Source organism: Halobacteriovoraceae bacterium (assembly GCA_020635115.1).
Classification (GTDB): Bacteria; Bdellovibrionota; Bacteriovoracia; order Bacteriovoracales; family Bacteriovoracaceae; genus JACKAK01.
In genome coordinates this window covers 1-53394 of sequence record JACKAK010000014.1, presented here as the reverse complement: position 1 = coordinate 53394, position 53394 = coordinate 1, and the positions used below count along the sequence as shown (strand labels likewise).

At 32.6% G+C, this 53394-nt stretch carries 46 protein-coding genes; 15 read left to right on the top strand and 31 right to left on the bottom strand.

All coding sequences use genetic code 11. The features are described 5' to 3' along the window. The 10 genes from H6622_17565 to sppA form a co-directional block, all read right to left on the bottom strand. Positions 1 to 313 (bottom strand): hypothetical protein (locus tag H6622_17565; protein MCB9063338.1); only part of this gene is annotated, 313 nt, incomplete at its 3' end. A gap of 147 nt (positions 314 to 460) precedes the next feature. Next, entirely contained in the window at positions 461 to 1786 is a 1326-nt protein-coding gene (locus H6622_17560) for a PD40 domain-containing protein (GenBank protein ID MCB9063337.1), read from the bottom strand. 13 nt (positions 1787 to 1799) lie between these two features. After that, positions 1800 to 2570, bottom strand: a complete 771-nt coding sequence (locus H6622_17555; GenBank protein MCB9063336.1) for a TonB family protein — start codon at positions 2568 to 2570, stop codon at positions 1800 to 1802. Next, positions 2570 to 2983, bottom strand: coding sequence for a biopolymer transporter ExbD (locus tag H6622_17550; GenBank protein ID MCB9063335.1), 414 nt, complete (start codon positions 2981 to 2983; stop codon positions 2570 to 2572). The genes H6622_17555 and H6622_17550 overlap by 1 nt, the downstream gene beginning before the upstream one ends. Before the next feature lie 5 nt (positions 2984 to 2988). After that, positions 2989 to 3687 (bottom strand): MotA/TolQ/ExbB proton channel family protein, encoded by a 699-nt coding sequence (locus H6622_17545; GenBank protein ID MCB9063334.1) that lies wholly within the window; start codon positions 3685 to 3687, stop codon positions 2989 to 2991. Between the two features lie 2 nt (positions 3688 to 3689). Then, a complete protein-coding gene (locus H6622_17540) occupies positions 3690 to 4529 on the bottom strand; it encodes a hypothetical protein (protein MCB9063333.1) in 840 nt (279 codons plus the stop codon). Next, positions 4526 to 5413: a hypothetical protein gene (locus H6622_17535; protein ID MCB9063332.1), complete on the bottom strand. Its 888-nt coding sequence runs from the start codon at positions 5411 to 5413 to the stop codon at positions 4526 to 4528. Before H6622_17535 ends, H6622_17540 begins: the two co-directional genes overlap by 4 nt. Then, on the bottom strand, positions 5413 to 5832 hold the full coding sequence (locus tag H6622_17530) for an SH3 domain-containing protein (protein ID MCB9063331.1): 420 nt from the start codon (positions 5830 to 5832) through the stop codon (positions 5413 to 5415). Before H6622_17530 ends, H6622_17535 begins: the two co-directional genes overlap by 1 nt. After that, on the bottom strand, positions 5829 to 7058 hold the full coding sequence (locus H6622_17525; protein MCB9063330.1) for a hypothetical protein: 1230 nt from the start codon (positions 7056 to 7058) through the stop codon (positions 5829 to 5831). The genes H6622_17530 and H6622_17525 overlap by 4 nt, the downstream gene beginning before the upstream one ends. 8 nt (positions 7059 to 7066) lie before the next feature. Continuing rightward, a complete protein-coding gene (gene sppA / locus H6622_17520) occupies positions 7067 to 7999 on the bottom strand; it encodes a signal peptide peptidase SppA (GenBank protein MCB9063329.1) in 933 nt (310 codons plus the stop codon). Between the two features lie 95 nt (positions 8000 to 8094). Here sppA and H6622_17515 point away from each other — a divergent pair, with 95 nt between their 5' ends. Continuing rightward, positions 8095 to 8418 carry a hypothetical protein gene (locus H6622_17515; protein MCB9063328.1) on the top strand — a complete coding sequence of 108 codons (324 nt, stop codon included), beginning with the start codon at positions 8095 to 8097 and terminating at the stop codon, positions 8416 to 8418. A 13-nt stretch (positions 8419 to 8431) separates the two neighbouring features. Here H6622_17515 and rlmN read toward each other — a convergent pair whose 3' ends face one another. Further along, entirely contained in the window at positions 8432 to 9496 is a 1065-nt protein-coding gene (gene rlmN / locus H6622_17510; protein MCB9063327.1) for a 23S rRNA (adenine(2503)-C(2))-methyltransferase RlmN, read from the bottom strand. A gap of 132 nt (positions 9497 to 9628) precedes the next feature. Here rlmN and H6622_17505 point away from each other — a divergent pair, with 132 nt between their 5' ends. Then, positions 9629 to 11392, top strand: coding sequence for a DEAD/DEAH box helicase (locus H6622_17505; GenBank protein ID MCB9063326.1), 1764 nt, complete (start codon positions 9629 to 9631; stop codon positions 11390 to 11392). On the opposite strand, the gene H6622_17500 is transcribed toward H6622_17505, so the two are convergent. The 4 genes from H6622_17500 to H6622_17485 form a co-directional block, all read right to left on the bottom strand. Further along, entirely contained in the window at positions 11389 to 12981 is a 1593-nt protein-coding gene (locus H6622_17500) for a hypothetical protein (protein ID MCB9063325.1), read from the bottom strand. The two genes, H6622_17505 and H6622_17500, sit on opposite strands and share 4 nt — an antisense overlap. Positions 12982 to 13098: 117 nt before the next feature. Beyond that, on the bottom strand, positions 13099 to 13851 hold the full coding sequence (locus H6622_17495) for a hypothetical protein (GenBank protein MCB9063324.1): 753 nt from the start codon (positions 13849 to 13851) through the stop codon (positions 13099 to 13101). Between the two features lie 109 nt (positions 13852 to 13960). Continuing rightward, positions 13961 to 14365, bottom strand: a complete 405-nt coding sequence (locus H6622_17490; GenBank protein ID MCB9063323.1) for a hypothetical protein — start codon at positions 14363 to 14365, stop codon at positions 13961 to 13963. 7 nt (positions 14366 to 14372) lie between these two features. Next, positions 14373 to 16088 (bottom strand): hypothetical protein, encoded by a 1716-nt coding sequence (locus tag H6622_17485; protein ID MCB9063322.1) that lies wholly within the window; start codon positions 16086 to 16088, stop codon positions 14373 to 14375. Positions 16089 to 16254: 166 nt separating this feature from the next. Here H6622_17485 and H6622_17480 point away from each other — a divergent pair, with 166 nt between their 5' ends. The 4 genes from H6622_17480 to H6622_17465 all read left to right on the top strand — a co-directional run bounded on the left by H6622_17480 (position 16255) and on the right by H6622_17465 (position 22807). Continuing rightward, complete coding sequence (locus tag H6622_17480; GenBank protein ID MCB9063321.1) at positions 16255 to 17400, top strand: acyl-CoA dehydrogenase family protein; 1146 nt, start codon at positions 16255 to 16257, stop codon at positions 17398 to 17400. Beyond that, positions 17400 to 18530 (top strand): acyl-CoA dehydrogenase family protein, encoded by a 1131-nt coding sequence (locus H6622_17475; protein ID MCB9063320.1) that lies wholly within the window; start codon positions 17400 to 17402, stop codon positions 18528 to 18530. The genes H6622_17480 and H6622_17475 overlap by 1 nt, the downstream gene beginning before the upstream one ends. A gap of 8 nt (positions 18531 to 18538) precedes the next feature. Then, entirely contained in the window at positions 18539 to 19798 is a 1260-nt protein-coding gene (locus H6622_17470) for a hypothetical protein (protein ID MCB9063319.1), read from the top strand. Between the two features lie 141 nt (positions 19799 to 19939). Then, on the top strand, positions 19940 to 22807 hold the full coding sequence (locus tag H6622_17465; protein ID MCB9063318.1) for a hypothetical protein: 2868 nt from the start codon (positions 19940 to 19942) through the stop codon (positions 22805 to 22807). 31 nt (positions 22808 to 22838) lie between these two features. Here the strand turns inward: H6622_17465 and H6622_17460 are convergent, their stop codons facing one another. Together H6622_17460 and H6622_17455 are read right to left on the bottom strand one after the other, a co-directional pair. Then, positions 22839 to 23354 (bottom strand): hypothetical protein, encoded by a 516-nt coding sequence (locus H6622_17460; protein MCB9063317.1) that lies wholly within the window; start codon positions 23352 to 23354, stop codon positions 22839 to 22841. A gap of 123 nt (positions 23355 to 23477) precedes the next feature. After that, a complete protein-coding gene (locus H6622_17455) occupies positions 23478 to 25184 on the bottom strand; it encodes a hypothetical protein (protein MCB9063316.1) in 1707 nt (568 codons plus the stop codon). A 240-nt stretch (positions 25185 to 25424) separates the two neighbouring features. On the opposite strand from H6622_17455, the gene H6622_17450 reads away from it, so the two are divergent. The 6 genes from H6622_17450 to H6622_17425 are packed head-to-tail and all read left to right on the top strand — an operon-like array spanning position 25425 to position 32524. Continuing rightward, positions 25425 to 26351: a GGDEF domain-containing protein gene (locus H6622_17450; protein ID MCB9063315.1), complete on the top strand. Its 927-nt coding sequence runs from the start codon at positions 25425 to 25427 to the stop codon at positions 26349 to 26351. 41 nt (positions 26352 to 26392) lie between these two features. Continuing rightward, positions 26393 to 28039: a DNA mismatch repair endonuclease MutL gene (mutL, locus tag H6622_17445; protein ID MCB9063314.1), complete on the top strand. Its 1647-nt coding sequence runs from the start codon at positions 26393 to 26395 to the stop codon at positions 28037 to 28039. Beyond that, entirely contained in the window at positions 28036 to 29022 is a 987-nt protein-coding gene (gene miaA / locus H6622_17440; protein MCB9063313.1) for a tRNA (adenosine(37)-N6)-dimethylallyltransferase MiaA, read from the top strand. The genes mutL and miaA overlap by 4 nt, the downstream gene beginning before the upstream one ends. A gap of 56 nt (positions 29023 to 29078) precedes the next feature. After that, positions 29079 to 29933, top strand: a complete 855-nt coding sequence (locus tag H6622_17435; GenBank protein ID MCB9063312.1) for a kinase/pyrophosphorylase — start codon at positions 29079 to 29081, stop codon at positions 29931 to 29933. Further along, positions 29933 to 31270 (top strand): magnesium transporter, encoded by a 1338-nt coding sequence (locus H6622_17430; GenBank protein ID MCB9063311.1) that lies wholly within the window; start codon positions 29933 to 29935, stop codon positions 31268 to 31270. The genes H6622_17435 and H6622_17430 overlap by 1 nt, the downstream gene beginning before the upstream one ends. A gap of 9 nt (positions 31271 to 31279) precedes the next feature. After that, on the top strand, positions 31280 to 32524 hold the full coding sequence (locus tag H6622_17425; protein ID MCB9063310.1) for an Nramp family divalent metal transporter: 1245 nt from the start codon (positions 31280 to 31282) through the stop codon (positions 32522 to 32524). On the opposite strand, the gene H6622_17420 is transcribed toward H6622_17425, so the two are convergent. The 5 genes from H6622_17420 to H6622_17400 form a co-directional block, all read right to left on the bottom strand. Then, positions 32525 to 33781: a HAMP domain-containing histidine kinase gene (locus H6622_17420; protein MCB9063309.1), complete on the bottom strand. Its 1257-nt coding sequence runs from the start codon at positions 33779 to 33781 to the stop codon at positions 32525 to 32527. Between the two features lie 11 nt (positions 33782 to 33792). After that, on the bottom strand, positions 33793 to 35835 hold the full coding sequence (locus H6622_17415) for a serine/threonine protein kinase (protein ID MCB9063308.1): 2043 nt from the start codon (positions 35833 to 35835) through the stop codon (positions 33793 to 33795). 100 nt (positions 35836 to 35935) lie between these two features. After that, on the bottom strand, positions 35936 to 36457 hold the full coding sequence (locus H6622_17410) for a hypothetical protein (GenBank protein MCB9063307.1): 522 nt from the start codon (positions 36455 to 36457) through the stop codon (positions 35936 to 35938). After that, positions 36450 to 37346, bottom strand: coding sequence for an alpha/beta hydrolase (locus tag H6622_17405; protein MCB9063306.1), 897 nt, complete (start codon positions 37344 to 37346; stop codon positions 36450 to 36452). Before H6622_17405 ends, H6622_17410 begins: the two co-directional genes overlap by 8 nt. 55 nt (positions 37347 to 37401) lie before the next feature. Continuing rightward, a complete protein-coding gene (locus tag H6622_17400; GenBank protein MCB9063305.1) occupies positions 37402 to 38196 on the bottom strand; it encodes a DUF4339 domain-containing protein in 795 nt (264 codons plus the stop codon). Between the two features lie 139 nt (positions 38197 to 38335). Between H6622_17400 and H6622_17395 the strand changes: the two genes are divergently transcribed. Further along, entirely contained in the window at positions 38336 to 39748 is a 1413-nt protein-coding gene (locus tag H6622_17395; GenBank protein MCB9063304.1) for a hypothetical protein, read from the top strand. Positions 39749 to 39752: 4 nt separating this feature from the next. Here H6622_17395 and H6622_17390 read toward each other — a convergent pair whose 3' ends face one another. From H6622_17390 to H6622_17380, 3 genes are all read right to left on the bottom strand, one after another. Further along, on the bottom strand, positions 39753 to 40058 hold the full coding sequence (locus H6622_17390; protein MCB9063303.1) for a type II secretion system F family protein: 306 nt from the start codon (positions 40056 to 40058) through the stop codon (positions 39753 to 39755). Between the two features lie 243 nt (positions 40059 to 40301). Continuing rightward, entirely contained in the window at positions 40302 to 40727 is a 426-nt protein-coding gene (locus H6622_17385) for a hypothetical protein (protein ID MCB9063302.1), read from the bottom strand. Positions 40728 to 40816: 89 nt separating this feature from the next. Beyond that, positions 40817 to 41575: a hypothetical protein gene (locus tag H6622_17380; protein MCB9063301.1), complete on the bottom strand. Its 759-nt coding sequence runs from the start codon at positions 41573 to 41575 to the stop codon at positions 40817 to 40819. Between the two features lie 348 nt (positions 41576 to 41923). On the opposite strand from H6622_17380, the gene H6622_17375 reads away from it, so the two are divergent. Beyond that, on the top strand, positions 41924 to 43546 hold the full coding sequence (locus H6622_17375; GenBank protein ID MCB9063300.1) for a hypothetical protein: 1623 nt from the start codon (positions 41924 to 41926) through the stop codon (positions 43544 to 43546). On the opposite strand, the gene H6622_17370 is transcribed toward H6622_17375, so the two are convergent. From H6622_17370 to H6622_17360, 3 genes are read right to left on the bottom strand one after another with little or no spacing between them, the layout of a single operon-like run. Next, the gene (locus tag H6622_17370; protein MCB9063299.1) at positions 43543 to 44619 is read right to left on the bottom strand and encodes a cyclic nucleotide-binding domain-containing protein; all 1077 of its coding nucleotides are present in this window, start codon (positions 44617 to 44619) and stop codon (positions 43543 to 43545) included. The two genes, H6622_17375 and H6622_17370, sit on opposite strands and share 4 nt — an antisense overlap. Before the next feature lie 10 nt (positions 44620 to 44629). Beyond that, the gene (locus H6622_17365) at positions 44630 to 45790 is read right to left on the bottom strand and encodes a thiolase family protein (GenBank protein MCB9063298.1); all 1161 of its coding nucleotides are present in this window, start codon (positions 45788 to 45790) and stop codon (positions 44630 to 44632) included. A gap of 10 nt (positions 45791 to 45800) precedes the next feature. Further along, positions 45801 to 46118 (bottom strand): hypothetical protein, encoded by a 318-nt coding sequence (locus H6622_17360; GenBank protein ID MCB9063297.1) that lies wholly within the window; start codon positions 46116 to 46118, stop codon positions 45801 to 45803. A gap of 68 nt (positions 46119 to 46186) precedes the next feature. Here H6622_17360 and H6622_17355 point away from each other — a divergent pair, with 68 nt between their 5' ends. Then, the gene (locus tag H6622_17355) at positions 46187 to 46624 is read left to right on the top strand and encodes a hypothetical protein (protein MCB9063296.1); all 438 of its coding nucleotides are present in this window, start codon (positions 46187 to 46189) and stop codon (positions 46622 to 46624) included. 139 nt (positions 46625 to 46763) lie between these two features. On the opposite strand, the gene H6622_17350 is transcribed toward H6622_17355, so the two are convergent. The 3 genes from H6622_17350 to H6622_17340 form a co-directional block, all read right to left on the bottom strand. Further along, the gene (locus tag H6622_17350) at positions 46764 to 48416 is read right to left on the bottom strand and encodes a hypothetical protein (GenBank protein MCB9063295.1); all 1653 of its coding nucleotides are present in this window, start codon (positions 48414 to 48416) and stop codon (positions 46764 to 46766) included. 221 nt (positions 48417 to 48637) lie between these two features. After that, entirely contained in the window at positions 48638 to 52024 is a 3387-nt protein-coding gene (locus H6622_17345) for a SpoVR family protein (GenBank protein MCB9063294.1), read from the bottom strand. Then, positions 52024 to 53394 (bottom strand): hypothetical protein (locus tag H6622_17340; protein MCB9063293.1); only part of this gene is annotated, 1371 nt, incomplete at its 5' end. The genes H6622_17340 and H6622_17345, both read right to left, overlap by 1 nt.

Here is a 53394-nt window from a genome sequence, read left to right as displayed (position 1 = left end):
TAATATGTTTCTTGTGGTAATAATTTCTGAGCCTTTCTTTAACTCTACTGTCTTGAGATCTTCTTAAATGAGTTTGTTCAAGGAGCTGAAACCAACTCGCAATTTTATATGAGGGTTTTTGTTTAAACTGAGAATTGTCCACTTTAAAGTGCTTCATGGTTGTTTCAATTGACTGATTGGTATGAAGCTTAGAATTTTTCTTATGAAAAAATTCTCCTACTTTAAGCATCCCCATAACACTGTCTTTACAGATATCTGCCTGTAAAGAGCCGATCACAAAAAATGAAAGTAATGTGTAAACTGAAAAATTCATCAAAATACTTTAAATCACAAAGACAACTTACAGAAGACACGAAGTAAAAAATACAGACTAATGTTAAATGATGAAGGAGTTACGATATTTATTGTAGCTACGTAACTACTTGGCCACAATTTTAATAATTAAGTATATTGTGAGTCTTCATTTCGACCAACGAGGAGTGATACAGTTTCCAAAGTTGTGAGTTAATTTTTTTATGACTTCACCTTCTCTATCAATAATCCATATATCAGTTTCTGCCTTGTCTTGAGACAAAACTCTTTGAGATGAAAAGGCGATAAATTCATTATCGGGAGAAAAAGTGGGATCTTCATTGGAGCCAAAATCTTTGGTAAGTCTCACTGAATTATTTCCATTTCTATCGATGCGAAAAAGATCAAATCTATTATCTAACCAGGAAGAATAGACAATTTCTAGACCATCCCTGCTAAACCTTGGTGTTCCATTAAATTTCCCATTGTAGCCAATTCTTTTTACACTCGTTTCGGTTCCTCTTGGGTCGAGAGTGTAAATCATGGCCTTGCCTGATCTCCCTGATAAAAAGGCCATCAGCTGGCCACCTTTGGCCAGGGAAGGGTCAACGTCAATAGCATAATGATTTGTAATTTTTCTAATAGCTCTACTTTGTAGATTCATTTCATAAATTTCTGCATTTCCGGTATGTGTGAGTGTAAGTATTATGTCCCTTCCATTTGGCTCAAAAATTGCCCCGGAGTTCAGACCTTTTCGATTTGAAACCATACTATGTTTCATAGTATTAAGATCTTTTGTATAAAGCCAAGTATGTCTCTGTCTTCTGTTATCAAATGAGTAGAGAGTATAAATAACTTTATCATTTTGAAAAGAAACGTCGGGACTGACAACAATTGAATTATGAAAAGTTATTCTTTTTTTATTTTCTCCATCAAAGTCCATTTGATAGAGTTCTTTTATGACTTCACCTTTGATTGAGTGTTTATCAGTGACAAAATATAATTTGGAGTTAAAAATAGATTTTTTACCGGTAATTTTTTCGTATATTTTAGAACTAAACTCATGAGCGATTTGCCGAATATCCATACTTAGAGAATTATTTAAATCTAAATCATAAGAGTTATTTGTAACATTAAAAAGTTTCACATTGACAGATTTTAGAGCATTATCAGCTAAAAATTGAAGGACGTATTTTACGCCTGTTTCATTAAATTGACTTTTATTCGTAAGATCTCCTTGGGCCGCAATAAATTCATCTTGATATCCAATCAAACGAAAATATTTCCGATAAAAAAATAAATCATCCTTAACTATTTCAGAAATCTTTTCAAATACGGCCGCTTGTGACTTTGAGACAGAATCAGGAACTTGAGGTTTTGAAAAATATATCTTGTCCTTTTCTAGTTCTGCTTCTCCAATGGCCACGACGACACTTTCTTGTGCACAAATTCTTGCACAGAAAAAAAAGGTGGTTAGCAATATAAATATTTTCATTTGAACTCCTCATTTATAGTGGAAAACCTAAAATAATTTTTCCTTCTGAAGCATATTTTTGAATAGACTCTTCTGGAATAGGAAATTCACCAGCATCCTTGATGGCCTTCAGGGCCCTTTGATCATAATCTGTGTTGCCACTTGACTCGACAAGAATCATATTGAGTAGTCTACCAGATTTTGAAATAAATATTTTAATCCTACATTGAAGGTCTTGTTCTTTTAAGTAGCGCGGTAAATTCCAATTTGTTCTGACTAAGTCTTTAACACTTAATGAATACACCCCTAGTGCTGATATTTCAGCAGCACTTTCTCTGGCAGAAGTTAATCCACCTTGATTGAGTTTATTTCCTTTCATAATGATATTTTTTAAATCTTTGCGATACTTTTCAGTGGGAATATTATTTGAATTATTTTCGACTTTTTTAGCTTGCTTGACTTCCTTTTTTCCTAGATCTTTAAGTAGATTCAAAAAACTTTTTTGTTTCTTCTCTTTTTCTTTAAGAAAATCAGTATCATCGGGTACATTGTTATCAATTGGTTCCTTAGTTTTTTGAGGTGAATTTTCCACTTGTTGTATTGATTGTTGGATTTCTTGAATGGTTAATTCGGGCATGGCGACCACATCGACTTTCATTGAAGCTTGGATTAATTTTATATTTTCATTCTGAATAGAATATTTTTCATGTACGACAAATAAAATGATGCTGGCAATAAGTGCATGTGCAATTAATGATTTTGATATAGAAAGTAAATCTGTTGGATTGTTTTTTAATTGGAACATTAATTCTTGTCTGTCTCGGTTATCAGTGAAATCTCATTAATACCACCGGCCTTAAGATGAGACATAAGTTTGGCAACTTTTCCATAGCTAATATTGGAATCCGCTCTTAAGAAAAGTATATTAGTTCCTCCTGATTTAAAACGTTCCTTAATCGTGTCTACGACATCTTTATAAGCGATAGGTTTCGTTCCAAGGTATAATTTATTAAGTTCAGAAAGTGACAATACGATTTGTTCTCTATTGATATTCATTTTATTCACTTCTGTGGTTTTTGGTAGTTTCAATTCTATTCCATTGTAAAGCAGTGGAGCAGTTACCATGAATATGACGAGTAATACGAGCATTACATCAACGAGTGGAGTTACATTAATATCTGAAATTTGTCCTTTTCCACCTTTAGATGACATTCCCATAATTATTACCTGCTGAGTTCGAGTCTTTTAACTCTATTAAGTATTTCTTGTTGAAAACTCTCCATGAGAACATTCAATCTTGAATTTTTATTACTAAAGTGGTTATAGGCATAAACAGCAGGAATTGCGGCGGCAAGTCCAACTGCAGTTGCAACGAGTGCCTCTGCGATACCTGGGGCGACAGCATCAATGGAACCTCCACCTTGTCCGAGGCCTGTGAAGGAGTTTATAATGCCCCAGACAGTTCCAAATAGCCCGATAAAAGGTGCGACAGAACCAATACTGGCCAATTGTGAAAGACCTTGATCTAGAAATAGATTTGACTTGTTCATACCTTGTCCAATTGCCCTTTCTAGTGGTCTATCACCAATTTCTCGTAGAAGATGAATGTTTTTAACCATGTTTTCTTCACTAGGTCGACAGCCGATCATTTTTTCAATTTCTAATGAAACAGATGCCATCATTTCTTTATAGGGGCAAAAAGTTAGATTTTCAGTTTTAAAAACGATTTCATCAAACGACTGTGCATTACCAAAGGTATCCATAAATGTATTGTTATTGGCCTCAACAAGTTTTAATTGTCTTTTTTTTCTAAAAATAATGGCCCAAGAATAAATGGACGAGAGTGCCAACAATAGAAGAACTCCTTTAACAACAGGTCCACCATGTAATAAAATTTGGATTATATCCATTTTTTCCGACATATTTATATTCCTTTACTTACGTTAGTTCTTTTTACAAAATTAAAATCAAAACTGTATTTTGATAAATAAATATACAACAAAATAGAACTTGGAATAACTATTTGATGTATAGTAGTCATTTTATTCAGTCCTTTCAACAATGTAAAATCATCTTGGGCCAGAGGGTTTATTCCAAAGATAAATCGACTCACACACATTCCCAAAACAATAATAACAATAACATTTAAGAGTGAATATTTATTATGTGATAAAAACTCTAAAAGTATGAAATACATTAGAAAAAAATATAAACTTAATGAATTTTCTCCTTGCAAAAAGGACTTATTGAATATGAAAAAAATAGTTAGAAAAATAATATTACGACTTAATACTGAAATTTTTGAATTTAAAGGGTAAAATTTTTGAATAAAACATATGGCCATTAAGTCTGTTATATAAAATACAAATAACCCAACAAATGATTCAACTATCTCTATGGTCCCAGGTAGATTTCCAAGTCCAATCTTTTCGACGAGAACATTATATAAATAGAGAGGGATAAACAATGAAACGACAATTGAGTTTTTATTAATTTCTCCAAGATTTCTTAATAACATAGTTTTAAAAGGATTTGGGAAACTAACTTTAACTGGCAATGTTCTTGAGATGACAAAAATTCCAATCATTTTACATATCACAATTAATTGCCATGCATAATCGAGGATCCAATCTTCTATTGTCTTAAGGTTATGATCGAGTTGAAAATGAAAAAAAGCACATATTGAAATCGAGCCAACAAAACCAAGCCAGTTTATAAAACTAAAGATTAAATAAAGAACTGATTGCCATAGGAGATTATTCATATGTTTTTTTGTGCGGGTTTAAGCCAATTGAGTTGTAATTCAGGCGAAGGATAAATTTTTGTGTATTCGTTAAACAAGACATTTGTTTTTACAAGATCATCTATTTTTTCAATGAGTTTTAGATAACTCCCCCAGACTGTGAGGTCATTTTTAAGAATGCTGTCCATTTTTTTTGTGATGTAGAACTGTTGTTTAAAAGAAAAGCCTTCTTTAAAAACAAATTCGTCATATTTTTTGAGTGCTTCTAAGTAAACTTTCTTATTAAAATCTGCTTTATAGAAATTTTTCCCAATCACTTCTTTTAACTCTTTACTCATTATAAAATCATAAAAATAATTGGCCTGAGATCTGTAAAAATCTTCCATAAGGATGAGAGATATTTCGGCCCGGGAGAGATCTAAAGAGCGCATAAATTGTGAAGATATTAAAAAAGTATAATATTCTCCATCAAAGGGTAGAGAAAAATGGCTTACTTTGGAATTTTTAATAATCATTATCCGAAATTTTGTACCAAGATGGCCCATTTTTTCAAGAAATTCTTTAAAGGAAGTATCGAGTCCGTAATCTGGTTTTTTAAAATTCCAACCCAATTCAGCTGCAGATTTCACTAACCAATATTCATTAAGAATTTTAAGTGTTTCTGATTCAGTTGGATAATTATATTTGGACTTTATAAATTTCTCTTTTGCGTTTTGCTTTTCAACTTGAACGGCCTTTTTCTTTTTCATTACTTCATCTAATTGGTCTGCTTTTAAAATCTCTTTAATATTTGAATAATCAAGAAAGTCTTTTTCAACTGTTTCAGATTTTTTTTCGATATTTGTATTTGCTAATGAAAAATTAAGAAAATTCCCAATAGTGATAAAGGTTATAAGTAGCTTCATTATTTATCCTTTGAAGCGCCTTCGATAAAGAGGTCATTTAATTGCGCCCAATAGAAAGTTTCAGTGATACTAAAATCAAAATTTCTAAAAAAATTAGGATATTTATCTTGCAGACATTCCGGTTTTTTGTCGGAGAGGTATTTTTCTTGCAGAAATCCTTCATATGGGCCAGTTTTCACCTTCACCCAATTTGCAGAAAACTTTTTTTGGACTTGACCAGAATTCATTTGAAAACCTTGCATAACAACTGGATGGCCACAGGAAAAGCTAGTCACAATTGAAGCATAGGTATCTGGATTTTCCTTAATATTTCCGTAAACCCCGTTAAAATAGAAAGTACCAAGTTCAATTTTTTTCAGAGCAAAAGATTGGAAACTTGAGGCCAGTAAAATGAGAAAGCACGTTAATTTAAGTTTCATATTTTCCACCTGAATTGGATTGTTTCCCAAGTATGGCATTGAGGACATCGCCAAAAAATATTGTCCGATTCGTATCCACATTGTGAGCAAAAATGTCTGGCCAAGGAATTACTAAGTCCTTTTAGAAGTTTTTGGGTTTGTTCTAGTGCTTGTTCTTTTTTTCCCATCTCAATAAGTAGTTTGATATATTCTGCAACGATTGCATCTTCGGTAGGACCTATTTCTTTTATCCAAGAATCAAGGATTGCAAATGCTTCTTCAGTTCTATTAAAATTTTTGAGAAGTCTAACTTTACTCAGAGCAACAGAGGTAGACTTTGTGACTTCTGAGTCCCCCAATTTCAAGAAAAAATCTCTTAGAAGTTCAAGTCTTGATTTGTAATCTGTAGAGATTTTTTCATCGGCCTTAAAAGGTTCTTCTAGAGAGACGAAAACAAATGAAGTGTACATTGGAAATTCGTTGATGATTTCAACCAGATAATTTTGTGCATCTTCAATTTTACCTGAGACGAGGAAGAGTTTTAATTTTAAAATTTTAGCTGTCACAGAAGGAGCAAATCTAAAGGCCTCTTCGAGTTCTTCATCACATTTTCTAAAATGTCCCTCATTAAATAATTCTTTTGCTTTTTCTACTAGAATATGTGAAATCGTTTCAGACTGAGAATCATGTGAGACTTTTGAGAGCATTTGTCTATAATTATAGGCCTCGTCCCAATCTCCAATATCTTCATAAATTCGACATAGGGATTTGATGACATCAGGTTGGTCCCTATTGATTTTTAAAACGTCTCTATAAGTACTGATGGCCTTATCAAGAAAGCCACCTTTATCAAAATCAATGGCCAATTCTTTAAGGGATCTTAGTCTTGTGGTTTCTGAAATATTTTCTCTGGCGATAAGTGATCTATGTATGCTTATCGCTTTGTCAATTTCGCCATTACTACGAAACAGTCCTCCTAGAGCAAAATAAGTTTCGAGAGTTTCTCTATTTATGTCTACGGCATTCAGAAATTCCTTAATGGCCAGATCTTTATTTCCCGAAATCAAATACTGAGAAGCATTAAGAAAGATTTTTGATTGGGCCTCAAAAATTGAATTTCTGTACTTCTTTGAAAGTTGAGTTCCTTTATCTTTTTCAATGACATAGTGTCTGATAAGTACAATGGTAAAGATAATAAGAACAATTGCTAGAAGATTATCTTGTAAGAGATTAATGTATTCAGTCACTTCACCACCTAGAGAGAAAACATTGGAACTGGTGTTTCTCCTGTCATTGCTTTCAAGTTAAAAGACTTTATAGCACTTTCTAATGAATCAAGAACCTCTAAAAAGTTAGATTTCTTCTTCTTTTTGATATAGCGAAGGCCAAACTCTTTTTCTAGTTTAAGTTCTTTATGAATGAGTCGGCCTGCTTGCCAGAGTCCAGCAAGTTCGTCAACCAGTCCCAATTTCAAAGCTTCTTCTCCGGAGAATACTTGTCCTTGGGCATGTTCACCAATATCTCCTTTGATTTTGTCTTTTCTTTTTTTCAAGATATCTTTAATGAATTGTTTATGAACCATTTTAACCATACCACCCATGAGATCTCTTTCTTCTTGAGTCATATCTCTATCTGGATTTCCAATATCCTTATATCTTCCGGCCTTAATGGTTTCTTGAGAAACCTTGGCATAGTCAAAGAGTTTGGAAAGATTCATAAATTGCATAATAACACCAATGGAGCCTGTTAAAGTGCCTGCATTAGAATATATCTTTCGTGCGGCGGCCGCAATATAATAACCACCAGAGGCCGCAACTGATCCAAAGCTAGCATATACTGGTTTAATTTTATCAATGCGTTCAATTTCTTCATAGATTTCTTGAGATGGCCCTACTGCTCCACCAGGAGAATTTATCCTAACAATAATGGCCTTAATATCATCATCTTGTTCGGCCTGAATGAGTAGTTCAATGATTTCCTTTCCAGACATGATAGCGCCAGTTATTTCAACAACACCAATTTCTGCATCTTTGGAGTCAAAATTTGATTTTTTACTAAAGGCAGAAAAATCAGAAGATGAGCTATCAAACATTTTCATCGTATACAAAGCAAAGGTCATTAAAATCATAAAGAAAACAAAAACGAGAAAAAATACACCGATAACGGCCTTACTATTTGACTTATTCACTCAAGAACTCCTTTCGTAAGTCTAACAGAATTTATATCTCTCATTTTTTCCTTTATTTCACCGATAGGCAAATGGAAGAAAACTTGGAGACCAACATGAGAATTCTAACACAATTTGGACTAATCCTCACCATCACTTTGACATTTAAAACAGGATTTTTATATGCAGGAAAATTTGATTATACATTGCCCAAAGTAGACCACTCAAGTATAGAGAAAACTTCTCAAGCTGCAAATCCTATCGAGGAAAAAATGGAAGAGGAAAAGACACTCTATAGAATTGGTAATGAGCAAGATAAAAGATCCTTGGCATCGCAAAAAGAATCTCCGCAAAGAAATCCATCATCACAAGAAGAAGAAGGTCTTCAAAAAATGCATGTTGAAACAATGGAGTTCGATGATGCCGATCCTACTCCATAAGAAACTACACAACTCATTCCCAAAGGTTTAATTTTCCTTTTTCCTGTTCAGACTTCAATTGACCGCACGCAGCAAGTATGTCTGCTCCTTTTGTAGTCCTAATAGTGCAGACGATATCATTATCTAAAAGTTGTTTTTGAAACCACATAATTTGCTTATCACTTGGTTTTTTGAAGTGAGATTCAGGGTATTCATTAAAAGGAATGAGGTTGATTTTTGATTTTCTTTTATCAAGCAAGGAAAGTAGTCCTTGAATGTCTTTCATTTGATCATTCAAATCTCTGATCAATATATATTCGTATGTAATTCTTCTATAGGCCTTCAACGGTATTGATTTCAAAGCTTCAAAAAGTCTTTTGAGATCGTACACCTTATTTATGGGCATGAGCTCTGTTCTCACATCATCATGAGCAGCATGAAGAGATATGGCCAGATTTACCGGAGGGAAGTTTGCTAATTTAATAATTTGAGGAACAAGGCCAGAAGTAGATAAAGTAATACGTCTTTGTCCAAAACCTAGTCCCAAATCATTGAGAAATATTTCAGTAGCGCTTTTTACATTCTCATAATTATGCAAAGGCTCACCTTGCCCCATATAGACCATATTTGTGTATTGTATTTTTGTATCGATATTATCTCTCATCCATTTTTCTGTCGCCAGAAGTTGGCCTACGATTTCATCAGTAGAGAGATGTCTTTTTAATCCCATGGTGCCTGTATGACAAAATGTACAACCAATTGCACAACCAACTTGAGAAGAAAGACAAAGAGTGAGTCTATCCTTTGCAGGAATTGCAACAGCTTCTACACTCTGTCCATCTTTCATTCCTACCAAAAACTTTCTCGTTCCATCTTTGCTTTCTCCTTGCCAAACAATTTTGGGTAGAGATAAGTCCATTTTTTCAGAAATGAATTCTTTTAGAGTTTTTGAAATATTTGTCCAAAGCTCTGGATTGTATACTCTTCTTTTATAAACCCAACCAAAGAGTTGGTTTGCTGAAAATGCTTTAAAACCATTTTGAACAAACAGCTCACGTAAGTCATCAAGATTTAATGAATAGAAAGATATTTTTTCCATAAGAGTGTTTCTACAAAATTTTAAGCTTGGTGACAATGAGGTGTGTGAATTCTACTGAGGACTTATTCGTTTTAAACATATTCTCTTTACTTGACTAATGACAAACTCCAACTCTCTGAATACAATCATTGAATGTATACCTTAAGACCTTATCAGAAAGAAGCAGTCAAAAAATCTATTGAACATTTTAAACAAAATAAATGTCCTGCAGTAATTGTTCTTCCAACAGGAGCAGGAAAAAGTTTAGTAATTGCAGAACTGGCAAAGATTGCCAAAGGTAGAGTTTTGGTTCTGGCCCATGTTAAAGAGTTGGTTGAACAAAATCATGCCAAATATATAAGTTATAATCTTGAAGCTGGGCTGTATTGCGCTTCTTTGAACAAGAAAGATTTTTCACAAAAAGTTATTTTTGGAAGTATACAATCGGTTGCCAGAGCAGAGGATACTTTTTTTAATAACTTTAGTATCCTTATTATAGATGAGTGTCATCGAGTTGGAGATGAGAAAGAGTCACAATATTTAAAGGCCATTGAAAAACTTTACGCGAAAAATCCAAATTTCTGCATTCTAGGTTTAACTGCAACTCCCTATAGGTTAGGGATGGGACATATTTACAATATAAACGCTCATGGAGGTTATCAATCAGATGAGGAACGTTTTTTTAAAAAATGTATTTATGAATTACCTTTAGAATATATGGTTAGAAATAAGTTTTTAACTCCTCCTGTCAAGGTTGATATTCCTGTGACTTCATATGATTTTTCTGAACTCACAGTCAACAACAAGATGTATCGAGAATCTGAATTAAACGATCTCTTAAACCAGCAGCGTAGACTTACACCACTGATTATTAAAAATATAATAGATATAACTGAGGCCTATGACAGAAAAGGGGTCATGATTTTTAGCTCTACAATTAAACATGCAACTGAAATTCTTGGTTATCTCCCCCAAGGGCAAGCAAGATTAGTCATTGGAGAAACTGATAATTCTGAACGTGATGAAATTATAAAAGATTTTAAAAAGAGAAAATTTAAGTATCTGGTGAACGTCTCGGTTTTAACAACGGGTTTCGATGCCCCCCATGTAGACGTGATAGCTATTATGCGTCCAACAGAGTCAGTCAGTCTCTATCAACAAATTATTGGCCGGGGTCTTAGACTCAGTGAGGGTAAGGCCGATTGCTTTATTTTAGATTATACGGGAATGGATTTAGATATATATGGGCCTGAAATAAATGAAAAGAAACCGAGTAAAGAATCTGTTGCAGTATGTATTGAATGCCCAAAATGTCAATTTATGAATTCATTTTGGGGACTAACGACTGATGATGGTGAAGTTATTGAACATTTCGGTAGAAAATGTAAAGGGGCAATTTTAGATCCTAAAACCTTGTTGTATGTTCCCTGTGGACATTTGTTTCGTTTTAAAATTTGTCCACAATGTACTTTTGAAAATGATATCACTGCTAGAGAATGTAAACACTGTCGGGCCATTTTAATCGATGCTGACTCAAAATTAAAACAAGCAAAACTATCAAAGAATGCTCATATCTTAAAACCTGATTCAATAGAAATTAAAGAAGGCCTAGATAAAAATGGCAACAATTATTTAGAAGTAAAATACTTTGATTTTGATTCTAAATACCTTAGTGAAAGGCATTATTTCAGCAGTCAAATAGGACTTAAAAAGTTTAAAATAAATTTTTTGAGATCCCACCTACGTAGGCCAGAATACTCGGAGTTGTTAAATACTCCCAAAGAAGTTGTAAAATATCAAAAAATATTAAGAATGCCTGCTTATGTCATTGCGAGAAAACATAATAAAAAATACTGGAAAATAACTGAAAAAATATTTTCAGAAGAACTCTCTTCCAGATATGATCTCTCCTATTAGCGATTTACTCTTCTGGCCTTTGAAATAGAAACTCTCAGAAGTTTTTTAAAATATTCAATCATTTGTTTATTCAAATTTTGAGAAAGTCCAGATTGATCTTTAACATAGTTGTTAACATTGTTTAAAATCTCTTCAATTCTATTTGAGGCCAGTTCAACATTCATTTTACCTGTTAAAATGAATGGTTTTTGTAACCACTCAAAAAGGGCCGTCCTTTCTAAAGGTGAAAGCCAATATGGATCTGTTAACAATTCAAAATGAGATCCCAAATTATTATTTATAGATTCAATAATAATATTGTCACCATCTGGGCCTCTATCACCCCAATAGTGATTTTGATCTCTCAAGTTTATAAGTGCAAACATAAGATCTATATCGGATATTTCATCTACATGGGAGAAAAAATGATGCATCAAAGATATTCTAAATCTTGGTATGCTAATATAGCTATTAACCCATTGCAAATATAATGATGTCGTTTCCTGAGATTTAAATAAATTTAAACCAATTTTCTGTGCATGCAATAAAAAGAAATACTCTAATAGTTTAATTTTTTCATCAGGAGAGATGTCCTGGAAATTAATAATGCTCGCTACAAGAGTATAAGATTCGAAAAAATCCAAATTTTCATTCTCTTTGATAGTCAAAAGTTCATATGCTTTATGTAAAGACATCAAGATTTGATTAAAGTTCAAATCTTTATCATCGAAAAATTTAAATGTTTGGAATTTTTTCAGACTGATTTCTGAATTCAGGACTTCAATCGTTTCTTGTCCCATAATTTCTAATAAGATTATTTTAAAATCTTGAAACGTGATTGATTGTTTTTCTTCAAAAAAATCTGCAAAAATATTTTGAGATAATTGTTCTTGAGATATCAAAGACTGTAAAAGTCTCCTTTTCAATAGAGTACCTGGAAAATAAACTTTTTGAGAGAGCCTATTTAGAAAATAATAATTTAAAGCTTGAACCTTATTTTCAGTAATACTTGCATTGTTTTTATTATATGTAATCGACTTAATTAATAGGGCCATTTCTAAAAATTCTTCAACTGATAAATTTTCATCTAATTTTTGAATAACTTGATCTAAAACAATAATTTCATAGTAAAGTTTTACCCTATTATTTTTAATTTCGCTTTCACTCAAACCAAAATATTTTCTTTCATTTAATATTTTGAATTTATCTTTTATTTGTAAAATTAAAGATAATGATTTTTCTTTATTCCACCAAACTTGATGACGAGGTAAAGAGGCCAGAAGATACTTTGCATTTTTATAATCAATTGAGGACATTTTTTTAGTAAAAATTCCTAATTGAGTTAATAATTCATTACCATCTGTGTGTTTATCAATAAAGCGCACAATTGACTGATTGAAACCATTTTTGTCAAAGACCGAAATAGCTTTTTGTTCAGTTTTTTTCCTCTGATAACTATCTAACTCGATAATCTCTGATTTATCCGGGCGAGCAAAGAGATTTTGGCATTTTTTATGATTGACAAGCTTAACAACTCGACCTTGTTTATCCTGAGAAAAGACCAGGCCAGAATAGAAAATTAAAAAAAAGTAAAATAGATATAGTTTCATTTGATGTGTGTATTAAATATCCTTATAAATGTAAACAAATTACACCCTAAAATATCACTTGATGAACTTTTTATAGTTCTCTTTGATATTCAATTATTTCAGTACGTTGTACATTTTTTACAAATCTATCAGCAAACTATTGATCCAATGCTCAAGCTTTAACTCAATTTCTTTACTAGTCAGAGAACGCATTTGCTTTTGAAATTCGCGGGTCAGTTTTGAGTCAGTTCTGTCTCGGTTAAAGACTGGGGTTGACGTTTCATATCTATCACTTCTCCCAATCGAAGTGGCGGCTTCATTTTCAATTCTATCCCTGGGGCCATGAACGATTGTAATGGTATTAAATTTGAGATTTGATACATCATGATTAATTTGTGAGGACATTTGATAAGACTGACCAGCGTGAATTAATTCTTCATAAGTTTTTACAACATATCCTTTGAGTTCTGACTTCACCATTAAGGATGTATCTTTTCCATCTATTAATTTTCGTTTCGTAATATATTTTGAATAAATCCCATTTGAATCAACAATGAATTCATAGATATGATTGGCCAGTTTACCTTTTAGGATAAACGAATTTAAGTACCAGTCATGTGCATGGGCCGGAAATTCTTCATGTTTCTGTTTAAAATCAGTATCAACCTCTGGATAAAAATGAATTCTAAATTTCAGACCTTTATAATCAAAATTCATATAAACTAGGCCTAGAGGATGTCGTTTTATCTGCTGTGAATCCTCTACAGACTTCAATATTTCTTTAAGAGCAGAGCTTTTGCCTAATAAAGCTTCGCATTTGTGTTCATATACTGCTGAATACAGTTCTGAAATGCAAAAGATTAAATAAAGATGAAAAAAAAATAATTTCATCGAATCTTACTAGCAAGAAATTCTGAAGTTTTCTAGTACATTGAAAAAAGGAAATATTTTTATTCAAATAATGTCCCTAGTATAAATAAAAAGACAGGAATATTAATGTTTAAGTAAAAAGTTTATTAAAAATACCACCCCTTTTCTCAGTTCCTTCAACCCTAAAACTAGTACCAATGAGGAAAAAGTTATTCACGATACCTTCAAGAGAATGATGTTCTTCGATAAAACTATTATATTCTTCAACCATGACAAGTGAGATTGAGGTTTTATTAATGGATTTGCATATTTTAAGGCAAAAATTTTTAAGAACTTCTACATCAGGAAAAGGCCCAACAATACGAAATTTTTTGTAAGAATCGACATCTAAATCAGATACATATTTAAATTCTTCGAGCAGCAAGTCTTCCTCAACTGGCCCATTGTGCCCAAATATATAGTAAAGGTAATAATTCCCTAAATTGTTTAGAGGTCTAAAATCATAGATGCATATAAGTTTATTGAGTTCGGCCATAACACACCTATAAAAATACTCCAAAATCTAGAGATATAATACTTTTTGGTAAAAAATTTAAATCGATATGATCCTCTTGAGAGGTTACTTTTACATTTTGTTCATCAACAAGTTTCATGAGAGCAAATCCTCTCATCATGGGAATTCTAACTTTCTTTTTGTAACTGGTATCATTATATAAAGTTACCCTACGAATCTCTTGATAACTTAATTCACTTGGACCTGTTCCCCGATATTGCCAAACTTTATCAACCTGGTTTTCTTTATCAAATTGTAAATGAAGAATATCAAATGTTGAAATAAGTTTTTCCCAAAAAGTTGATAGTTTATCCTTAGGAATTTCACTACTATCAAATAGTATCAAACGTCCATCACCGAACTCAATATACTCAATATCGCAAAATAATCTGACTTTAGTTACATTGAGTTCATTTTCTAAAATGAATATTTCAATATTTTTCCGAATATCTTTACTCAAATTTTGAGTATCTATAATGATTTTACCCCCATTCATCGGGCCTCTCATAATTTTATAAAAATTCTTTTGCCTTACATCTTTTCCTAGAAAGAAATGATACGTACCAGGTCTATCCACAACGATCTCAGGGTTAAAGAGATCAATATTCATATTTCTATGGCAACATTTAAACTCTTTTTCAAAATACTCAATCAGGCCTGAATCAATCCATGACTGATCAAAATTTCCTAAATTATCTGAGTACATGTAGAAGAAATGTAAAGTTCTAAGAGCAGTTAAATCATCCTCTTCATAGGAGGCCAAACTTTCAATCTCCCCAATCATTTCTTTTTTAGAGAGATCTTCGATCTGTTTATTTAAAATACTATTAAAAACTCTATGTGAAAGAGTTGCTGAACAAACCTTTACTCCTGTTGATATTGAATAAAATATTTCCTTAGAATATCTATGCGACGAATCATTATATTCCATTCTTGTTATTGTTGAATGTGGGCCTGTTCCCATAAATGAAATATTTAGTACTCCCTCCCAATATTCGCTAAGAATCTCTTCAATCGAAGATGAATAAAGTTCAAACATCATATGATAAAAGTCTTCTTCTAATTTTTCTTTTCCTTCTTTTGTTAATTCACTTGCATTATTAACTTGTTGTTGAGTAAGAAACCTAGAAAACGAAGTCTGGTATATATTTGAGGTATCTTTAAAAAAGGAGCAAAAAACTCCTTCTTCATTAAAATACCCACTATTAAGCCCCCAAATTGAGAGATTTAATTTGTGTTTTTTCAAATATTTTGCAAGAGATCCGAGAAACTCTTTATAACCAATATAAACTTTACTCTCAAAAAAACTATACAACTTAATCAATCTATCTTGATTATCAATGCAAAAAACGTTCATACCAAGATCGTCATGAAGTAGATGATTTGCTAAGCTTGAAGGAACTCCACCATTAACTTGAAGAGGGCAAGGCCCAATTGGAAGAAGCAAAATGGGAATTTTTCCCAATTCTACGATGATATTAAACAATTTTAAAAGATCTGTTTCTGGCCTAGTTTCGCCAAATTCAGGTATTTGTGTACGATCACAATGGAAGCCCCAATTAAGTGGAATAATGACATACTTATCTTTATGAAGGGTTTCTAACTTAGTTTTCCATAATGAAGAAGAAGTTTTCCAATAAAGAAATATTCCTTCTACGCTAACAACCGTTAAATCTTCAAAATTTTCAGGTGTAGTTAAACTCAAAAATCGACTCCATTCAAAAGCTCCTAGTTAGTTTAGCAACAGCATCACCATCTATCTACAATTTTCAATAAAATAACGCCTTGCGAATGTCAGAAGATAGGCCAATTGGTATAAGAAAGTTTAGATCTTTTTTAAAGACCATTAGTAAAAAAATGATGAGGTATCTATGTGGTTTTTTTCTCCTGAAGAGAAAGAGCTAAAAAATGTTTGTGCTGAATTTGCCAAAAATGAATTAGCTCCGTTTGCTGAAAAACATGACAATGAAGAGAGTTTCAATCTCAATGCTTTTAAAAAAATGGGAGAAATAGGCGTACATGGGATAACTGCAGATCCTGAATATGGTGGTGCTGGTTTAGGAGCAACAGCTGCAAGTATTGCTATGGAAGAGTTTGGCAAGGTTTGTCCGGCCACAACCTTAAGTTATCTTGCACATAGTATGCTTTGCATAAACAATATTCAACACAATGCTTCCTCCGAACAAAAAGAACTCTATCTCCCAAAGCTTATTTCTGGAGAACATATTGGTTGTATGGGAATGAGTGAACCTGAGTTTGGTTCAGATGCATTAGGAATTCAAACCAAAGCAAAAATAGATGGGAATCAATACAAAATTAACGGTTCCAAAATGTGGATCACTAACGCACAGTTCGCCGATATTGCATATGTCTATACAAGAACAGGACAAGCAAAAAAAGATTTAACAACCTTTATTCTTGAAAAAAGTAAAGGACATTTTTCTGCTGGAAAACCAATTCATAAAATGGGAATGCGAGCTTCTCCAACAGGTGAGCTTATTTTTGATAACACTTCTGTTCCAATGGCAAATAGAGTTGGAGAAGAAGGGCATTCGACCTATCATATGATGAGAAACCTTGAGATAGAACGATTCACTATTTCAGGAATATCACTTGGTATAGCACAAGCATGTGTAGACCATTGCCTTAAATATGCAAATGAACGAAAACAATTTGGTAAATCAATTGGAAATTATCAACTTATTCAAAAAATGATTGCTGAAATGTCTACTGAAACTGATATGATGAGGTCGTTTCTCTATACTTCTACAAAAGAATATGATTTGAAAGGAACATTAGGGCCTGTCTCTGCTGCAAAGGTAAAACTGGCCCTGCCCAAGATGGCCACCAAAATTGCACTTGACGCAATTCAACTCCATGGTGGATATGGTTATAGTCGTGAATTTCCTGTTGAGAGACTCATGAGAGATAATAAACTCAATGAAATAGGAGCTGGTACAAATGAAGTCATGATTATGATAATCGCTAAAAATCTTTTAAAAGAGGCATCTAAATAATGAACGAGCTGCAAAAAACACTCATAGATCAAATAAATAAATATTGCCAGACTTCAATCCTTCCAACTCTCGAACAAGACGAGGAACAAAGTTTTTTTCGCAGTGAAGTTTACATTGGTTTTGGAGAATTAGGACTTACTGGCATACCACTTCCTTCAACATTTGGAGGATCTGAATTATCTTATTTAGATTTTTGCTATACACTTGAGACAATTGCAAAATACTCAGTTTCTTACGCAGTGACACTTTCAGTTTCCACAATGGTTGCCTCAATTATTAATCAATATGGAAATGACGATCAAAAAGAAACATATCTACCAGATTTAATTTCTGGAAAATCTATTGGGGCCTTTGCTTTAACTGAATCTGGATCTGGTTCAGATGCAGCGGCCTTACAGACCACTGCTAAAAAAACGACTGATGGGTACATTCTCAATGGTTCTAAGATGTTTATCACTTCGGCGGGTATTGCCAAAACATATATTGTAATGGCCAGAACATCAGTTGATGGATCCAAAGGAATATCAGCTTTCATTGTAAAGGAAAATACCCCTGGATTTACGATTGGAAAAAAAGAAAAGAAGATGGGTTGGAAAGTCTCCCCTACTTGTGAGCTTATTTTTCAAAATTGCTTTATTCCCGAAGAAAATCTACTCTGTAAACAAGGAGATGGACTTAAAATAGCTCTTTCGGCCCTAGTACGCGGAAGAATTACTATTGGAGCTATTGCTGTTGGGTTATCTCAAGTTGCGCTAGATAAGGCCGTCCTATATTCTCTAGAAAGAAAGCAGTTTTCACAACAGATTTTTGAATTCCAGGGTATACAGTTTATGCTTTCAGACATGGCCACAGAAACAGAGTGCTCAAGACTACTCGTTCATGAAGCGGCAAAACAGTATGATTCTGGAAATTTAAGACAGAAATTTGCGGCCATGGCCAAAGCAAAAGCGACAGATGTCTGCATGAATGTGACAACAGATGCTGTACAAATATTCGGAGGAGTGGGCTACACATCCGAGTATCCCGTAGAGAGGTTTATGAGAGATGCAAAAGTTTTACAAATTGTAGAAGGAACTAATCAAATTCAACGGGTAATCATTTCAAGAGAATTAAAAAAAGAGTATTCATAGGAATAATGATGGCGTTACAAAATCAATTCTGCAAACTTTCTGATAGTGTTACTTTCTCAAATACAACCAAAAAAAAGCTATTTGAATCACTAGATATGACGCTCAAAAATTCTAAAATTGGATTTTTTAGACTTAACGATTTTGCTCCAGATGAAGCAGAATATGTAAGACTTCTTGAACGTTTTGAAGATAAAAAGCATTTTGTTTTACTGGGGATTGGAGGATCATCTTTAGGCCCTAAAATGATTTTATCTGCACTTCCAAAGAAAAGAGATATTTCTTTTCATTTTATTGATAACGTTGACCCCGATGAATTCTATGCAACTGTTTCCGCGATTGATTTGAAAAAAACTCTTTTCTATGTTGTTTCAAAATCAGGAGACACCATTGAAACACTCTCTTGTTTGGTTATATTAAAAAATCTTCTGAATGATGCAGGTATTTCAGAATCGCAATATAAGGATTATTTTTTATTTTGTACTGAAAATAATAATGGCCAACTGAACAACCTTTCAAAAAAGTGGAATATCCAATCAATTGAAATTCCTCAAAATATTGGTGGAAGATTTTCTGTTTTAACTGCAGTAGGAATGATACCAACAATATTTGCTGGTCACTCGGTCAAGGCCTTTTTTGATGGTGCACAAGAAATCATAGATGAATTTTATACTAAACAAGAAAATTCGGATATTATTCACCAAAGTCTAATTCTCAAATATTTCTATGATAAAAAGATAAATGAAACTGTTTTGATGCCTTATAGCTCCAGGTTAAAATCTTTTTCTGATTGGTTTGTCCAACTTTGGGCCGAATCTTTAGGTAAAGAAAAAGATAGAGACAACCAAACAGTAGAAATAGGATTAACACCTATTGCGGCCGTTGGAGCATCTGATCAACATTCTCAAATGCAGCTTTTTATGGATGGCCCAAGAAACAAATATATTTTTTTCATAGGGATTGATAATTTTTCACATGATTTCTCGTTAGAAAATGATCTTGATGGTAATACCTTTGAGCTTATTTCTCCACATGGACTCTCTCATATCATTCATGCTGAACTTAGGGGAACAATGAGGGCCTTAGAACAAAAAGGGCGGCCGTTTAATTATTTAAGACCATCAGAATTAAATGAGCATAATATTGGAGCTATGATTTTATATTTTGAGACTCTTACAGCTGCAATGGGAGAAGTATTCAATATAAATGCTTTTGATCAGCCAGGAGTTGCTCTTGGGAAGAAAACAGCTGTAGAAATTCTGTTGACTTAAAATTTAATTTATTGATTTTCTCAATAATTTTTCTCTTTGTGATAAATTTTTTACAATTTTTCGCTCTTATGTTTCACTCAAATTATTAGTTTTCATCATTAAATGCTATAAATTCCGCTTATTTTTAAAAGTTTGGATTCTATGAATTTATCTATTTTTTTAGTACATGTATTTTCTTTGATTTCCCTTTGTGTTTATTCAGCAGATGAAGACTCAATCAAAAACGATCAAGTTGTTATCAAGGCAAAACTAGCAGACTCAGATGATTATTATTCTCTTAAAGAAACTCTTCTACAAGTTTTAAAAAATAACTTCATTGCAATATCTGATCCATCACAACTTAAAAAGACAAAAAATTATCAAGGACTCTTGAATTTGGAATTAGGTGGAATTGATCCAAATGGAATACCTGGAGTTTCTGTTGGAAGTCTTTCAAGTTTAGCAGATTTAATGGCCCAAGGTTTTTATCCTCCTGAACTCATAAGCAAAACAATAAATGGACTAAAATCAGTTAAGAAGATTGATACAGACTATCCCTACCAAATTATATTGAATAAAATTATCGATACATTGAACCATTTTTCAAAAAATGAAGAAGATCTCTCTATGCTTGTTTTAGATTATGGACAGATAATTAACCCAACAGAGATTTTTTCAAATCATTCAGTAAACACATTGGAAGGCAGTAAATTTCTTAGAGATGTTGATCCTAATTATGGGTTAGGAGATTTTATTCCTCTTTCGCCCAAATACAGTATATTCTTCGATGAACACAACATTACACAGTTAGATTTTACACCATACACACGATTTTTCTTAGCATTTGACTTTAGATTAGCTCTTCAGGAATCTAATCTTAGCGATTTTTTTAGATGGTCCTCAATTTTTACGGATTCAATATTTATTGAAGATTGGGTAAAAGCTAATGAGATTTTAATTTCATCTGGAGAAAAAGCTGATGAAATATTCCAAAAATATGTGACAAAATGTGAGATCAATGGTTGGAAAATTGATTACCACTTCTATATGTTTATGACGATTGGTAAAAGTTTTATTGCAGATTTGATGAGCACTGCGATTTTGGCCTTAAATAATAAGGAACAATTGTCTATGTTCAAAAAAAGTATTCCAAAAAAGCTACTTACAGCAGATTTTATTGCCCAACAAATGGTAAATGAATACAGCATGACAAGTATTAAGGCACTAAAGAGCATTGGTGTTGATCTCTCTAAATTGGAGTCTCAAGAATTAATCAATAAAAACAATATCTTCAATATTTTAGTTAATTTTTCTAACATCATGGAATCACAAATTAAGAAGGTTAATAAACTTGGAAATAACATAGGAACACGTTTAAATAAATCTAAAACACTTCAACTCCTAGATGCGAAATTTTCCAAAAAGGTTTTCAATATCCCCAATTTCAAATCTCCTTCAAATGAAAATCTTTTGAAATTCACCATGAATGAATTACCTAAAATTGTCATGTCTTACAAAAATGAAAATGATGTTTGGCCAAATGCTTTTGTTGGAATGTTTGCATACAAACTTTCTCATTCTTATCAAGACCATAATTTTAACCTTGATCACTATCTTTGGTTTAGTGATATTGTAAAAAAATTGGATTTAAATATTTCAGAATTAAATTCAACTATCTACGAAGTCGAAACGGCCCTAAAATACTATAAGCTATTCTATGGAATGTTTGAATTGGCCCATAAATCTGGTTATCCAGGATTTGACAATTTTGAGTTAGCAGTTGAAAACTCAGAGTTGCTACCCAAATTATATAACTTACTAAAGTTTCCACTGTCTTCAGATGTTTTTAATCAATATGTCATTTCTTTTGAAGAGAAAACATTGGGGTCCGGTTTTTCTAATCCAATGGGAAGTGGAGCTTACAGTAAAGAGGTTTTAAGAAATGTTTTTGGAAACCTTTCACTTCAAAATGGAAATCATCTATTAAATCTCATAGATCAATTACCAATTCATTTTATTAGGAAAACACATCAAGCATTAAAAAAAGATATCAATAAATCGTCTTCTCTTAATAAAGTCTTGGAAGATTCCATCGATGATCTTATTCAATTGGATTATAGTTGGGACTTTTCAATTTTAAATAATTTCCTTGATGAATTATATGCTCTTGAATTAATTTCTACTCAAAAATATGAAGAATGGAAAATACGCATTGATGTTTTAAAAACTCCTCTGGCCAGAGATTTTTTGGCAAGGCCAGAAATTAAAAATAGAAAAGAAGCACTCAATTATTTTACAAATGCCCGTCAAAATCATATTGAAACGAAAGATGTAGTCGTTGATGCTCAAAAACTATTTATACCGGCCCCTTTGAAGACGCCTCCTAGAGATCAAGTGAAAATAACAATTGATGACTCAGCAATAAAGAAAATTTTACTGCAAATTCAAAATGACCCACAGGTATACAAAAAGTATCATGGTTTTATCAATAAATTATCTGACTATGAATATGCATACGATTTAGACACATTAAGTGGAACAATGAAAACAAAAAGTTTTAAGAAGTTTTTTGATGTGAAATATAAAATTGAGCGTATTGGTTTTCATGTATATATTCGGATTTTAGAATTAACACCTTATAAAACGACTCATCTTCGGTTTGCAATTCAAGGAAATAGCAAAAATTCACATAAGGGAGATTCAAAACGTTGTGAGGAGCTCGTCTTATTTACACCACTTACTCCATACAAAGTAAATGAGGACAAAGTTTCATCTTCTCTTTTACGAGGTATTCACCCTGAGTTTGTTGCTCGTTATAATTCATGGAAAAAAACAATTGAAAACTATGGCCCAAAAGGTCTTTCAAAAGGACAACGACATCATAAACTTATAATGACCGGGCCAAATAATGAAATACTCTACTCTTCAAGATTAAGTGAAAAAGGTCGAGTCATTTATGAACTAGACAACAATGACTTTGTAATTACTGTTCACAAAATAGATGTTGATCACTCTTATAGGCTACATTGATTTTTGGGATTCGAATATTTTGGCCTTCAGACTATATTTCTGTTGTCTCAGATTGATCAAAGTTAGCATTAAGCTCTTCAGGGCAGTCTGATTTTCTACAACACATATCAAGAAGATAGGTAGTATTTAAAGCCTCTCTCTCACACGTTACTTCGTCTGCTTGAAGATCCCCATTTTTATCAATGACAAAATCACACAATGGGCCTTCTTTAGTACTCATTTTGTAATAACTGAAAAGATAAGAATAATCGATAAACGGTGTATAGGAATATGGATCAGAAAATGAATAGTTTGTTAAGGGATCAATTGGGTAGTGTTTTAATTGAGACTCTACTCTACTTACTTTATTTTCAGAATCACATGTCAAATTTAAATATTCAACAACGCTTTTTCTAGTGTTATTTTTAATCAATTTAATAATTGTTTCATTTTCAAGCTCGAAAAATTCGTCCCACTTTTTGAGTATTTTGCTCTCAATAGATCCTGATGCAAAAGCGTTTTGTAGTAGAATAACTAAGGTCAAGGCAAGTAAATATATTTTATTCATAGTTCCCTCACATATACGCCTTGTTTCTAATACAATAATTCGATGTTTACAATCATCAGGTAATTTTTATCAGTTCTGTAGAACTTCTTTTAGGAAAAATTCAGACCTATAAACATACATTTTTTAATGGGCCCCAATATTCCAATTCGTACCCCTAGGTGAACCTGAAATATCACGAAAAAAAGGAAAGCTTACAACTCCTGATAGATTTGTTCCACCTTCTGTTGCAATTGTATCAGCTGAATCAAGCGAATAATCATGATTTAATTTATCTAAAAATAAAACAGTACCTGTTTGAGGATTAGTTCCAGGTGGTGTGGAGATATCAGAAATATTATAAGAACTACCAGACAAAAAAGTACCCGTAAAATCTGTAACTGAATCTTGTACAATATTATTTATTACTGTACTTCCATTATTAGTTGCATTTATCCCAACCCAGTTATTTATAAGTGTATTATTATAGATATGTTCTTGAGAATATGTTGTTCTTATCCCTGTACCATTTCCATCATCTCTGTAGAAATCATAGATTATATTATTATAAACATACCATATAGAAGCTGAAGCCCCCTCAATATTTATACCTATAGGTTTTCCTGTGCTAACAGAAGTAACAGAGGCCGCTTGGGAGTTTCTAATAATATTATCTCTAATATGAATTATTCCTGATAATGGTGTTCCCCAAATTGCAGTAGGTGAATAACCAGTTGAACATTGATAGGAATCAATTTGCATTCCCTCTAAATGTACAAATTTATCTCTAATTTTAAGGCCATAATCACAATATGTACTCCTAATTTGATAGGCCTGTTCACTCCACTTTCCTGCATGCCTTTGGGAACTGTAAACATCTAGAGAAGAAAAAGGTGTATAAAATCTCAAATAATGAGAACTATCCGTAGTCCAACCTTCTATAACTGTTCTATCTTGAATTTCGTTGGAGTCAGCGTAAAGTGCAACATTCCAGACAACATCAGCACTTACCAGATCCTCACCCTGAGAGTGTGTATCAAAATCAACTAGATCTGTATCGATTCCAGTGTTTTCTATTCCGGCATCCGCATTACTAAAACTAGTGTATGCTCTAAAAATCGACCATGTTAGAACTCCTGAAATATTACTTAAAGATTGACCTGTAATTGATTTTACAGCAAAAGAAGATTTACTAAATCTACCATAGATCACCGCAAGTTTGTCTGAAGTATCAATTATAGTATTTGAATCAAAATCATATTGAATAATATCTCCAATTCCAACATTCGTTGATATATCTTCTGAAAAAGTTATTACATTATCTACAATATCAAAATCAATTGTAGAATTATCTGTTTGTAGAGCTGATGTGGAATTAAAACCCATTGATCTATAAACTGGATTGGATGGAAATATGTCAAATTCATGAGAAGATATACTTGATAGTCCAGTGCTAGAAGCAGTTACTTTGTACGAAAAACCGGCAGTATCAAGCATAATATCATTAAATGAAGCGACCCCATTTATAACTACTTGAGTGAGAGTTCCTTGAAGAGTTGCATTTCCTAAACTTGGGTCATATGTCTGATCTATTGAAAGAGTAATTTGACCATTGTAATCGGACACTTTGTTTCCATTTTGATTGACAACTTCCACGATAATTGTTGGAGAAATCACTGTATTCATTTTTGAATGGATTGGAAAATTAACAAATTTGAGATAATACTGATCGTTGCTAACAATTGTATCATCACTATTTGAAACCGAACTAACTTCGATTTTTCCTTTTCCACATGATACAAAAATCAAAGTCAAACTTAAAATTAAAATTAAATGAGTATAAATTAAGCTCATGCTTTGATTCTACTATATTGTTGATAGAAGCGTGAATTCGAATAGTTAGATAGTCCTTTTCTCCATTAAGTAATCAGAATTTCGTCCTAAATTTTTGCCAGTTTATCGTTGTCATACATTAAAAAGTATTTAAATCAAGTACTTTACTTTGGTGCCTCCTGATAAGATGCCCTATTGAAATTAAAATTTCCTAAGGATAAAATTAATGTACATTCTAAATGGTGTTCAGAAGGAAATTGAATGAACGAAAAAAACAAAACCCGTCCAGAAGACTCGACAATTATCTTAACCGATATAAAATCAGCACTAAGTACAGCTGAAAGAGAAGCTGAAGAAAAACCCGCTGCCCTTCTAATCGTTGGGGGAGATTTAAATGGAACAATGTTTGACTTAGTTGATCCAGAAATAAGTGTAGGCAGAAGTGCAAACACGACAATCCCTTTAGAGTTTCAGGGAGTTTCAAGAAAACATCTTGAGCTCATAGAAAATAATGGTGAGTACGTTCTCCAAGATTGTGGTTCAAAAAATGGAACCTACCTCAACAATAAAAAAGTTGAGCAGGCCATTAAACTTGGCAGGGGAGATATAATTAAAATTGGTAGTATCGCGATGAAATACCTCCCTAAGGGTGATCCTGAAAGACTGACATATGATAAGCTGAATATGGAAGCTAATACTGATGGTCTGACAAAATGTTTTAATAAAGGTTATTTTGACAATGCAATAACACTTGAAGTTAAAAAGTCAAAAGTAACAGGAGACCCTCTTTCTCTTATTTTGTTTGATATAGATTTCTTTAAAAAACTTAATGACAATTACGGACATGACGCAGGAGACTTTGTGCTAGCTGAATTAGCAAATGTCATACGAAGCAACGCTGTGAGAAATATGGACGTTTTCGCCCGCTGGGGAGGTGAAGAATTTGTCATTCTTTTACCGAAAACAAACTTAAAGCAATCCTTTGAAATCGCTGAACGTCTTAGAAAAGTCGTTGAAGAATATGAGTTTGTTTACAAAGATGAAAGACTTCCGGTAACACTCTCAATTGGTGTCTCAGATTATAGAAAAGGTGTGCTCACTGGAAAAGATTTATTTATTCGGGCCGATAAGTCTGTTTATAAATCAAAGCAAAATGGACGTAACCAAGTTAATTTTTACCGAGAATAGTAAGAAAAGACTTTTTTATTTCATCGTGGTAGACCTCTACCATGGAATATGGCCAAGTACATACTACAACAAAAATGCGAATTGAACTTCTGCCAGAGCATCTTATTGATCAAATTAAGGCCGGAGAGGTCATTGAAAGACCATCAGCGTTATTAAAAGAAATTATCGAGAACTCTGTCGACTCAGGAGCTTCTTTTATTAATATTCACATAATTAATAACGGAATGGATCTTATTTCAATTATTGATGATGGATGTGGTATGTCTTTTGAAGAACTTCCCTATGCCTTTTGCAGGCACGCTACATCAAAAATAAAAAATTTCGAAGATCTTTATCATTTAAATACATTTGGTTTTCGTGGAGAGGCCTTAGCAAGTATTGCCAGTATTTCGAGAATTACTTGTTCAAGTTATCCAAAAAATGGAACCGGAGGAAAGATCATTATTCATGGGGGTCAAACTCTTTCACATGTTAAACTGAGTGGTTCTGGTCAGGGCACTTCTTTATTTATCAAAGATCTCTTTTACAATACCCCTGCAAGGCTAAAGTTTAATAAATCACAGGCAGCAGAAAAAAACGCAATTCTTAAAATACTTCAAAGTTTTTTGCTCGTTAGACCAAATATTAAATTTTCGATTAGTTGGGATGAGAAAGATAAAGAAATTTTTACTCCGGTAGAAGTATCTCAGTGGAAAAAAAGAGTATTTAAGGTGTTTAGTATAAGTAAACAACTTGAGGATATTGTTGAAATAGATCAAGAATATCGTGAATATCAAGTTAAAGTTTTTTTTACTAAAAATGCAACTAAAGGAAATTCAAAAAAAATACAATTTCTATTTGTGAACAATCGCTACTTTATAGATAAATCTCTACATCAAATGATTGTTGGAAACTTATCTGAAATCTGGGGACCAGGTGTGAGTGGTGAGTATTGCATTTTTATTAATTCTCCAAAAGATCAATTGGATGTCAACGTTCACCCAAATAAGATCCATGTGAAATTCACTGATTACGGTCTCGTTTATCAGTTGATTTCTACAACCTTGAAGAAAAATATTCGAGTTAATCCAAATCCAGCACCAAGTGTTAAGAATGAAAGTTTTCAAGAAAAAATTCAGTTGGATGAAAACATTCAATTGGCAGAACAAATCGATTTGCTCAATGATAAATTTTTTAAAAATACAACCATTAAAGAACAGATTGATATTATTAAGATAGGTGAGCATTATGTATTGTATAAAGAAAAATATTTAATCTCACTTCAGAACCTTATCGAACATCAATTACACAATATATTTTCTGTTGATGAAATAGCTGATGAAAATATAGTTCCCCTGCTTATAAGTGCCCCACTGAAATTAATGTTAAAGAATACGAAAGAGATCCTACCATGGATAGAAAAAAAAGGTCTTGAAATTGATCAACTTTCAAATTCTCTTTATGCTTTGCGAACTGTACCTAAGGGACTTGAAACATTAGATATCGATAATTTTCTTGTCACTCTTCTTCTTGAAATAGATAAAAATCCTTTGGCCAATATTTCCAAGATTAAAACTATTATAAAAAAAATTAAGGCCACTTTTCCTAAAAATTTTTCTCTTACTAAGGACTTACTTGACCAGGCATTAAATTTAAGCGAGTGTACAATCCTTTTAGATGATGAGCTTTTAGGAACTCTTTTTAAATGAACTGTATTATTAATATCTTTGGCCCAACTTGTTCAGGAAAAACGACCTTTTCTATTCAATTGGCCAAATTTTTTCATCTTCAGCAAGTTAAAAGTGAGATCATTAATTTCGATTCACTTTTGTTTTACAAGGAACCTTCTATTTCTACTGCTAGGCCAAGCGATAAAGAAAAAGAAGGTATATCTCATCACCTTATGGGTGTTGTTGAAATTGATAGTGATTTTAACTCATCAGATTTCGTAGAATTGGCAAAAAAAAAGATTGCTGAATTACATTCGAAAGGAATAGTCCCAATATTAGTTGGTGGAAGCGGGTTCTATCTACGCTCCCTGATTAAAGGAATGTATGAAACTCCAACCACACCAAAAGAAATTTCTCAAAAAGTTGAACAAACCTACAAAGAAGAAGGAATTGAACCCTTTATCAATATTCTCAAAATAAATGATCCCGATTCTTTAAATCAGCTTCATCCTAATGATCATTACAGACTTTTGCGAGCTGTAGAATACTTCTGGGTTTCAGGTAAAAAAATATCAGACCAAAAAAATCAATTTGATAAAAATTCCCCATACGATTTTTCTACACCGGCCAATAAGCAATGGAATTTTTTGAATATCTATTTATGCCCCAACAAACACAAACATTGGCAAATGATAAAAGACAGAATTAATCAAATGCATAAAGATGGATTAATTGATGAAATTTCTCAAATAATTAATAAAATTAATGCAAGTTCTTGTCGCCCCCTAAAAAGTATAGGCCCTAAAGAAACAATAGATTTTCTTCAAGGTAAAATAAAAACAATCGAAGAACTCAATGAACTAATCTATATTCATACTAGGCAATTGGCCAAGTCTCAGAAAACATTTTTCAATAAAATAACCCCCAAAATAACGCTTGACCCCTGTGACAATTCATTAGTTTTCACCGATTATTACGCTTTGATATTAAAAAGAATAACAGATACACAAAGTGTCAAATAGCTTATAGATTTACCGATAAGTAGCTTACTAAGGTTAATTTATTGTAAAGGTCTTATATGTCAGCACCACGTAAAAATATTCGTATTGTCGTCATCTCTGATGGAACTGGAGAAACAGCAACAAGTATGACCAGAGCAGCACTTGCACAGTTCAAAGACCGAGATGCTTTTTTTACCAGGTTTAAAAATGTGAGGAGCATTGAACAGATTGATAGTATTTTCACAGAAGTTGCAATTGGTCATGACCTTGTTGTGTATACCATTGTCGATAGTGAACTGAGAGAATACGTGGTTAATATTGCAAGAATCAAACATATACGAATCCTTGACTTACTAGGTCCAATATTAACCCAACTCTCGAATGTATTTGAACAATCTCCTCTGTCTGTCCCTGGTCTACTTCATGAAGTCAATGATGAATATTTTAAACGTGTTGAGGCCATGGAGTTTACTTTAAATCATGATGATGGAAGAAATTTAGAGTCACTTCATTTAGCTGATGTTGTATTAGTTGGGATTTCAAGAACCTCAAAAACACCATTGTCAGTTTACTTATCACAGCATGGACTTAAAGTCGTCAATATTCCCTTAGTTCCTGGAGTGAGACCAAATGAAGACTTATGGAAGATAGATCAACGAAAAATAATGGCACTAACCATTGATCCTCAATCACTTAAAGAAATTAGAGAAAATAGACTTTCTAATCTTGGTTCAAATATTAAGGGCGATTATGCTGAGCTAGCAAAAATTGTTGAAGAAGTTGAGTGGGCCAATGATTTATTCAAAGAAAATAAGCGCTGGGCCGTCTTCAATGTAACAAATAGGGCCATTGAAGAGACTGCTGCTGAAGTTTTGAAATTGATAAACATGAGAAAAAACAATATTTTTAAACAGAGTAAAAGAAATATATAATGAGCATTTTCAGTAAATTTACAGATTCAGTTATCCATTTTTCAAATCTAATAGGAATACCTATTTTTAATGAAGATGGTAAAAGATATGGTCAACTAAAAGACTTGTTTGTTGATTATGGTGAAGTCTATCCAATGGTGCTAGGATTGCTTTATATCCAAAATCAACAATTTTTTTATGTAACTTGGGACCAGGTCGTAGAATTTTCACCTAAAAAAATCATTATCAAGAAAAATTCTGAAATTAGAAGAAGTAGAACATTTACTAAAACTATAGATAAAATGAATTTTAAAAATATCCTTGGAGGGCAAAGTGCTGGGGAGACAATCGAGTATCCTCCTGTGGGAAAAGTTGTACTGGATAAGCAAATTGTTGATACTTCTGGAAAAAAAGTTATCAGAGTAAATGATATTCAACTCATAAAAATTGGACAATTTTTAAGAATTACACACGCAGAAGTTGGTCTAAGGAGTATGGTTAGAAGATTGGAGCTAGAGAAATTTGTTGACTTTATAGTTAAAATCTTTGCCCCAAAATCAAATTATCTTGTAAGCGATACTTTAATAAGCTGGAAATTTGTTCACACAATTCCAGATAAATCTTTCAGTAAAAATGTTGAAATAAATTTAAGAGATGAAGATATTCGTCAACTCCACCCTGCTGATATTGCTGATATCTTAGAAGACCTAGATTCAAAGGGAAGACAGCTTATCTTTAAATCATTAAATCCTGAACTTGCAGCGGCCACTCTAACTGAAGTAGAACAAGATATGCAAGCTGGCCTTCTTAAAAATACTAACTCAGAGAAGGCAGCAAAAATCATAGAAAATATGGGAACTGACGAAGCGGCAGATATTCTCGGTGAACTAGAAGAAAAAAGAGTTAAGGAGATCATTTCAAATATTGAAGACACTGAAATACAAGTAGAAATTGCTGAACTTATTGAATACGAAGAGAATTCTGCAGGTGGATTAATGACAACTGAATTCTTTGAAATTTCCCCTGAGAAAACAAGATCACAAATAATCGAAGAAATTCAGGAAAAACACGATGATCTTGAAACAGTCTATGATCTCTATATTGTTGATAAAGACTATAAACTACTTGGAACTTGTACATTAAAAGAACTACTCATTCAAAAACAAGATGTCACAATCTCAGACATTATGAATACTGGTGATATTAAATCTCTTCCTCCACATTCTAATTGGAAAGAGGTGGCCAGTGTTATGAGTAAGTATAACTTAATAAATATTCCAATCGTAAACGAAACTGATGAGCTCTTAGGAATTGTCTCTGTTGATGATGTCCTTCCTTGGCTTCTTAATGAGAGGTAGAGGGTGGAGATTTTTAAAAATAGGCCTCCATTTATAGCAAAATTTATAGTACTTCTTAGTATTGTAGGCCCTGGTCTCATTACTGCTAATATTGACAATGATGCAGGTGGAATTGCGACTTACTCGCTTGCAGGAGCAAACACAGGATATAGACTCCTATGGGTTCTTTTTCCAATAACAATCGCTCTCATAATGGTCCAAGAAATGTCGGCCAGAATGGGTATTGTTTCAGGAAAAGGTTTGGCCGATTTGATACGAGAAAAATATGGCCTTAAAATAACCTTCTACACTTTGTTTTTTCTAATTTTTGCTGATCTAGGCAATACGATGGCAGAATTTGCTGGAATTGCTTCTGCAGGGGAAATATTTGGTGTCTCAAAATATATTTCAGTGCCAATTTCAAGTATATTAGTTTGGCTACTGATTCTAAAAGGTAACTATAAAATTGTTGAGAGAATTTTTCTATTAGGTTGTACTATCTATTTTTCATATATCATTTCAGGATTTATTATTTCTCCAGATTGGCTTGAAATCTCAAAAGCGATCATTGTCCCAAACGTTTCTGATATTAAAATTAGTGACTTCCCAATTATTGTCGGGTTGTTGGGAACAAGCATAACTCCTTGGATGCAGTTTTATATCCAATCTGCTGTTGTTGAAAAAGGTATATCAGTAAAACATTTGTGGCATTCTAAGGTTGATGTTGTTGTAGGTTGTCTTTTCATGTTATCTGTCACCATTTTTATCATTGTTTGTTGTGCGGCCACACTGTTTGAATCTGGAGTTACGATCAAAGATGCCAAAGATGCTGCAATTTCCCTAAGACCTCTGGCCGGAGAATTTTCTTCTCTACTTTTTGGAGTTGGACTTTTCAATGCTTCATTTTTTGCTGCTGCACTACTTCCTCTTGCAACTAGTTATTATGTCTGTGAAGGTATGGGTTGGGAGTCTGGAGTAGATAAAAGTTTTAAAGAAGCTCCGAACTTTTTTACTATTTTTACTTCTCTCATCGTCATTAGTGCAATACTTGTACTTCTTCCCAACATCAATTTATTCAAAGTTCTGATCTGGTCTCAAGTTGTAAATGGGATTCTTATACCACTCATTTTAATATATATTGTTAACTTGTGTAATGATCCAGACATTATGGGAACATACACAAACTCAAAAACATATAATATTATTAGTTATGGTATTATTTTTCTAATGATTGTTGTGAATTTATTATTGATTTATTTTGAATTCTTCAATTAACTATGCCGCAATTTTTTGATTTCGATAGACACTAAATAATATTTTCATGGTTGTTCCATGAGTCTGTGGGTTCTCTTCTTTTGGCCTAGAATCAACCTCAAGGTTTCCACCCATTTCTTGAAGATAAGACTTAACAAGTCCCATACCATAACCTGTTCCCGCCTCGCCACTTGTCCCTTTTCTAGAAGTTTTATATCCTACATCAAAAAGATTTTCCTGGATATCTTTAGGCATCCCTATTCCATGATCAATAACGCTTACTGAAACAATATCTTCTTCATGCTCTATTATGACATTAATCTGAGTGTTAGGATAAGAAAATTTAATCGCATTGGTAAGTAAATTGTAAAAGACTTGATTTTTTAATATTTGCTTATTTCCAAATATTTCTGTGACAATCTTTTCACCAGATAATTTTATATCAATATTTTTTTCCTTGGCCTTATCTTCAAGCATGAATATGACTTCTTCCAAACACATTTCCAAATTAACAACTTCCATTTCTAATCGAATTTTTCCGTCTTCAATGGCCTTATTAATACGTACATGTTCAAGTAATTCATCCATTGTTTCAAGTGAAGTTGTACATTTATGCACAATTTTTGGATCTAAGTTTGTTGAACTAAATATTTTCTTGCAATATGATTTAAGTATCATTAGAGGAGATGCTAAGTCGTGAACAAGTACCCTTAGTAGTGTATCTATTTGATCATTTTTATCTCTAATTTTCTTTTGCGAATTACTTATTATTTTAAGGTATGATCTCACTACCAAATAAACAAAACAAGAAAAGAGTACAAGATTTCTGACTTTCTCTTGTTGATAAAACTCTAAAGTATTAATAAAAGAAGCAGTTTCTCGATATGGCTCTATTAAATAAAGAAAAAGCATACTAGACAAAGAAAGAATAAATGAAGGCATTGTATATTTACGTCCAAGTAAAGTGCCGTGAAAAACAGGAATGGCCGTTATCCAAAAGGCCCCGGGTGAATTTAATGAACCTGCCGCATAAAGCAAAATCATTAAAGTGAGGTAGGCCGTCAAAGAAATAATACCTGTTGCAACTTTAAGGCTTACTTTCTTTGCAATGTACAACGTTACAATATTAAGAATATTTAATGCTATCAAATATGGAATATAGACTTCAACATGGTAGGTATACTTATACAAATAGATGTAATAACTGATAAATCCTACAACGATAAGAACAGTTCTTAAAAAGACTTTTAACTTAGTATTTTCAATTTCAGAATTCATAACAGTTTTCATCATTTATAAATTACTTCACACATATCTATGAGTTCATTTTCACTTTTTGGTATTATTTCAATTTCTTGATCGGGTCTTTTACTATCCTCTCCGATCAGAATAACTCGAAATGGACTTGCGATGTTTCGTCCATCTTTAAGCAATGGTATTGCAATCCCCTTTTTGTCTCTTATTGGGAGTTCAATACTTCGCGTTTCACCAAATACTTCAAACATCATCTTACCCTTAAAACAATTCCTTGCTGTTTTCAAAAAAGCATAACTTTGTGGAGGCATGTCAGGTAACTGAATTCTAATATTTGAGTTTCCTTCGCTAAAAGATTGAAGATGATACACAAAATGCTTTCTCCCCTTTTGCTCCACTCTTATGAAAATATTATCTGAATAAGGATATGAAAACGTCCCTAATGAATTAACTTTTACTTTCTCATCATTAACATAAACTTTATGTTTTAGTGTATCAAATCCCTTAAGTGTGATTTTCCCTAATTTTACTTTGGGTGTTTCATTTTTTATTTCGTTATTCTTTGGAGAAGTCTCTTGAGTCAGATTTTGTTGTTCAGTTTGAGGCTTTTTATCACTCAACTCAGGAACTTTTTTAAATGCAGGAATTACAACAAATATTGCGATGACGGCAAGCAAAGCTACAATAACCCCACTTTTTATAAATCTATTTCCTAAAAGAGAATTATTTGAATTTGTTATTGTCTTTGGCCCATTTGGAAGATTTGAATCCTGAATTTTATTTATTTTAATTTCACCATTTTTAATAACAGAATTAGTTTTTCTACCTTTATTTATACTTGCACCTGTTTTTGTTTTATCTAACTTAATCCTCTGGTTATTTTCTTCTTCAACTTGTTCAGATTTTTTTTCCTCTTTGTCAGACTTTATTTTGCTTTTCACTGCATTATCAAAACCAAAATCGAAAACATGTGCTTGTTTTATTTTTGAAGCATTAGTAATACTTATCGCACTTTTTTCTCCCCCAATCGATTCTGGAGTTTCATATTTTGCTTCAGCGATATAACTAGATACGTCTATTTTACCAAATTCAAAGAGCCTTTTTCTATCTTCTTCAATATCCTTTTTAAAAAGACCTTTTGCAAAATAACTTAAATCAGTTGGATTAAATGTTGGATAATTTTTATATAAAAACTCAACTAAAGCTCTGTTTAATTGATCTAAATTTGCATATCTTTTATTTCGATCTTTACTTAAGGCCTTCAGAACTATTTCATCGAGTTCCTTTGGAACAATTGGATTTATAGAAGAAGGACGAGGCACTTTACAGCTTTGCACTTCTTTTAAGACAGCAATCTCATTCGGGGCCTTAAAGAGTTTACGACTACAGAGCATCTCCCATAGTGTATTTCCAACTGCAAACTGATCATATCGATGATCTAATTTTAGGCCTTCGAGATATTCAGGGGCCAAATAGGACAATTTTCCTTTTATTGTTCCCGCCTTTGTTGAATCTTCATTAGAATCAACTTTAGCGATCCCGAAATCTATGACCTTTACTGCCCCATCATAGGTTAACATTATATTATGAGGTGAAATATCTCTATGAATGATATTTGATTTTTGGCCAGAGAGCATATCTGTAAAATTATGTGCATAGTGTAGTCCTTGACAGACCTGAGAGATGATATATACAGAGATTTCAACAGGAAAAACATATTTTTTCTTTTTTAATTTCTCTAGATATTCTTTAAGGTTCTTACCATTTACATATTCCATCGCAGTATAGAGTTGACCTTCATTTAATCCATAATCATAAGTTTGAGCAATGTTAGGATGGATCAACCCAAAAGTTACTTTGATTTCATCCATGAACATTTTTCGAAATGTTTCATCATCACTATAGCGGGCCTGTATCATTTTTATGGCCACAATTTTGTCTACTTGCTCATCAAGATATCTAGCTCGACAAATTTTTGCCATCCCTCCATTTACAAGATGGTCTAAAAGCAAATATTTCCCAAATCGCTTGAGAATAACTTCGCCTTTTTTATCGATGTTGTTCACAATCTTGGCCATAAAACCTTTAACTCCTCAGGTTCTTATCGACACCTTGAGGAAAAAAGTAAGGAATAATTTTCTCTATACGTAAAATCAGAGTGTTAACTTAGAATTGCCATCAGAAGACTATTGTACTTGGAAAATTTGCAAACGAAATATCGAGCTTTTCTTTTGAATCCTTATAATAACACAGGCCTTTTAGTTCATATGATTGAAACAAATGATCAACATATTCACCATGAGATTTAAAATGTTCTTTAAAACCAGCAAGCTCAACAAATTTTGCACCTGTTTTATCTACTAGTTCTTTGAATTTTGACTTTTTTAGGGGACCTGGGGATTTTTCATACATTAATGTCAGATAAAGTTTATCACATTCTTGTATATACTTGCTTTCTTCTGTGGAAAGCCATTTTGAAAAATTTTCTTGTTTTTTTAAATCTACCCAGAGTACATCAAAAACTAGTGTAAAATCAAAATACCAAGATCTTCGATTGAAATTCATTCTTTCTTTAAAAGGTTTTCCTTTGTAATGGCCATCTTCAACAATAAGCTCGCTCTCGGTTACGTTATTTCTTGAAATTTGAGAGCATGAAATCGATGAAACTAAAATATAAAAAATAAAAATATATTTAAACATTTTGAATCTGATCCTTTATCCACTTCGTTATTTTTGAGAGATACTCATCAACTGAATTAGAATTGAATAGATCATGTTTTACACCTCTAAACTCAAACAGACTAGTCTTATCTTTTTTCATAGACTTATGGAACATTCTAAGGGTTTGAATATCACTTAGATAATCGTTATCTGACGCAAGAAATAAAGTCGGAGTAGACAAGTAATACGCGTTTGATCTCAATTTTTTTGCGGCGTCTCCAATTTCAATCAATGACGCAATTGAAAACTGGCCTGACACTAATGGGTCAGAGTCATATTCTTCGGCCTTTTGTTTGTCATCGATAATATCGTGTCCATTAAAAGGAAAAGTCATTTTAACTTTTCTTAAACCGAAATTTTCCCTTCTCACAAAACCACGAATGAGTGATGGTAAGTCAATATTTAGTTTCAATAATGGATTAGCAAGTATCAGGCCTATGACAGGCAATACTTCAGAAACTCCACTTAATTCTAAAGAAAGAGCAACTGTAGCACCTAGTCCAGTTCCCACTATAAATACAAATTTTTCTTCAAGACAATTTTTCAGATAAAATTGGAGTTCATCCACTAATGTATCAAATGAATTGATATGTCCTCTCATACCATTACTTAATCCATGTCCATGAAAATCAATGAGTCCAATCGAGCATTCTCCATCAAAATGATCATACAATTGATGAGCCAGTGTTTCATAGCGTCCATGGTAATCGAGAAAATCGTGTAAAAAAAGAATGTGAAAACTAGGATTCACTTGTCTGTGGAAAATTTTTTTATAATAGACTTGTTCACCATTCTCCCCACTGACAAAACTGCCAGTAAGAATATTCATTTCTCCAAACCCATCTATGAGAGTTTCACTATAACTCATAACAGCATCCAATCCTCTTTCTGAGGGCCTATTACATCAACAGAGCTGCCAAAATTCAAGTGTTTGATAGATATTTTTTTATAGCTGAAGTTGCTTCATTACCTAAATCTTTAAATCGCAGGGCAAAACCTTGATTACCATCTAATATACGAACAATTTCCCCATCTGCTACGAAATGATAGTCTGTGTTTTCCGGATGGACATTAATTGCAATTGTTTCTTGGACGTGAACAGGAAAATCAGACACAAGAACTTGAAGACCGCCAATAGAAATATCTCGACAGATTCCTTCGTAGACTTTTTTTGTGTCATGAAAAAACATTCTTGCAACAAATGGTCTTCTTAAATTTCCCCGTCTATCTTCTTCATTGATAATTGGTGGTACATTTGAAAAAAATGTATCATAGATGTCTATATCACCTAAAAAAACCCAATTTTCCATTCCTGGGGAGAAAATATATGTTTTTTCATTTATTCTTTTTTGATCAAAAAGTTTTTTAAGTTCTTCAAGGCTAAAAGGCCCATATTCCGTATCTGGATGACCTCTGTCTTTTCCAATTTTAATTGAAAAAATCTTGTGGTCTTTTTCAACTGTATCCCAAGAAAATTGTCTGTCTATAATAGTCTCAGGAATTTGAGACACTTTTTTCGGGGAAGTATCTCCTTCGACTTCGATGAATAGTTCACAAATTTCTTCAACATCTCGAGCTTTTTTCCAGTCTGTGAATCCATTTCTCCATATATAACTGTTGAGTTTTAATTTATTTTGTTTGAATAAATCTGCCAATTCGGCCTGACTTACTGGCCCTACACGATCTTTTCCTTCAACGTAATACCAGCTATATGACATAAAAATCCTCCAAAAATATTGCTTTGTATCAGTTTAAATCTAAGTCCTGGAAATAAGAATAGAGACAAAATTACCAGATCTTTTTACTGCTTAATTTTATTGCTGAAAAGTCCGAAAAAAAGACTGTCGTGGAGTAAATATGAAAAATTATCTTTTCCTATTAATTATGCTTGTCTCTTGTGGTGAAAAAGATTTTGTTGCGAAGAAAAATGTGGATGAAAACAGTTTTCTTAATACAAGAGGATCTGATGTCATTTCAGGTTGTAATAATAATTTTAATTATAACAAACCTAAGGTTGATTTCTTATTTGTTTGGGATAACTCACCTAGTACGAAATTCATAGATGATTCTACTATAAATGCACTGAATGGAATTCTGGATAGTTTTTCACCAGAATTTGAAAAACATGTTCTGATTGCTCCGATGAACTATTTAAGTGATGAAAAAGATCAAAATCTATTTTTTATAAAGGATTCTCAGGACTGGACAAGTAGTAAGGCAAATTCAATTTTGACCCAAATGAAAAATGTAACTCCTAAAAAGTATTTAAAGGAATTGATGCCAAAACTTGGTAATGGTTTTGGATACGAGCAAGGTGTAGAAAGGGCCAGACAACTTCTCAATGATCTTAGGGGGGATGGAATTTTTAGAAATAACGCCTATACAATTATCGTTGTCATGTCTACGGGTGATATTGCTTATGATATTCCACCTGGTCAATATGCAACTTTCAGTCAAAAAAATGCATATATTAATAAAAAAGTCTCTGAGTTTAATGCATTAAAAACAAATATGAATGCTGAACAGTTGCGATTTATGAGTATTTCTGCTCATAGTGAGTGTAAAAGTGGATATAGAATTGGATATGGTTATCAACAAGTATCCAAATTACTAAATCCATCTCAAAATGATGCCTGGAATATTTGCACTCAAAGTTTTTCGAGAATTTTTGAAGAAATTAATAATAATATACAATCTGAAAAGATTAGACATAAATATGACCATTGGGCCATTACGCCTGTTAATGTTCCAAATTTTGATGTTAACGATATTACAGTCAAAGATACAAATGGAAATATTATTCCTCAAAGCACAACAAATGGATGGCAGTATCTAGGATATACAACTAGAGATCGAAAGTATTATCCAGAAAGAGGCGATTCATATACAGGTCTCCTTATACAACTATTTGGTACGGCGAGATTAGATTTTGGTGAATGTTTAGAAATTATTACAAGAGAACCAATAATTTATTATGGTTATTTGCTTCTTAATAGTAAGCCTTTGGAGGATTCAATCAATTTGTCGATTGATGGACAAATTGTCCCAAGAGCAGATCTTGGAGTATCTGCTAGTCAAAGAAACGGATGGGAGTATATTGGCCAGCAAATAAATCAAAACGTAAAGGTTAAAAGTGCAAGTGAATTTATGGTGGAAGGGACTCCTGCTGAATATCGATCAGGGTATATGATTAGGTTGTATGGAAGATATATTATTGACAACACCAAGGTAACTAAATATCAAATTCAATATTTACCAACCTCTGATTAATACGTTAGAGACTATTACTTGTAGACAGAAGCTCTACAGATTTTCTAAGCGCTTCTTCTAGCTCACCCGTTTGTTCACCTATAGAGATTAATTCAATAATTTTCTCTGGAAATAGTTCAGGATGTCGCTTCATCTGTTCTGTCATTGATTTTCCATCATTAAAAACATCATCCTTAATGGCCAAGAAAATACTACGATAAGAAGAGTTATTATTTTCGGAAATAATAATTTCAAGAATATTAAACATCGGAAATTCACCATCTCTTAATAGCTCTATCATTCTTGAAAGAATTTTTTTAAAATCATCCATATTTGCACCTAAATAAAGTTTTTAACATTGTTAGTTTTATTGATTGTATCTAATAACATATTGTTTTAAAATTTTATTTATTTTGTTCTCTACTCCAACTGTCTATGTAAATTCTTAATCTCTAAGTAAGTACAAATAATTTACAAGTACTAAACCAATTTTTAAGTAACGAACATTTTTAAGCTAAAACATTTTACTAAACTAGTGAACTTAAAAAAGTAACCTATTAATATGGTATACTTTTTAATTTCTATAGTTTGGGTTCGTTTGTTTCAATATTTTTAAGAGACTGTTATTAAATTTCTCTAAAGGTGTTCCATTTGGAGACATTAGCATGATATCACTCTTACCAATTTGAATATAAGAGATTCTTGTATTCATGTTTTCACTATTTGGATCAATTCTACTTCTAATTAAACATGATGCTTCTGTTGAAATTAAATCATCTCGTATTGAAGTCTCATTTTTTGAAATCTCGATATTCCTAAAATATATGTACAAGGCCTCAATACTATTATGGCAAAGACTCTCTAAAGATGTTATATTTGAATTGGATAATAAATTCTCTCCTACCTCATAATTATTTTTAGCAATATTAATGTATCCCATTCTTTCTGCTTCAATAAAATCATCAAAAATACCTAAATTAGAGCTGCATTTATTTTTCAAAATTTCATTAGTTAAATTTCTGTTTTTAAATATCTCGGTGATCTCTAATACCCAGCGACTAAGTTTAGCAATATTTGAGTCATAATTGTCTACATCTTCTGAAATATTTTAACTCTATCTTTAAAATAATTCATTACCCTACATACAACATCTAATTCACTATCTAAAGTTAACATCAATTCAATAATTCTAGGAAATTCAAAATATTGATAGACATTATTATTCCCGTTAGAATTAATATATGTTTCTTTCAAAATGTTCTCTCTAATTGAATCATCGACCTTATACTGATCTCCATATTCTTTTAACCAGCTTGAAGATGTAATTACGTCTGTCATTCCAATAAGAAAATTTAAATAGTCAGAATTATTAATTTTTTGTTTCTTATGAATTTCTCTAATTTCTGAGAAAATAATATTTAAGTCTGTCTCTCTATTAAAAACTTCTATCATTTTGTTTTCAAGAATCAAAATTGACTCTTCTGGATATCTTTTTGAAAATATTTCATTGAATTCAGATACGTTTTGAATATAAATTTCATTTTTTTTATCTTTATTAAGGAATAATTCTGGTGATAGATTTTGAAGATTTGATATTTTATAACTATTCAGAAAATCCAATTCTGACTTAAAATATTCTTGGTAAAATTTATATCTATCTAAAAAATAGATTTCTTGATCATTTTTTTTCAAAGGAAGATTGTAGTATATTTCAGATAATATTCTTTCTTTCTCCTTACGTTTCTCAAGATCTTTTAAATATTGAGGTGAACTTGGCAAGTCAATCATCGCTGAATCTGAATACAATATTTTTGAATATAAAAATAAAAAGGTAATAATTCTTTTCATAAAAAGCATATCGTTTTTTTCTAACAATTTAATGAATCTAAAATGAGTCAATTTTTAATATATGCTTTTTGAACCTGACATTAAATAATAAATATTATAAATTCAATTCTTAGGTCAAAGAAAATTCTTGAAGTCACTTTTTTCGACTAGCATTCTACACACATGGAACAAATACAAATAAATTCAACCTGTTAAGAATAATTATTGGCCGACTGCCTATAAATTCTTTCAGCTCAAAACTTAATTCTTTTTTAAATATATCGACATTACAATAACTTAAGTGTGCTGAACTAATTTTACTTCCTACTATTCAAATCAGTTATAGAATAGACTATGGAGGATACATCTTTGAAATTGTTTAAATCCATATATTTGTTATTCCCGTCAGTACTACTGATTTCTTCGTGTCAAATTGGTGAAGACACTATGGATACAAGTACCGGAAATCCACTTACAAATATTGCAAAATATTTGGATTCAAATGCAAATGGAAACATAAACTTTCAAGAGGCCTATACTCAAACTCTAAAGGCCGAGTCGAGCATCAATTTAGCGTATTCAGATGGAAGTGATTTAGCACTAATTGACTCAGATGGAGATAAAAAAATATCTAATTTAGAATTTGAAGAATTAGAGCGTACTAGAGAAATCTTATTTTCTGAACAAGATGGTAAATTTGATTGTAGCGATGAAGAAGTACTAAAAGATTTTTCACAATCGACAGAGTCCTACTATTATTATGACGAAAATTGGGCGGGAAAATTGATTGAATTTTCAAACCGCTCTAGATGTATCTCATCAAACTATAATAGCATTCTTTATAAGGCCTTATCCGTAATAGATAAAAATAAAAATGCAAAAATTGAATTAAACGAGTTTAGCAGTCTCTATGGAAATTCAATTTCTGAGTCCGAAAAAATTGAAGAAAATCCATGGAAATATGATTATTCAGCAAATCTTAAAAGAGTACTGTTTATTGACGAACAATCAATTGCAAATACTCCAAATACAATGCAGGGACTATTTGATTTTTTTGTAGGGGCAACTGGATTAATCTATAATTCACTAGATGAAAAGTATCTTCTCAATTATCTCTCTACTCCCATTTCTCAATTTAACTATGATGGCCATTTCTATAGCAATATTTCAAGATTATATGATTTGGGAAGACTGGCCAATCGAAATGAAAGGCTTGAATCTTTTGATACAATTACTTATCCAGAACTTGCACCTTATGATCTAAATAAAGATTCAAAGTACGATTTAATCGATAAACTTGCGATAGATTTTGTTATCAAAATATCATTTTTTAACTCTTCACGAAACTGTGTCTATCAAGAATGGTCTGAACCCGTTCCTTTTTTCAATATAACAAAGACATGTCAACAAGAACAAATCGATAATTCTCTTTTAGAAAATGGTATTTCTATTCAACCTAATCAAGTTCTTCTTAAGAGAACAAATAATATTGTTAAAAGAGAACAATTATTAAAATCATACCGTTATTTAGCGAGCTCACTCTATATTTTCCAAGTCGAACGATTTTACAATAGATATAAAATATTAGAGTTCGTAGAAGTTTTTTGTGAAACACCCAACGAATTGCAGCAGATGAGAAACATTTCAGATCCATCACAACTAAATGATTTTGTGAAAAGAATTATCGCTATCAATTCTTCAAGCATCACCCAAAATACTTCTACGACAGGCAAATGTGATGATATAGGTTATTTTAATAGAAGAATTAAAGAAGTAGATGCGGTTATGCTAAATCTTATAAATGACAAAATTAGACTCTACAAAACTTGGGAAGAGATTTTTGGAAACACGAATGAATTAGATATTTTACGCGATGAACTTCTAAACCAAACAATAGATTCTGATAAGACTCAAAAATTATCCAGATATAACAAAATGGACATTTTAGATATTAAGGAGGCAATTAAAGAATCTTTCAATAGAAAAGATTAATATTTTGGAGCATGTTTTTTTACTTCATTTACTTTTTCAATGGCATTAGTAAACTTTAAAGCTGAAAATACCGAGCGCAGTTTTTTTGCTTTTACTTGAATTGATAAGACATTATTGCCATCGACCATCGTATCTCCAACCAGACCTATCTTCTTAGCATCCTCTAAATCCTCTTCACTAATTGGTAAATTTCTGCTCTTAAACTCGGTTAAAATATCATTAATCTGCAATAAACACTCATCCTCTGAAGGTTTTTCTTTATTAAGCTTTCGTAGGATATGCTCAAGAAATGTTTGACATTTAAAAGACACTCTACTTTTTTTATCATCAGTTAATTGTCTCTCACTATTAAGGAAATGAAGCATTGATTTAAAGTTGTTGATATCTTCAACTCTAATTATTTTCATCATATTATTTTCATCAGGCAACATTTCAATAAGTTTTTCATTAGTTAGCAAATTTATAAATTCTTCGACTTTGACTTCTAATATATTAAAGATATCGAACACATAGAATTTATATCTATCAACACTCATAGTGTATGTATTTTTATTGGCCGTTCCGTGAGTTTTCAAACTCATAAGTAAAACAGAAAGAAGTTTCAGAATATCTATTGTATGAAAGAATTTATAATCAGCGACCTTCCCACCAGAACCAAATCCAACTGAGTTGCTTTCTAATTCTTTTACTTTATCATTTGTTTTTCTAAGACGGTCGGCCAGAGTATTTATGATTGTCTTAAACCAAGGATTGAGATTTGACATTGTTTTGGCAAAGGCCGGAAATGAAATTTCAATAAGATCCACAGACGTAATTGCCTCTGCTGAACAACTTCTCCGACGAGATTTTTCATCAAAATAGGCCATCTCCCCTATCACTTCCCCAGAGCGAAGAATGGCAATTTCTATAAAACCCTTTCCTTTTGGCTTATATAACCTAATTTGCCCTTTTTGAATAATGTACAACGACTCAGCAACATCATTATCATTAAATATTACTTCTCCAGGCATAAAATTTCTGATACCTGATTTTTTCTTCGCTGGGTTGACTTTTTTCTTAAGGGCAACGGCCATTTTAAATTCCTTATATCCTTTCAATAATAATTGCCAACGCCTCTCCTCCACCTATGCATATTGAACCCATACCATAGCGTCCAGACGTTCTTTTTAAAGCATTCATCAAGGTCACGATAATTCGTGTTCCTGAACATCCAATGGGGTGTCCTAAACTTACAGCTCCACCATAGATATTCACTTTGTTATGGTTTAATTCTAACTCTTTTATTGCGGCCATGGCCACCACGGCAAAGGCCTCATTAATTTCATAAAGATCAATTTGGTCGGGTGTTAGATTGGCCTTCTGAAGTGCTTTTTTCATGGCCATCACAGGTGCAGTAGTGAACCATGTCGGATCTTGAGCATGCTTAGCATATGAAAGTATTTTAAACTCTGCTTTTTCCTTATATTTCTCACCTGCTACAATTACCGCTGCTGCTCCATCATTAATAGTAGAGGCATTTGCTGCTGTAATTGTCCCATTTTTTTCGAAAGCTGGTCTTAAAGTGGGTATTTTTTCAAAGTCTGCTTTGAAAGGGCCTTCGTCTTGCGCTACTTCAATATTTCCTTTACGGCCTTTCACGGTAACAGGAGCTATTTCATCGGTAAAATATCCAGCATTCATTGCATTTTGAGCGCGTTTAAATGATTCTATGGAGAACTCATCTTGTTGTTCTCTTGTAAATTTAAACTTATTTACGCATTCTTCAGCACAATTTCCCATAGGGCGATCACTATAGACGTCCCACAATCCATCCCATTGCATAGAATCTTTTAACTGCCCATTTCCAAATTTAATTCCAGTGCGACTATTTGGTAATAAATGAGGTGCTAAAGACATACTTTCCATCCCTCCAGCGACAACGAGAGAATTATCTCCTGCCTTTATCGATTGGGCCGCGAGAATAATGCTCTGTAAACCCGATCCGCAAACCTTATTTACTGTTGTTGCCCCCACGCTCTCGGGTAGTCCTGCAAAAATAGTTGCCTGTCTTGCTGGAGCTTGTCCTACTCCGGCGGTTATGACATTTCCCATAAAAACTTCGTCTACATTGCTTCCTTCAACTCCGGCCTTTTCAATTGCAGATTTTATGGCCACTGCTCCAAGCTCTGGTGCAGAGACTGTTGAAAGAGACCCTAAAAATTGTCCACTTGGGGTTCTGGCCCCAGATAATAGGTAAACTGACATCACTACCTCTCTAAGCTATTTGATTAAATATCTCTTGAAATTTATCTAATTCAAGAGTCTCCACTTGGTAAGTAAAGCAGCTCACTTTATCTTCTTTTTCTTCAACATTCAAAAGATTCGAAAGTTTACAGGGGAAATTATGCCAATAATCTCCAGAATTAAGCATAATTATGACTTGTGAATGGGTAAGGAATTCATCATCATTTTGGCGCGCCTTAATTACGATAGAGTCTTGACCTAATCCAATTACATCTAAATCAAGAAAATCACGTGATTGTGTATTTTTCAGCATAGGGCCCAGGATAAATTTAATTCTATTTTTATGCATATTGTCACCTTGAAAGCGCTGTCCTTTTAGTGTAGAGTGACGCCGCAAAAGATTCAAAGAGGTAAGAAATGCTATGCAGAAAAGACCAGGCCGAAATGCCTATAATGCTCCCTAATGAGTGGCGAGATAAATTATCAAAACTTTTAGCTTCAACTTATGCAAAAGAGTTAGAAATAAAAGATAGTAGTTTTTTCGTTTATGGAGAAACCTATCCAGATGAACTGATACTAACGATTGGAATTCATTCAAAGTCAAATACGCATTTAAACCCTACTACTCTTATCTACTCAGTTAATTTAGAAGAAAATTCGAATCCTCAAAAAATTCTTGATGATCTTGTAGATTCTTCTGGCCATTTTCTTGATGTATTCTTCAAAACTGAAGATTGGGAAGATTACATCCCTGTTTGGACAGAGGAGACATTTCGAAATCTCAGTTTCTTTTATAAAATCTCTAGAGAGAATATTGAACTTTTCTTAAAAGCAGAAGCACTCTTGAATCAATAGTTTCTAGAAAACGCTAGACTAAGTAATAGGTCAGCTGCACTCAGCAGTCACCAAAGAAGAAATCAGTCGCTTGGGATAGGACAGTGTTAAAAGGGCCCAATGCAAAAAGTAAACTTTAACACTCCTAGATCAATAGATTTCAGTCACGTAAATTTCTTGTTTTCATGAATTCTAAAAACTGATCATTTGAAAAATAATTGTTCGTTATAGATTGAATATAATATTCATTTTCGATTATTTTTCTATGAACTTTATCTTGATGAGAATAATACTCATCCAAATCATCAGGAAAATATTTTAACCAAGCCGTTTCAATATCAAAAACAACATCTTTTGAACTAGTAAATTCTTTAGTAAGTCTATCTCTGGCATACTGATTCATATTATATAGCCCTTGACTATAGAATTCATCAAATTTTAGATCTGACTGAATGATTTTATTTAAAGAACTTTCACTCAAATTTTCCAAATACTTCGTTCTATTTGTAAGTAACTCAAGATAAAGCGGAAATCTCCCATACGCCATCATTTGGTATGTAAGTTTTATTGTATCTTTTTTTGCATCATTCACAATATCTTTAATAAAAAGTTCTTTTATATTTATTTTAAACTTCGTTTCACTCAATTGTTCTTTCGCACATATCTGATCAATTGGCATAAAAGGTCTGCCCCAAACAGAATAAGTGCAAACGTTCTTCTTGTTAAGATACGCAACCTGTGCAACAAAATCTATAACTAGCTTATCAATAAAATTGTAAGTTTTATCTTGATTCAAATCAAACCGAGCAAGTTCTGGATGTTCAGAAACATCATACTCGTAAATATCCAAATAGATTTGGTCTTGCTTAATAAAGTTCTTAGTCGTATTCATGTAAAATAAAAAAAATGTAAACGACCTTGAAAAATGAGAGAATATTCCTGGACTAAGATCGGATAAATCTTCAACGGGAGTTGCTTTTATCATTTCTAAAATATCATCAATCTGATCTCCAAAACGTACTGAATCGTAAGTAAGGCCGTATAGTCCGCTATACTGATTGAAATTATTAACTTCAATAGTTTTTTTCAAAATACCTGTATAATCGTAAAGCCACATATTGTTTCTTGAAACTTCAGGATAAGTTATTTCATGCATGAAGTTAAAATATGTATCAGAGTTGATGGAAGAGTCCATCTGAGAAAAGAATTTCTTAAATTGTTCAAAGTTTAAAGCATTCCCGTAAAGAGCTACAAACTCATCGTCACTTAAATATCCATCTCTATTTCTATCCATGGCCTCAATCGCCCTGAAAAGGAGCAAGTTAAAACTAGTTCCAAGACAAGGAAATTCCTTCTTTTTTTCTATAATTTTTCCCACCCACAAATTATCAAAATAATAGAAATTACTGGTTAAAGCAGAAAACTCATCTATAGATTCTTGATTTGAACAGAGATAATCGCCATCTTGTAGTCGGAATATTTCGGCCATATCCTTTTTTAACTCTAAAACTTCGTAAATTGAAATCTTGTGATCATTATCATAATCGATAAGTGATAACTCTTCTGAAAATTCTTGATCATCAATTGCTTTAGCTGCTTTAATCGTTTGAACATATGCCTCTGTAAATTCAATTTTATTATTTTTGTCAACATCAAGAAATTTGTATGAGTCTACCAACGGGTTACCTACAACTGTCTCAAGAAAGGCCGGTAGATTAGATGGGTCGATACTTTTACTTTCCTGAAAAATCCTATTGCATGATATCAGAGTCCATAGAAAAATAATTGGGGCCAAAAGGGCGTATGTTTTCATATACATATATTCTAATATCAATCAGGACGAAGGCAAAATTTTTAGTTTTGTAACCAAAATTTAAATAGTTACAATACTCATTGCTGCCATTCTTTCTTGCTACATGAAGTTCCCCAAAACTATTGATCCCTGTAATTTCAATAAGTTGAAAAGAAAAAAAAGAGGAAGGTTTTCTCATCCTTGAACCCCTTCCTCTTGCCAATGGGGATTTGGCCAGAGAACTATTCCTCTGAAAATAAATCTCGTAAAGCTCTTAATATAGATGCGTCGTTTGAATCAATTTCTGTATAGTCATAATTATCCTTACCTTGGCCATAATCTTGAACTAATTTAAGAAACTGAGGATCCTCCCAGCCTTCAACCGTATAGACAAAACCAGAATGATCGACATTCTTTAAAAGTTCATCAAAACTTGCAATATATTTATCAAAATCACTTGCGAAGTTTCCAGCATCACCAATAAGGTAAAAATATTTGTTAAAGCGAGATCTAGGGTATTCCTCTAAAATTTCATGAGATTTTTTTACACCTTCTGAATATGTTGTCGAATAGCCTAAATCCGAACTCCAAAACTTTCTTTCAGGAAGCTCCACTGCCTCTGAAGAAAATGCGACAAACCTAACATCAATATTCTTATAATTGGCCCTAAGAAGTGCAACCACATTTCTTACAAATTTCTTGGCCTGAAAGAGAACATTGGCCATCGATGCCGACATGTCGACAGCGAAGACAACGACAGCATCAAAGTCTGGCTCCATAATGGGCCTTTGAGTTTTAGTATAATACTCTTCCCTCCTCATTCTTGAGAGACCTTCCTCTACAATGTCCATATCGTCGAGTTCAGATGTTTCTATACCCTCGGCCTCAAACTTGGCCATACCAAGAATATAGGCCTCTTCTAGAGTTTTATCCCATATTATAGGATCACGATCATGTTGAACGACTCCGTCTCTTTCAGTATCTGGTCGTTGTGACCTTCCAAAAGTCTTTCTAATATTTTTTAGCTTGAGTTCTTGTTTTAAAATTTGTCCCCATGCTTCATAAGGAATTTCAACACTTTTGACATCACCATCTCCCTGGCCATCTCCTTGTTGTCCTTCTCCCTCTTCTTCACCTTCTTGCGATTCATCACTTTCCGTACCTTCTCCTTTTCCTTCGCCTTCTTGCTTTGGAGGAATTGGAATTAAAGTACCAGGATCAGCATCAATTACTATTACCTGCGTATTAAGATCTTTAATCCAATGGAAAGTTCTTTTTTCATCTTCATTAAGACCAAGACCAGCTAACCACTTTTCACCATCAATTGGAGATGGAGGCATTTTTGTCATTAATTGACTTAAAACAGATGTATCATTATGGAAATGAGGAATGATTGGCAATGCAGGAACTTGCACCCCTTTTTGTCCCATAATGAGTGGAGCTTTTCCACTTAAAATTTTCTTTATCGCATTATCCATTCTTCTTTTTGCCATTTGATCAAATTCTAACATCGCCTGCCCAGCGGAACTGACATGGTGTAGAACGGGAATTTGAGGGGCCAAATTGTGATCAGAAACAGAGGTCGAATGAACTTCTGTGGTCATTATCGATTCCCATTTTTCTTTATATTCAATCCAATACTTAGGATCAAAATTTATGGAGAGGTCATCTTGATAGATTTTGATAAATCTTTTTAGCTGTTCAGTAAAATTTTCAGGTAGTTTAATGAGATTGATCTTTATTTTCTGAGGAATTACTTTTTTATCCATAAATTGTTCAAGTGGATCAACATATCCACTTGCAATCAAATTTTCGTCTTCAGTTGTTTCTACTTCTTTTTCAATGATAAATGCATCCACTTGTCCATCGGTATGTACTGAAATAAGCGCTGGAATTGTTGGCATTTTTTGCTTTTTTGCAATAGATTTAATCATTTTTAAATCTATGCTCTTTTCAATTTTGGCCCTATCTTCTGCACCAAATTGTTTAAGAAATTTCTGCCAATCTGATTCAGTGAATTTTTCAATCCCCTCAGGAATGGAAAAAGGTAACTCAGGAGTTGGGAACCATGTGGAAGGAAGAACTGTTTCAATTGAAACAGATCTTGAATTTATTTTTGTTAAAACGTAAAGGGTTTGAACAGCACTTGAAATTTCTAAAGGCATATTTAAGAATGGATTATGTCGAAGAAGGATGCCGTTACCTTTAAATTTTGGATCAATAAATTCGATGTCTGGAAGTTGTATTTTTTTCGTTAATTTGAGTTGGACTTTAACTTTATCTAAAACTCTTTTTTTATCATTAGAAAGTACGACCAAATACTCCTTGGGATTTTGTGGATCAAATAATCCCCTTTCTTTGATTTCGTTTTCTGTTAGTTGACGTCCGATAACAAACTTTTTCTTCTTTAGCCAAGCATTATCGTAAACTTCTTCTATCCATTTAACATCATTATATTTTGAAATGTATTTATTTGTGACAAACGCTACAAACTTTTTATCTATTTCAAATTCAACTTTTAATTTTTCCTCATGCGTTTTGAGCTCTTTTTGACTTTCGATGAGCGGTGAAATTTCGTTAGTCAGTTTAAACTTTCTGTAGAGCTCGAAAAAACCTTGAAGGCCTAACCAGTATGGATTATTTAAACTCACTTGAGCAAGTCTCTGTCCAGGTAAATCGATAGCAACGTGAGATAAAAGTTGTGCATATCTCAAAGATGCATGAGAAGAAGTATACTTTGGATCGGCCAGATATTTCACTAGTAGATATTGTGAAAATGTCGCCCAACCTTCATTGATAACTTGCAAATGTCCATTTGCTCCAAAAAAACGAGTACGTTCTTCAAAGAGTTCTGCCATTTTGATTTTCCAAGCAGGTGTGTCTTTTGGAAAAGATGCAATCATTGCACTTAAAACACTTCTAGTTGCTGGAAATACTTCTTTATGTTCAATCTTTTTCTTCAGATCTCCAACATGATGATATGATCCAAAGAGAATATCTTGTAAATAGTTGGCAGAATTTAAATACTGATACCAATGGTCAACTTCTTGGGATCCATATTTATCTTTATATTTACTCATGGCCTTCTCTAACAGGGAAGATGCTTTAATCGTGTCATCTAGTCTAAGACGCATATAAGGAGAAGACTTACTCACGTGATTATGTCCTGCAACGTGGGCTATAATCGAAATTTGTTCAAAAATATCAGTCGTATCTTTGTAGACAGATCTTACAGTAGGATTGCCACCAGTTACAAATTCCATAACACCAGTTAGTTTAGGTGCCTCTGTTACTATTTTGTGTCCATCTATCCAATGAGGAGATGGATAACCGACTGAAGCGATCATAGCTCCAATTATGTTTGTTGGAACAAATGTCAACATATGAGGTGGTACGTAATATCCTAGGTCATGAGCAATTTGGCCTATTTCATGTGAGACTTTTACAAGTTCAGGTAAAACATTCGCATCTCGACCGCTGGAAGTGATTCTAATTTTCCCTGGTTCTTTCTGTAAATCTTTTACAGGTTCAAAATATTTTGCACAATCTTCGACTGAGCTTAGATCCTCACAAAAAGAATTGTTAAAAACAAAAAGGGATAAAATACTTATGTATAATAATTTTTTCATTAATCATTCCCTCCTCTTAAAACTTTTTCACATTTTTCAAACAACTTTTTTGTAATTTCTAGTTTTTTAATCTTTTGAAGATCATATTCAAATAAGCTCACGGCCTGGATTCTATTTTCAAGTGATTCATGTGCAACTGGTGAAAATAATGTTTTCTTATCTTTAAAAAGAAAATCTTTTAAAGAAACATTATGCCCAATACTCATATCACCAGTAGCATTTGTAATAATACTTGAAACAATATTAATATAATTGGCCCATTTAAGATGTGATAGTGATTTATCTAGAATATACAAGAAGGTTGACATTTCTTCAGTTGTTGTTAGCTGATATTCGATTCCTTTTCGATTTTCTTGTAAATCTGTTTTTTTAATATCTCTACTAAATTGAACATAATCTGCAGTGATGGCCTTCTTAAATTCGTTATACTTGTAAGCTATAGAGTCAGTTGTATAAGTAGGTAATTCCTTCAACCATTTTTCAAAGTTAAACCCTTTTTCATCACTAATTCTGAGTAAATAATTCGCAAATTTTCTTATACGTTGATCCATCATTGCTTTATATTCATTAATGACATCAGCACGAGTTCGTTGATGAACAGGTTGATAATCAAGGTTCGTAATTTGCTGAAGATAGTCTTGTTCAGGAATAACAAATATACCTTCAGGAAAATATTGTTCCCTTACAGAAGAAAAATTTTGAAGATATTCTTTAAAATATTTTTTTTCACTCGCACCTTCTAAACCAAATTGTGAGGCCTCAATCATTAATTCAGTGATTGGAAGATATTCTCGATTAGTAATATGTTCATAAATTCCTTCAAGTGCAGGTGCATATATATTCTTTTGGAGAATTTCATTCCCTACGATATCTGTGCTTATACTTATTCCTTCATAGAGTGCATTAAATATATTAAAACGCAATGAATCTACGATATATTCAAGTAACCTTAATCTCCCTTCAGTACTTTCAACACTTAATGTTTCAGATGTTTTTTCCACTAAATTTTTAAGCATAGACTCGGAGCCGTCATTTCTGTTAACATATTTCAAACCGGCATTTACATCATAGTCAGATTTCCTTTTATTTTTAAGTAGTGGCGCTATAATTTTTGCTGAGTTACTTGTCCCTTCATAAGAGGCCCACTTGTCAAGTAGAGCATTTGTGGCCCCTGATAAAAATGTTCTCGCGTCATAATCTGCAGTATCTTTAACAATACCTTCTATAACAAAAGGCGATACAAACAAGTATCTCCCATTATTTGTAAACTCTTCTTTCACAGCGGTATTAACGTCGACCATAATTTTAGGTGCCTTTGCCTGAGGATTAAATTCTCCAATATAAAGTGGCTCTGAAAAACGCTTGAAGAA

What these genes read in the sequence shown, in the direction of transcription:
- H6622_17370 (MCB9063299.1), bottom strand. Translation starts at nt 44,619, where the DNA reads ATGGCCGTTGCCCTTAAGAAAAAAGTCAACCCAGCGAAGAAAAAATCA.
- H6622_17360 (MCB9063297.1), bottom strand. Translation starts at nt 46,118, where the DNA reads ATGCATAAAAATAGAATTAAATTTATCCTGGGCCCTATGCTGAAAAAT.
- H6622_17480 (MCB9063321.1), top strand. Translation starts at nt 16,255, where the DNA reads ATGTGGTTTTTTTCTCCTGAAGAGAAAGAGCTAAAAAATGTTTGTGCT.
- H6622_17355 (MCB9063296.1), top strand. Translation starts at nt 46,187, where the DNA reads ATGCTATGCAGAAAAGACCAGGCCGAAATGCCTATAATGCTCCCTAAT.
- rlmN (MCB9063327.1), bottom strand. Translation starts at nt 9,496, where the DNA reads ATGGAAAAAATATCTTTCTATTCATTAAATCTTGATGACTTACGTGAG.
- H6622_17410 (MCB9063307.1), bottom strand. Translation starts at nt 36,457, where the DNA reads ATGTTTAAATATATTTTTATTTTTTATATTTTAGTTTCATCGATTTCA.
- H6622_17350 (MCB9063295.1), bottom strand. Translation starts at nt 48,416, where the DNA reads ATGAAAACATACGCCCTTTTGGCCCCAATTATTTTTCTATGGACTCTG.
- H6622_17400 (MCB9063305.1), bottom strand. Translation starts at nt 38,196, where the DNA reads ATGTCATATAGCTGGTATTACGTTGAAGGAAAAGATCGTGTAGGGCCA.
- H6622_17545 (MCB9063334.1), bottom strand. Translation starts at nt 3,687, where the DNA reads ATGTCGGAAAAAATGGATATAATCCAAATTTTATTACATGGTGGACCT.
- H6622_17515 (MCB9063328.1), top strand. Translation starts at nt 8,095, where the DNA reads ATGAGAATTCTAACACAATTTGGACTAATCCTCACCATCACTTTGACA.
- H6622_17380 (MCB9063301.1), bottom strand. Translation starts at nt 41,575, where the DNA reads ATGAAAAGAATTATTACCTTTTTATTTTTATATTCAAAAATATTGTAT.
- H6622_17535 (MCB9063332.1), bottom strand. Translation starts at nt 5,413, where the DNA reads ATGAAGCTACTTATAACCTTTATCACTATTGGGAATTTTCTTAATTTT.
- H6622_17420 (MCB9063309.1), bottom strand. Translation starts at nt 33,781, where the DNA reads ATGAATTCTGAAATTGAAAATACTAAGTTAAAAGTCTTTTTAAGAACT.
- H6622_17475 (MCB9063320.1), top strand. Translation starts at nt 17,400, where the DNA reads ATGAACGAGCTGCAAAAAACACTCATAGATCAAATAAATAAATATTGC.
- H6622_17495 (MCB9063324.1), bottom strand. Translation starts at nt 13,851, where the DNA reads ATGAAATTATTTTTTTTTCATCTTTATTTAATCTTTTGCATTTCAGAA.
- H6622_17390 (MCB9063303.1), bottom strand. Translation starts at nt 40,058, where the DNA reads ATGGATGATTTTAAAAAAATTCTTTCAAGAATGATAGAGCTATTAAGA.
- H6622_17540 (MCB9063333.1), bottom strand. Translation starts at nt 4,529, where the DNA reads ATGAATAATCTCCTATGGCAATCAGTTCTTTATTTAATCTTTAGTTTT.
- H6622_17505 (MCB9063326.1), top strand. Translation starts at nt 9,629, where the DNA reads ATGTATACCTTAAGACCTTATCAGAAAGAAGCAGTCAAAAAATCTATT.
- H6622_17365 (MCB9063298.1), bottom strand. Translation starts at nt 45,790, where the DNA reads ATGTCAGTTTACCTATTATCTGGGGCCAGAACCCCAAGTGGACAATTT.
- H6622_17450 (MCB9063315.1), top strand. Translation starts at nt 25,425, where the DNA reads ATGAACGAAAAAAACAAAACCCGTCCAGAAGACTCGACAATTATCTTA.
- H6622_17455 (MCB9063316.1), bottom strand. Translation starts at nt 25,184, where the DNA reads ATGAGCTTAATTTATACTCATTTAATTTTAATTTTAAGTTTGACTTTG.
- H6622_17435 (MCB9063312.1), top strand. Translation starts at nt 29,079, where the DNA reads ATGTCAGCACCACGTAAAAATATTCGTATTGTCGTCATCTCTGATGGA.
- H6622_17460 (MCB9063317.1), bottom strand. Translation starts at nt 23,354, where the DNA reads ATGAATAAAATATATTTACTTGCCTTGACCTTAGTTATTCTACTACAA.
- H6622_17470 (MCB9063319.1), top strand. Translation starts at nt 18,539, where the DNA reads ATGGCGTTACAAAATCAATTCTGCAAACTTTCTGATAGTGTTACTTTC.
- miaA (MCB9063313.1), top strand. Translation starts at nt 28,036, where the DNA reads ATGAACTGTATTATTAATATCTTTGGCCCAACTTGTTCAGGAAAAACG.
- H6622_17490 (MCB9063323.1), bottom strand. Translation starts at nt 14,365, where the DNA reads ATGGCCGAACTCAATAAACTTATATGCATCTATGATTTTAGACCTCTA.
- H6622_17395 (MCB9063304.1), top strand. Translation starts at nt 38,336, where the DNA reads ATGAAAAATTATCTTTTCCTATTAATTATGCTTGTCTCTTGTGGTGAA.
- H6622_17560 (MCB9063337.1), bottom strand. Translation starts at nt 1,786, where the DNA reads ATGAAAATATTTATATTGCTAACCACCTTTTTTTTCTGTGCAAGAATT.
- H6622_17345 (MCB9063294.1), bottom strand. Translation starts at nt 52,024, where the DNA reads ATGAAAAAATTATTATACATAAGTATTTTATCCCTTTTTGTTTTTAAC.
- mutL (MCB9063314.1), top strand. Translation starts at nt 26,393, where the DNA reads ATGGAATATGGCCAAGTACATACTACAACAAAAATGCGAATTGAACTT.
- H6622_17555 (MCB9063336.1), bottom strand. Translation starts at nt 2,570, where the DNA reads ATGTTCCAATTAAAAAACAATCCAACAGATTTACTTTCTATATCAAAA.
- H6622_17550 (MCB9063335.1), bottom strand. Translation starts at nt 2,983, where the DNA reads ATGGGAATGTCATCTAAAGGTGGAAAAGGACAAATTTCAGATATTAAT.
- H6622_17415 (MCB9063308.1), bottom strand. Translation starts at nt 35,835, where the DNA reads ATGGCCAAGATTGTGAACAACATCGATAAAAAAGGCGAAGTTATTCTC.
- H6622_17465 (MCB9063318.1), top strand. Translation starts at nt 19,940, where the DNA reads ATGAATTTATCTATTTTTTTAGTACATGTATTTTCTTTGATTTCCCTT.
- H6622_17500 (MCB9063325.1), bottom strand. Translation starts at nt 12,981, where the DNA reads ATGAAACTATATCTATTTTACTTTTTTTTAATTTTCTATTCTGGCCTG.
- H6622_17530 (MCB9063331.1), bottom strand. Translation starts at nt 5,832, where the DNA reads ATGAAACTTAAATTAACGTGCTTTCTCATTTTACTGGCCTCAAGTTTC.
- H6622_17430 (MCB9063311.1), top strand. Translation starts at nt 29,933, where the DNA reads ATGAGCATTTTCAGTAAATTTACAGATTCAGTTATCCATTTTTCAAAT.
- H6622_17405 (MCB9063306.1), bottom strand. Translation starts at nt 37,346, where the DNA reads ATGAGTTATAGTGAAACTCTCATAGATGGGTTTGGAGAAATGAATATT.